This window comes from Sphingosinicella terrae (genome assembly GCF_003347635.1).
Taxonomy (GTDB): Bacteria; Pseudomonadota; Alphaproteobacteria; order Sphingomonadales; family Sphingomonadaceae; genus Allosphingosinicella; species Allosphingosinicella terrae.
This window is the reverse complement of sequence record NZ_QDFY01000017.1, coordinates 1-55,753: the sequence shown is the minus strand read 5'-3', so window position 1 is coordinate 55,753 and position 55,753 is coordinate 1. Positions and strand designations below refer to the sequence as shown.

The window sequence follows — 55,753 nt, the reverse complement described above, 5'->3', positions numbered from 1 at the left end:
ACGAGCAAATCCTCGAAGCCGGCGCGCAGCAGCTCGAGATCGCCGGTGGCGCAGCCGGCGACGAAGGAGGCGAGCCGGCGCGAATGCTCGACCGCGAGCTGCATCGGCACCTCGCTGCGCAGCAGGCGGCGCGCCGAGCGGGTCTCGATGGTGGCGGACGGATGGAAGAGGATCGACACGATCCCGACCGGCGCTGGCAGGCGATAGACATAGGCCGGGGATTCGCTGGCGACGATGGCGAGGCCGCCGAACAGGCTGCCCGCGACATTGTCCCAGGGCGGCGGATCGGAGGAGACGCGCTCGCCCGCCAGCGCGAAGGGCAGCAAGTCCTCGCGGTTGAAAGGCTTGGGCAGGAGCGCGTTGACCGCGGCCGCGCCGGCGACGGCGGAGGCGGCCGAGCCGCCCATGCCGCCGCTCACCGGCACGCCCTTGCGGATCGACAGGCTGGCGCCGAAATCGGCCCCCGCCGCGTCGAGCACCGCGAGGGCGGCCGCCAGCGCCGTGTTCTTCTCGGGGCTGTCGGGAAGGCTGGAGACGAGGCCGCTGACCGCCGCGAGGCGGACGCCCGGCCGGCCCTCGCGCACCGCGACGATCTCGTCGCGGGCGGCGTCGAAGGCCTGGCCGAGGACGTCGAAGCCGACGCCGACATTGCCGATGCTGGCGGGCGCGGAGGCGCAAGCGGTCCCGATCATCATCGCTCAGGCCGACATTCGAAGCATCGCGACCTCGGCCTGCGCCGGGGTTCCGGCGGCCCGGGCGAGCCTGCGCTGCAGGTCCATGACGTCGGCGAAGACCGCGGCGGCGCTCGGCCAGCGGCCGGCGCCCTTGCCGCAGACCTCGTGGCGGCGTCCGTCGAGATCGACGATCACGAAGCGATTCTCCTCGTTGCGCGCGCCGGCGAGCACGTGCCTGCCCGGCAGCGACTCGATCCGCACCTCGGCCTTGATCGATCCGTCGGGCTGAAGGCGGCAGCGCCCAACCTGCTTCAGCACCTCGCCGCGCGCAAGCGCCGCCTGCGCCTCGACCGGCCCGATCTCGCTCAGCGACTGCTTGAAGATCCGGCCCGGCGGGATCGCGAACCCGAAGGCGCGGCGGACGAGCAGCGACAATTTGTCGGCGGCGTCGTGGCCGTCGACGTCGGCGGCGGGATCGGCCTCGGCGAAGCCCAGCTCCTGCGCCTTGGCGACGGCATCGGCGAAGGACCAGCCCTCGCCGAGCCGGCTGAGCAGGAAGTTGGCGGTGCCGTTCATCACTCCCTCGATGCCGGCGATGCCGGCCGGACGAAGGCGGTCGATGGTCTCGAGCACCGGCGTGCCGCCGCCCACCGCGGCGGAATAGGACAGGCTCGCTTGGCCCGCCTCGGCGCAGGCGTGGAGGGCGTCGTAATGGCGCGCGACCGCGGCCTTGTTGGCGGTGACGACATGGCTGCCGCGGCGAAGCGCGGCGCACATGATGTCGGCCGGATATTCGGCGCCGCCGAGCAATTCGATGACGAGATCGACCTCGCCGGCCAGCGCCTCGTCGAGATCGGCGGTGAAGGCGGCGCCGCCTTCGCTCTCATGCTCATGCGGGCGGCGGACGAGGACGGGATTGACCCGGAACAGGTCGGGCCTTTGCTCGAGATAGGAGAGCACGCCGGCGCCGACGCTGCCGCAACCGAGCAAAGCGACCCGCAGCGGCGGCCATTCCAGCGGCACTTCCTTGCGCGGCGCGACATTGGCGATCACCGTCGCCTCGTGATGGCCGATCGCGGCGATCTCGACGACGATGTCCTCGACGGCGGCGGCCTGGATCGCCTTGGGCTGGATCAGCCCCGAGCTCGCCTGGGCGGCCGCTTCATAGTCCATTGCGCCGTAGCGTTCGGCCCGCGGGTTCTTGGCGGGGTCCTCGGCATAGACGCCGTCGACGTCCTTGAGCAGGCGGACCCGGCGGGAACCGAGCCGGGCGGCGAAGAAGACGGCGGAAAGATCGGTACCGCCGCGGCCGAGCGTCACCACGCCATGCTCCTCGTGGCCGGCGGTGAAGCCGGGGACGACGATCACCTCGTGATCGTCGAACTTCGCGAGCACCGAAGCGGCGTCGAGATCGCAAAGATCGGAGTCGAGCGGATCGCCCTTGGCGACGAGCCCCATTTCATGCGGATCGAGCGCGCAGGCGCGGACCCCCATCCGCCGCAAGGCGAGCGCCATCAAGGCGGCCGAGCGGAGCTCGCCGACCCGGGCGACGCGGGCGACCAGCCCGTCCGGCGCCTCGCCGCCGACCAGCCTCGCCTGGTCGAGCAGGAAGTCGGTCTCGCCGGCCAGCGCCGAGACGACGGCGACGATCTTCTCGCCGTCGCGGACGTGCCGGTAGACCTCCTGCGCCGCCGTCCGGTAATCCGCCTCGCGCTCGAGCACCGAGCTTCCGAACTTGAGCACGCAGAGCTCGTGCTTCGCGTCCGCTTCGCCGTCTTTCGCCATGATCTTCGTCTTTCGTTTCTGGCCCTGGGCCGGAGATATAAAAAAACCCGCTCGCCTGGTCGGGGAGCGGGTCGGTGAAGCCTGGTCTGATTTCGATGGTCAGCCGGTACCGTCCCGCATGCGGGTGGTAATAATGGTGAGCATCATGGTGGCGGCGCGCGCGGCAAGCGTCATGCCGTCGCCGGCATGGCCCTCGTGCTGGAAATGCGCAACCTTCGGCATCGCTGCAGTCTCCAGGCCGGCCGTCATCCTCCGACGGGCGGCATGCGCTATCGACCTCATAATAGACGGTCGGAAACCTTATCCGTCAACTGTCTTAATATTTTCCTGCCTTGGCTAATCTCATATTAGTACTTTAAGTCGCTGGGATATAGGCGTTTTTCAGGAGAATATTTTTCAGGCGCGGGTCTGGCCGGTGCCGCGCACGACATATTTGAACGTCGTCAATTGCTCCGGCCCGACCGGGCCGCGGGCGTGGAGCCGGCCGGTGGCGATGCCGATCTCGGCCCCGAAGCCGAACTCGCCGCCGTCGGCGAACTGGGTCGAGGCATTCCACATGACGATCGCGCTGTCGACGCGGTCGAGGAAGAAGGCGGCGGCCTCGGCATCCTCGGCGACGATCGCCTCGGTGTGACCGGATCCGTAGCGGGCGATATGGTCGACCGCTCCGGCGACGCCGTCGACGATCCGCACCGAAAGGATCGGGGCGAGATATTCGGTCGTCCAGTCGTCCTCGCCCGCCGGCTCCATGCCCGGGACCAGGGCACGGCTCTCCTCGTCGCCGCGAAGCACGCAGCGGCGCTCGCCGAGCGCGCGGGCGAGATCCGGAAGCAGCGACGGCGCCGCGTCGCGGTCGATCAGCAGGGTCTCCGTGGCGCCGCAGACGGAGACGCGCCGCATCTTCGCATTGACGACGATGTCGCGGGCCATGCACCAATCGGCCGAGGAGTGGACATAGGTGTGGCAGATGCCCTCCAGATGACCAAGCACCGGCACCCGCGCCTCGCGCTCGACCCGCTCGACCAAGGCGCGGCCGCCGCGCGGGATGATGAGATCGACCGCGCCACCCAGCCCGCCGAGCATCAGTCCGACCGCCCCCCGGTCGGCGGTCGGCACCATCTGGACGCAGGCGGCGGGCAGCCCTTCGTCCTCGAGGCCGGCGGCGACGGCGCGGTGGATCGCGAGACAGCTTTCGAGCGCGTCCGAGCCGCCGCGAAGGATCAGCGCGTTGCCCGATCGGACGCAGATGGACGCGGCGTCGGCTGCGACGTTCGGGCGGCTCTCGAAGATCATGCCGATGACGCCGATCGGGGTGCGCACCCGGGCGATGTCGAGGCCGTTGGGCCGCTGCCAGCGCGCCATCTCCGCGCCGACCGGGTCGGGCAGGCCGGCGACCTGCTCGAGCGCGGCGGCGATCCCCTCGAGCCGCTCCGGATCCAGCCGCAGCCGATCCGTCATTCCGGCGGCGGCGGCGACGTCGGCGGCATTGGCGGCGAGAATCTCGGCCGCCCGCTCGCGCATCCGGCGGGCCATGGCGCGGATGGCGGCGCTGCGCCGGTCGGCCGGCGCGGTGCGCAGGACGGCCGCCGCCAGCCGCGCGTCGCGCCCGAAGCGGTCGAGGGTCTCGGCTAGGTTCATCGATCGAGCATCACCAGATCGTCGCGGTGAATCAACTCGTCGGGACCGCGATAGCCGAGCTGGGCTTCGAAGCGCTCGCTCGGGCAGCCGGCGATCGCCCGCGCCTCCGCCGAATTGTAGGCGCTGATCCCGCGCGCGATCTCGCGGCCGTCGCTGCTGCGGACGGCGAGGCAGGAGCCGCGCTCGAAATCCCCGCTGACCTCGGTGACTCCGGCCGGCAGCAGGCTTCGTCCGGCGGCGAGCGCGCGCTCGGCGCCAGCGTCGACACGGACCGCGCCGGCGGTAGCGAGCGTGCCGGCGATCCACTGCTTGTAGGCGCGTGCGGGCGTCCCGGCGGCGGCGACGAGGGTGGCGCGGCCGCCCTCCTCGAGGCGGCGCAGCGGATGGGGCTCGCGCCCGGAAGCGATCAGGGTGGCGCAGCCGGCGGCGCTGGCGATCCGCGCCGCGGCGAGCTTGGTGCGCATGCCGCCCGAGCCGATGCCGGCGGTGGAGGCATCGGCGGCGAAGCTTTCGACCGCGTCGAGGGAAGCCACTTCGGGGATATGGACGGCCGCCGGATCGCGGCCGGGATCGGCGGTGTAGAGGCCATCGACGTCGGACAGGAGGATGAGGACGTCCGCCTTCACCATCTGGGCGGCGCGGGCCGAAAGGCGGTCATTGTCCCCGTAGCGAAGCTCGTCGGTGGCGACGCTGTCATTCTCGTTGATCACCGGCAGCGCCCGCTGGGCGAGCAGCACCTCGAGGGTGGCGCGGGCGTTGAGCCAGCGGCGCCGGCGCTCCGTGTCGTCATAAGTGAGCAGAAGCTGCGCGACCGGAATGTCGTGCGGCGCCAGCGCCTCCTGCCAGGCGCGCATGAGCAGGGTCTGGCCGGCGGCGGCGGCGGCCTGCTTCTGGTCGAGCCGGGGGGAACGCTTCAGCCCGAGATAGTCGCGACCGAGCGCCACCGCGCCCGACGACACGATCACGATCTCCTTGCCGCCGTTCCTGAGCGCGGCGAGATCGGCGGCGAGACCGGCGAGCCAGTCTCGGCGCGGACCCCGCTCCGCCGGATCGAGCAGGAGCGATGAGCCGACCTTGACGACCAGCCGCCGCGCCGAGGCGATCACCGCCGCCGACCCGGCCTGCCGTTCACTGAGACGCGCCGATTCCACCCCCGCCTCGCTTGCCCTTCGCAGTTGCAGCAATGCCCTTGACAGGCCCGGCCGCTCTTGTCAGCCTTAAAGAGCGCGTCAACAGCGCCCTCGTCAGGAGCCCAGGTGTCATGAACAAAGGACAGGCCATTCGTCCCGCCTCCTCTGTCTCGTTCGGCGCCTTCCATTTTATCGGCTCGTTTATTGGCCGGTACGTCCGCTGAGGCGTGCCGGAGCCGATTTCCCGCTCAAGTTCCTGAACAGCAAAGCCAATAGCCACTCCGTCAGCGCCGGGAATCCGTGCCGCGTCCGGGTGGAGCGAGGGATGAGATGTACCGAACCCATGCCACGAGACGCGCCCGGAGCGGCCGCGTGACGCCGCCGCCGTCGCTCGAGAGCCTGCGCGAGCAGATCGATTCGCTGGACGACGAGCTGCTCGCCCTGGTCGAACGCCGCCTCGCCGCCTCCCGCGCGGTTGCCGAGCTCAAGTCGAGCCGCGGCGACGACCATCTCTGCCTGCGTCCCCGGCGCGAGCAGCAGGTCATCGCCCGTCTCGTCCAGCAAGCGACGGTCGCGCCCGAGACGCTGATCGCCAGCCTGTGGCGCGAGCTGATGGCATTCAGCCTGCAGGCGCAGGTGCGCACCGAGCTGGTCCTGCACGGACCCGATCCCGAGGCCCTCAGATGGGCGGCGCGCGAGCGGTTCGGCTCCGCCGCGCCGTTGCGCCACGCCGACAGCGCCGCCGCGGCTCTGGACGCCGCCTTGCGGCAGGAAGCGGTCGCGATCGTCGCGCTCGCCGACGGAGCGGCCTGGATCGAGTCGCTCCACCCGACCCTCTCCATCTTCGACCTGCTTCGCGACGAAGCCGGCGAGGTGGTCGCCGCCGCGGTCGGCCGGATTCCGCCGGAGGAGCTGCCGGAGCCGCCCGCTTTGCCTTCCGGGCACGAGGAGGGCGGGCGATGAGCTGGACCCCTTCGCGCTGGCGCCAACGCCCGGCGGCGCAGCTCCCCGATTATGCCGACGCGTCCGCGCTCGCCCAGGTCGAATCGCGGCTGGCCTCGGCGCCCGCTCTGGTCGGCATCGCCGAGATCGGCGAGCTTCGCGATCGGCTCGCCGAAGCGGCCGGCGGCCATGCCTTCCTGCTCCAGGGGGGCGATTGTGCGGAGAGCTTCGCCGAATTCGGCGCCAACAAGGTACGCACGGTCTTCAACCTGCTGCTCCAGATGGCGGCGATGCTGTCGGCGAGCGGCCCTGGCCGGGTCGTCACCGTCGCCCGGATCGCCGGCCAGTTCGCCAAGCCCCGTTCGGCCGCGACCGAGACGGCGGACGGGGTCACGCTTCCTTCCTATCGCGGCGACATCATCAACGGCGCCGCCTTCGATCCGGTGAGCCGCGCGCCCGATCCCGAGCGGATGCTGCGCGCGCACCGCCAGTCGCGGGTGACTCTCGACCTTCTCCAGGCCTATGGCGCCGCCGCTTATGCGGACCTCGCCCGCATCCGCCGCTCGGCGCGCGAGCGGCTCGGCATCGCCGCCGAGCGCCTCGCGGCCGAGGAGGAGATCGGCACCCCGGTCCGGTTGTTCACCAGCCACGAAGCGCTGCTGCTCCATTACGAGCAGGCGCTCACCCGCTGGGACGAAGAGAGCGAGCGCTGGTGGGCGACGTCGGGCCACATGCTCTGGATCGGCGACCGCACCCGCCAGATCGACGGCGCCCATGTCGATTATGCGAGCGGCGTCGCCAATCCGATCGGGCTCAAATGCGGGCCGAGCCTGACCGCCGACAACCTTTTGCGCCTGATCGAGCGGCTGGATCCGGGCAATATCCCGGGGCGGCTGGTGCTGATCGGCCGCTTCGGCGCCCGTCAGGCGGCCCGGCATCTGCCGGCGCTGATGCGGGCGACGCGCGAAGCGGGCAGCCGCGCCTTGTGGACGATCGATCCGATGCACGGCAACACGGTGACCGCCGGCGGCTTCAAGACCCGCTTCCTCGGCGATATCATTGCCGAGATGGCGGCCTTCTTCGACATTGCCGACTCCGAGGGCGTGCATGCTGGGGGCGTCCATCTCGAGATGACCGGCGACGACGTCACCGAATGCCTCGGCGGAAGCCTGCCGCTTTCCGAGGCGGACCTTCCCCGGCGCTATCTCACCCATTGCGATCCGAGGCTCAACGAGACGCAGGCGCTCGACCTCGCCGCCGAGGTGGCGCGGATGATGCGGCGCCGGCTCCAGCCCGAATCGCACGCGGCATGAGCGTCGCCACCATCCCCCCAGCCGCGTCCGCAGCGGCGGACACGCTTCGAAGCGAAGCGACCTCCGGCCTCGAAGGCGCCATCACCGTCCCCGGGGACAAGTCGATCTCCCACCGCGCGCTCATCCTCGGCGGGCTGGCCGAGGGGGAGACGCGGATCAGCGGCCTGCTCGAAGGGCAGGACGTGCTCGACACCGCGGCCGCGGTTCGGGCGCTCGGCGCGTCGGTCGAGCGGCGCGGCGGCGTGTGGCACGTCACCGGCGCCGAATGGCGATCGCCCGGCGCGGTGATCGACTGCGGCAATTCGGGCACCGGCGTGCGGCTGCTGATGGGCGCGGTCGCCGGCCTTCCGGTCCGGGCGACCTTCACCGGCGACGAATCGCTTCGCGGACGGCCGATGGGCCGCGTCCTCGATCCGCTTCGGGAGATGGGCGCCCGCTTCGAAGGCGGCGACCGCCTCCCCGTGACCGTCGAGGGCGGCGGGCTCCGCGGCCTGCGCTTCGTCAACGAGAAGGCGTCCGCGCAGGTCAAGTCCGCGATCCTGCTGGCGGGGCTCCATGCGGATGGCGCCGTCGAGGTGATCGAGCCCAAGCCCAGCCGCGACCATAGCGAGATCATGCTCCGCGCCTTCGGCGCCGACGTCGAGATCGAGGAGAAGGAAGAGGGCCGCATCGCACTGCTCGGACCTCAGCGCAGGCTGCGCGCGACCGACATCGCCGTCCCCGCCGATCCCTCTTCGGCGGCCTTCCCGCTCGTGGCGGCGCTGATCGTGCCGGGATCCGAAGTGACCGTGCGCGGAATGCTGCTCAACCCGCTGAGGATCGGCCTCCTCGCCAGCCTCGAAGCGATGGGCGCACGACTGCGCATCGACAACCGACGCCTCCAGGGCGGCGAGGCGGTCGGCGACGTCACCGCCGTCCACTCGCTTATGCGCGGGGCCGAGATCCCGGCGGTGCGGGCCCCGTCGATGATCGACGAATATCCGATCCTCGCCGTTGCCGCCGCCTTCGCGAATGGACCGACGGTCATGCACGGCCTCGCCGAGCTGCGGGTGAAGGAGAGCGACCGCCTCGCCGCGATCCTGGCTGGTCTTGGCGCTTGCGGTGTCGAGGCGCGCAGCGAGGGCGACACATTGATCGTCGAGGGCAAAGGCGAGGCACCCGCGGGCGGCGGCACCGTCTCCACCCATGGCGACCATCGCATCGCGATGAGCTTCCTCGCCCTCGGGCTGGCCGCACGCCGGCCGGTGACGGTCGATCGGGCGGGCATGATCGCGACCAGCTTCCCCGGCTTCTCCGAACTCATGCGATCCCTAGGTGCGCGGATCGGCGCGCCGGCGTGACCGAGACCGTCGCCTATCAGGGCGCGCCCGGCGCCTTCGGCGAGGAGGCCTGCCGCCTGTTCCTTCCCGACGTGCCGACCGTCGCCAAGCCGACCTTCGCCGCGGTCGCCGAGGCGGTCGCCGCGGGCGAGACCGCGCTCGGCATGCTCCCCGGCGAGAACAGCATCGCCGGGCCGGTGCCGGGGGTCGACGCGTTGATCGAGGAGAATGAACTGGTGGTGCGGGCCCGCCACGATCTGCCCGTCCGGCTGCACCTGCTCGGCCGGCCGGGGACGTCGATCGCGCAGATCGAACGGGTGGTGAGCCATCCGATGGCGCTCGCGCAATGCCGCCGGTTCCTCTGCGAAACGGGCCTCGCCACTGAGGAAGCCGCCAACACGGCGCTGGCGGCGCAGGCGCTCGGCCGCTCGCAGGATCCGGCCCAGGGGGTGATCGCCTCCGAAGCGGCGGCGGCCACTTACGGCCTCGTCGTACTGAGGCACGACGTCCACGACCGCGCCGACAATTTCACCACCTTCTGCGTGGTCGCCCGCCGGGAAAGCGAGCCTAGATGAGCCTCAACAGCTTCGGGCGCGTGCTGCGCTTCTCGACCTGGGGGGAGAGCCACGGACCGGCGATCGGCGCCGTCGTCGACGGCTGCCCGCCGGGGATCGCGCTCACCGAGGCCGACATCCAACCCTGGCTGGACAAGAGGCGGCCGGGGAGCTCGCGATTCACTACCCAGCGCCGCGAGCCGGACTCGGTGCGGATCCTGTCAGGCGTGTTCGAGGGCCGGACGACCGGAACCCCGATCAGCCTGATGATCGAGAATGTCGACCAGAGGTCGAAGGACTATTCCAGCATCGCCGGCGCCTATCGGCCCGGCCATGCCGACTATAGCTACGACGCCAAATATGGCCTGCGCGACTGGCGCGGCGGCGGCCGCAGCTCGGCCCGGGAGACCGCGTCCCGCGTCGCCGCGGGCGCGGTGGCGCGCAAGATCGTGCCTGAGGCCTCGATCCGCGCCTATGTCGTCGAACTGGGCGGCGATCCGATCGACCGCGATCGCTTCGACGAGGCGGCGATCGGCGCCAACCCCTTCTTCTGCCCCGACGCCGATGCGGCCGAACGATGGGCGAAGCTCGTCGACGACGCGCGCAAGGACGGCAGCTCTCTCGGCGCGGTCGTCGAATGCGTCGCCACCGGAATCCCCGCCGGCTGGGGCGCGCCCGTCTACGCCAAGCTCGACGGCGAGCTGGCCGCGGCGATGATGTCGATCAACGCGGTCAAGGGCGTCGAGATCGGCGACGGCTTCGCGGCGGCGCGGCTGCGTGGCGAGGACAATGCCGACGAGATGCGCGCCGGCAATGACGGCCGGCCCTTCTTCCTCGCCAACCATGCCGGCGGCATCATCGGCGGCATCTCGACCGGGCAGCCGGTGGTGGTCCGGATCGCCTTCAAGCCGACCTCGTCCATCCTGAAGCCGATGCGCACGATCGACGCGGAGGGCCGGGAGACGGAGATCAGCACCAAGGGACGCCACGACCCCTGCGTCGGGATTCGGGGCGTGCCGGTGGCGGAAGCGATGATGGCGCTGGTCCTCGCCGACCAGAAGATGCTCCATCGCGCCCAATGCGGAGAACTTTGATGGCACCCCCTCCCCTTCGGGTCGGCCTCGGCGAGCGCAGCTATCCGGTCCTGATCGAAGCCGGACTGCTCGACCGCGCCGGCGAGGCGCTCGCGCCTTATGCCCGCGGCGGGCGGCTGGTCGTGGTGAGCGACGAGACGGTCTGGGCGCTGCAGGGGGAGCGGCTGGTCGCCGGTATGGCCGCCGGCGGGGTCGAGGCGCTGCCGATCCTGCTGCCGCCGGGCGAGGGCAGCAAGAGCTGGGCCGCGCTTGAGGCCTTGCTCGACCGGCTGCTGGCGCTCGGGATCGAGCGCAAGGACCATCTCGTAGCCTTCGGCGGCGGAGTCATCGGCGACCTGGCCGGCTTCGCCGCGGCGATCCTCAAGCGCGGCTGCCGGTTCGTGCAGGTGCCGACCACCCTGCTCGCCCAGGTCGACAGCTCGGTCGGGGGCAAGACCGGGATCAACGTCGCCGCCGGCAAGAATCTGGTCGGCGCCTTCCATCAACCCTCGGCGGTGCTGATCGACACCGCCTGCCTCGACACCTTGCCTATCCGCCAGGTCCGCGCCGGCTATGCCGAGGTGGTGAAATACGGCCTCATCGGCGACGCCGACTTCTTCGCCTGGTGCGAGCGCGAGGGCGAGACGCTGATCGCCGGCAATCCCGGCGCGCGCCAGCACGCGATCGGCACCAGCGTCGCGGCCAAGGCGGCGATCGTCGCCGAGGACGAACGCGAGACGACCGGGCGGCGGGCCCTGCTCAATCTCGGCCACACCTTCGGCCACGCTTTGGAGGCGGAGACCGGCTTCTCCGATCGCCTGCTCCACGGCGAGGCGGTCGCGCTCGGCATGGCATTGGCCTTCCGCTTCTCCGCCGGACGGGGCCTGTGCGGCGACGCCGATGCCCGCCGGGTGACGGCGCATCTCGCCGCGGCCGGCCTGCCGACGCGGCTGGGCGATGTCGGCATCGACGCGCCCCCGGAGCGGCTCGTCGCGCATATGAAGCACGACAAGAAAGCGAGCGGCGGCCGGGTCCCCTTCATCCTCGCCCGCGGCATCGGCCGCGCCTTCGTCGACGACGAGGTCGCGCTCGCGGAGGTCGAGGCCTTCCTCGACGGCGAGCTCGCTCGCGAGCCGGCCTGAGCGATGGCGCCTTATGCCGAGGTGATCGGCGACCCGATCGCCCATTCCAAGTCGCCGGCGATCCACGGCTTCTGGCTCGGCGCGCTCGGCCTCGATCATGATTATCGTGCGACCCGCGTCACGACGGACGAACTCCAGGCCTTCTTCGCCGCGCGGGCGGGCGACGACGAATGGCGCGGCTGCAACGTTACCGCCCCGCACAAGCAGGCGGTGATGCCGTTCCTCGACGAGATCTCCGCCGACGCAACACGGATCGGCGCCGTCAACTGCATCCACAGGGCCGGCGGCCGGCTGATCGGGCTCAACACCGATGTCGACGGCATCGCCGAAGCGCTGGACGCGGCAGCGGTCGAAGGTGGCAAGGCGGCGGTGATCGGCGCCGGCGGCGGCGCCCGCGCGGCGATCCGCTATCTCGCCGGGCGCAGCGCCGCAGAGATCGTCGTGCTGGCGCGCCGGCCGGAGCGGGCGACCGATCTTCTGTCCCTCGGCGACGAGGCGGAGCAAGTGCGGATCCTGACACTCGACCGAGTCTCGGAGGCCCTGAGCGACGCCACCGCGATCATCCAGGCGACGCCCGCCGGCATGGCCCATGCCGAGCCTTTGCCAGCGCCTGCGCTGGCAGCGCTCGGGGAGGCTGCGCCCGGCGCCGTGGCGCTCGACATGGTCTATCAGCCGCTGAACACGCCGTTTCTTGAGGCGGCCGAGGCCGCGGGCCTCGTGCCGGTCGATGGCCTCAATATGTTGATCGGCCAGGCGAGAAAGGCGTTCGAGCTGTTCTTCGGCGCCGTCCCGCCGCAGGACCAGGACGAGGAATTGCGAGCCCAGCTGGACGGCTGAGCCCCCCGATCCTCCCCCACAGGGGGAGGGGGACCGCCCGTAGGGCGGTGGAGGGGTGTCAGCGTTCAGGCCGGGCACGGCAAGCTCACCAAATCCGGGCACGCTGACACCCCTCCACCAGGCTGCGCCTGGTCCCCCTCCCCTCCCAGGGGAGGATTGGGGCACCGCGGTCTTCACAGAGATCCGCTGACTTCGGCCGATTTGACTTTCCCCTGCTCATCCCTCACAATTCCGCCCGATGCAGACGCTTCGCGCCTCGCTCCGTCCCAACGGCATTGCGGCTCCCGCCGCCGCCTCGGTCTATTATTATTACGGCAGCACCCGGGCGGGACCGATCTAGCGCGCGCTTAACACGTCACTGGATTTGCCACCCCGCCTGGTCACCCCGGCGGGGTTTTTCGTTTTGGAAGGACCTCGAAAATGTACAAGGACCCGACCGACCCGATCGCTGCTGCCGCGGAGCCGATGGCCGAGCGCCACGGCGCCGCCAAGGACCCGACCGCGCCGCCGCCCGGCGCCGCGGCCGACTGGACGGTGCCGCAGGACTGGCAGGCGCTGACGCAAGAGGAGCATGCGGTCTGGGACCTCTTGTTCGCGCGCCAGCAGCAGGCGCTCGCCGGCCGCGCCGTCGGTGCCTTCGAGCAGGGGCTCGACCTCCTGCGGCTTTCGCGGCCGGGCATCCCCGACTTCGACGAGCTCAACGAGCGGCTGTTCGCCCGAACCGGCTGGACGGTGGTGGCGGTGCCCGGCCTGGTGCCCGACGACGTCTTCTTCGAGCATCTGCGCGCGCGCCGGTTCCCGGCCGGCAACTTCATCCGCAAGCGCTCCCAGCTCGACTATCTCGAGGAGCCGGACGTCTTCCACGACGTGTTCGGCCACGTGCCGCTGCTCGCCCATCCGGAGATGGCGGACTTCATGCAGGCGCTCGGCGAACTCGGCCTCCGGGCGATGGGGGCGGGCGCGCTCCATCGCCTCGCCCGCCTCTACTGGTACACGGTCGAGTTCGGCCTCGCTCGCGAAGCCGGCGATCTCAGGATCTACGGCGCCGGCATCGTCTCCAGCTTCGGCGAGAGCCGGTTCGCGCTCGAAAGCCCGGAACCGAATCGGCCCGCCTTCGATCTCGAGCGGGTGCTGCGCACGACCTACCGGACCGACTCGTTTCAGGAGAGCTACTTCGTCATCGACGGCCTGGACGGGCTGCCGCGGCTGCTGGAGAATGGGGATCTGCTCGCGCTCTGCGCCGAGGCGGCCAAGCGCCCGGACGTGGATCCTTCCCTCCCGCCGGCATAGGAGCAGGACGAAGGTTGAGGGGCGGCGCTCTTCAGGGCACCACTACCTCGACGTCGGAGAGCCGCGCCGCCTTCCTCGCGAGTCTCCGGTCGAAGCTCAGGAAGGCTGTGCACCCCTCGGCTCGGGCAAGATGGAGCGCATCGGCAAAGTCCAGCCCTTGCTCGGCCCACCCAAGTGCTCGATCGACGGTGCGGTCATCGTCAATCCGCACGCCCGGAAGGCCGCAGAAACCGCGCAGGGCCTGCACGATGCGATCGACCGAATAGCCGTAGGCGCTGCGCAGCACCCATTCAGTTTCAAGCAAGACCGATGCGGAGACGAGGATTTCGCCCTCGCGGATCAGCTTTCGAGCCTTGGCCGCCTGGGCCGCGTCGTCGCCGGTCAGGAACCGCACGACCACATTGGTGTCAATCGCGCGCACGGCGCCTTGCCTCGTCGGCGACCGCCGCATCCATCTCCTCGATCGTCTTCGCCTTCCCGCTGTACGCGAGGCAACCGAACACGTCATCGATCTGCGTCGGGGCAAAGAGCGGCGCAGGCTTCAGAAGCACGCCGTCCTCCCGATCCTCGACGACGAGGCGAGTGCCCGCATCCCATCTGCGCAGGCGACGAATCGCCTTGGGAAGGATGACCTGTCCCTTGGTCGACACCGTCGTCGTCAGCCTCTCACCCCGCGCCACGGCCGTTCTCCATCATAAGTAAGACAAACGTAAGATAATCACTCGAATGCCACCGTGCAACCGCCTCTTTTCTCGCCGCGGCCGGGTGCCGGACTGCGCCTGATCAACCCCGCTTGACGGGATCGCCCCGAACCCCATAAGCTTAAGGGGATGAACCACCACGGCACCTCGGCTCTGGCTCGCGCGCCCCGGATTTCCGGTGCGTCGACCTTTGCCGTCGCGGCCGCCGGCTGGTGGCGCTGGCATCGCTCCGACCTGGGCGAGCCCCGCTGGCGATGGCCGAACAGCCTCTAGAAAACAGAGACTCTCGGAAGATCACCCGCAAGGCCCGCCCCCGGCGGGTCTTTTTTTTGCCTTTCATCGAAAGCCAGTGTCATGATCATCGTCCTCAAGCCCGAAGCCACGCCCCAGATCGCCGAAAAGCTGCTCGCCGAGATCGCCGAGCGCGGCCTCAAGCCGCTCCACATGCCGGGGGTCGAGCGCGTCGTGCTCGGCGCGCTCGGCGACGAGCGCGTCCTCGCCGAGCTCAACCTCGAGAGCCACCCGATGGTGGAATCGGTGAAGCCGATCCTTGCCCCGTACAAGCTCGTCTCGCGGGAGATGCACGCCCATGACACGGTCGTTAAAGTCGGCGACCTTGCGATCGGCGGCCGCGGCTTCGCCGTCATCGCCGGCCCTTGCGCCGTCGAGAGCCGCGACCAGACCCGCAACACCGCGCGCGAGGTCAAGGCGGCCGGCGCGGTCGGGCTTCGCGCCGGCGCGTTCAAGCCGCGTACCAGCCCCTACGGCTTCCAGGGCCATGGGCGGGAGGGCCTGAGGATCCTTCGCGAGGTCGGCGACGAGACCGGCCTGCCGGTGGTAACCGAGGTCATGGACACGGCCGACGTCGACGCGGTCGCCGCGCAGGCCGACGCGATTCAGATCGGCGCCCGCAACATGCAGAATTTCGCCCTGCTGCGCGCGGTCGGCCAGGCCGGCAAGCCGGTGCTGCTGAAGCGCGGCCTCTCCGCCAAGATCGAGGAGCTGCTGCTGGCGGCGGAATATCTGCTCGCCGCCGGCAACGAGCAGGTGATCCTGTGCGAGCGCGGCATCCGCACCTTCGAGACGGCGACACGCAACACGCTCGACCTCAACGCCATCCCCTATATCAAGCAGAAGACCCACCTGCCGGTGCTGGTCGATCCCTCGCACGGCACCGGCATACGCGACCTCGTCATCCCGATGTCGCTCGCCGCCGCGGCCTGCGGCGCCGACGGCCTGCTGGTCGAGGTGCACGAGAATCCGGCGGTGGCGCTGTCGGACGGGGCGCAGTCGCTCTATCCCCAGGGTTTCCGCAACCTGATGGCGGCGCTGACGCCGGTGGTGCAGGCGGTCGGCCGGCAGATGGCCGCTGCGCCGGCGCCGCGCGCGGCCGCCGCGCCGGCGGAGGTGCTGGCGTGACCGCAGCCCATCCCGGTCCGGGCGAAGCGGTGGCGCTTTGCCGGCAGCTGCCGCAGGAGGCCGATCCGCTCGACCTCTATGCGGCGCTGACCGGCGGCGGCGTGCGCCGCGACACCCTGCTGCTCGAGCGCTCGACCGGGCCAAGCCTGCTCATCGACGAGGCGGCGCTGCGGGTGGAATGCCGGGGCGAGGCCGCTTCACTGCAGGCGCTCACCGCCGGCGGACGCAACGTCATCGGGGCGGTGGCCGAAGAGTTCGCGCAGCGCATCGTCGCGCACGGCGACGACTCGCTCGAGCTTCGCTTTCCGCGCGTCGCCAGCCACGATCCGTCGGAGCGGCTGCTGGCGCCTTCGCCGTTCGCGGTGTTGCGCTACCTGACCGCCGGGATTCGCAATGCCTCCGCCGAAGAGCCGTTCGCGCTCGCCTGCGTCGGCGTCGTCGCCTTTGACCATGTCGACCTGCTCGAAAGCCTGCCGCCATCGCCCGAGGATCCGCTCGGCTTCCCGGACTTCATGTTCTGGCTGGCGGAATCGCTGATCGTGTTCGAGCCGGGCGCGGCGCCGCGGGCCCTGTGCACCGCCTTCGGCGCGGCCGATGCCGATCAGTCTGCCCGCGCCTATTTCGGCGCGTCGCAGCGGCTTGCCGAGCTCGTCAGGCGCTGCGGTCAGGTCCAGCGCCTGCCCGCCCCGGCCAAGGTCAGGCCCGGCCCGACCACGGCGCGCTCGGACCTCAGCGACACCGATTATGCGGACGTGGTGGCACGGATGAAGGAGCATATCCGGCAGGGCGAAGTCTATCAGATCGTCCCGTCGCGCACCTTCAGCGCACCCTGCGCCGATCCGCTGCCCGCTTATGCGGCACTGCGCGCGCTCGATCCCAGCCCCTATCACTTCTTCGTCGCCGCACCCGAGCATGTCCTGTTCGGTGCCTCCCCCGAGACCTCGGTCCGAGTCTTCGCCGAGGCCGGCGAGCGCAAGGTCGAGGTCAAGCCGATCGCCGGCACCCGGCCCCGCGGCGGCTGCGGCGACGAGGACGACCGGCTCGAGGCCGAGATGCGGCTCGACGCGAAGGAGGCGGCCGAGCACATGATGCTGGTCGATCTCGCCCGCAACGACGTCGCCCGGGTGAGCCGGCCGGGAACCCGCCGGGTCGCCAAGCTGCTCACGGTCGAGCGCTATGCCCGGGTCATGCACCTGGTCTCGTCGGTCACCGGCACGTTGAGGCCGGGCATGGACGCGCTGGACGCGCTCCAGTCCGGCCTCAATGTCGGCACCCTCACCGGCGCGCCGAAGATCCGCGCGACCGAATTGCTCCGCCAGACCGAGATCACCAAGCGCGGGCCCTATGGCGGCGCGATCGGCTGGATCAACGGCGACGGAATGATGGACACCGCCGTCGTCATCCGCTCTGCCGTGGTCAAGGACGGTACCGCCTTCGTCCGCGCCGGCGCCGGGATCGTCCACGACAGCGACCCCATCAAGGAGGCGGACGAGACCCGCCGCAAGGCGTCGGCCCTGCTCTCCGTCCTCGCCTCCGCCGGAGCCGCCGCATGATCCCGCAATTGCTGTTCATCGACAATTTCGATTCCTTCACCTTCAACCTGGTGGAATCGTTCGAGCGGCTCGGCTGCGACGTCCGCGTGCTGCGCAACACCGTGCCGGCGAGCGCCGCCTTCGCGCTCGCGACCGCGGCGCCGACCCTGATCGTGCTCTCGCCGGGCCCCGGCACCCCACGGGACGCCGGCTGCTGCCTCGAGCTGATCGCCCTCGCCCGCGGCCGGGTGCCGCTGCTCGGCATCTGCCTCGGCCACCAGGCGATCGTTGAGGAAGCCGGCGGCCGCGTCGACCGCGCGCCGGAGCCGGTGCACGGCAAGTCGTCCCGCCTCGCCCATGACGGCGCCGGTCCGCTGCGCGGGCTGGAGAGCCCGCTCACCGTCGGCCGCTATCATTCGCTGTGCACGCGCGACCTGCCGCCGCGCTTCCGGATCCATGGCGAGATAAACGGGATGGCGATGGCTATCAGCGATCCAGAAGCCCTGCAGACTGGCCTGCAATTCCACCCGGAATCGATCCTGACGCTCCACGGCGACACGATCCTGCGCAACGTGCTCGAGGCCGCCTCGGCGCCCGGCATCCGGCTGGCCGGCGAAGCGGCGCCGGCCCTTCGCTCCTCGGCCGCCTGAGAGAAGAAAATGCTCATTCGCGCCGGCAGAAAGCAATTGACGGTTCCGGCGAAAGCCGGGACAAACGGGCCCATGTTCGCGCCCTCGATCCGGATGGTCTTCCCGGACGCACGCCCTTCCGGCGTCGCGGCGCACATCACGCAGGCTTGGCTTTGGCGGCGGGACATTCCCTCCGCGGCGGCAAGCATGCGTCTCTGGTGACCCGGGCTCCCTAGGTCCCGTTCCAACGCAAGACGGCCCGCCGCTCCCGGCGGGCTTTTTTTTCGCCTTTTGAAGGAATTCCAGAGATGTACATGAACAATCTTGCCGAACCGCTTCCCGCTCCCGCCCTCGAGGACAATGGCGAGGAGGCGCTTGCCGGCCTGTTCGACGGCGCCGACCTCAGCGAACGATCGGCCACCCGCCTGTTCACCGAGCTGGTCGAGGGCCGGATGGCCGAGCCCGCCATCGCCGCCATGCTGGTCGCGCTCCGGCTCAAGGGCGAGACCGTCGACGAGCTGATCGGCGCCGCGCGCGCGCTGCGCGCCGCCGACAGCGATTTCGAGCGGCCGGACTATCTCTTCGCCGACAGCTGCGGGACCGGCGGCGACGGGTCGGGATCGATCAACATCTCGACCGCCGTCGCCTTCGTCGCGGCGGCGGCCGGGCTGCCGGTCGCCAAGCACGGCAACCGCTCCTTCACCTCGCGCTGCGGCTCGGCCGACGTGCTCGAGCAGCTCGGGATCAAGGTCGACGTCCCGGCTTCGGTCTCGCGCCGCGCGCTCGACGAGACCGGCATCTGCTTCCTGTTCGCGCCGCTCTACCATCCCGGGCTGCGCCATGCCGGGCCGGCCCGCCGCGCGCTCAAGGTGAGGACGATCATGAACGTGCTCGGGCCTTGCGTGAACCCCGCCGAGCCGCCGGTCCAGCTGCTCGGCGTCGCCGACCCGGCCCTGATCGAGCCGGTGGCAAGCACCCTGCTGGCGCTCGGCACGCGCCATGCGCTGGTCGTGCACGGCTCCGGTCTCGACGAGGTCGCGCTGCACGGGCCGACCGACGCCGCCCGCATCCGCGATGGCCGGATCGAGCGGCTGACGCTCACCCCCGAGGAAGCGGGCTTGTCGCGCTCTCCGTTCAATGCGGTCAAGGGAGGCGACCCGCAGGAGAATGCGCAGCGCCTGGCCGTCTTGCTCCGCGGCCGCGGCGCGGCGGCCGAGACCGAGGCGGTGGCGATCAATGCCGGCGCGCTCCTGCTTACCGCCGGCCTGGCGGCCAGCCTCGGCGAAGCGGTGACGATCGCGCTCGATACGATCGCCTCCGGCGAGCCGTTTCGCCGCGTCGAGGCGCTGGCGGAGGCGACGCATGCGTGAGCCCGACGGAATTCTGGGCGAGATCGTCCGCCGGAAACGCGCGGACGTCGCCACGCGCCTGGGCAGCACGAGCCTCGTCGACCTGCGCAACCGGGCCGAGCCGACGCGGCGGCGTCTCCGCGCCGCGCTGGCGCGTCCGGGCGCCCGGTTCATCATGGAGGTGAAGCGCGCCTCGCCCTCCGCCGGAGCGCTTCGCGCCGACGTGGATCCTGCCGCGCAGGCCTGCGCCTATCGCGGCGCGGCCGACGCGATCAGCGTGCTCACCGACACGCCCTATTTCGGCGGCTCGCTCGACGACCTCGCCGCGGTGCGCCGAGCCTATGACGGGCCGATCCTCGCCAAGGACTTCGTCGTCGATGCGCGCCAGGTGGCGGAGGCCCGGCTCGCCGGCGCGGACGCCGTGCTGGTGATGCTGTCGGTCCTCGACGACGAGGAAGCAAAGGCGATCGTTGCCGAAGCGGACCTGCTCGGCATGGACGTGCTGGTCGAGGCGCATGACGAGATCGAGGTGCGGCGAGCGGTCGCGCTCGGCGCTCCGATCGTCGGCATCAACAATCGCGACCTGAGAACGCTCGAGGTCAGCCTGGCGACGACCGAGCGGCTGGCGCGGCTGGTGCCGGCGGACCGGCTGCTCGTCTCCGAATCCGGCATCGCCGACCGCGGCGACGTCGAACGGCTGGCGCCGATCGCCGATGCCTTCCTGGTCGGTTCGTCGCTGATGAAGGCGGACAGGCCGGCGCAGGCGGCGCGGGCGCTCGCCTTCGGACGCGTCAAGGTCTGCGGCCTGCGAAGCGGCGCGGATGCCGCCCTCGCCGTCGGACATGGCGCCAGCTTCGCCGGAATGGTGATGGTGCCGGGGACGCCGCGGGCGGTGACGCTGGCCGAGGCGCGGCCGGTCGCCGAGGCGGCGCGCGACGCCGGCGCGGCGACGGTCGGCGTCTTCCGCAACGAGAAGGTCATGGCGGTCGCCTATGCCGCCGCCGCGCTCGAGCTCGACGCCGTTCAGCTCCATGGCGAGGAGGATGCCGGCTACATAAGAGGGCTTCGGGCCCTGCTGGCGCAGAGCACCGAGATCTGGACCGCCGGCCTCGTCGCCGAAGCGGTGCCGATGCCGCGGCTCGGCGCCGACCGCACCGTCTACGACACGAAGGCGGACGGCCGCTCCGGCGGCACCGGCCGGACCTTCGACTGGTCGCGCCTCGACGGGCGCGGCGAGCTCGGCCGCTCGCTGCTCGCCGGCGGCCTTCGTCCCGAAAACGTCCGCGCCGCGTCGCGGGTCGGCGCCTGGGCGCTCGACGTCGGCTCCGGGGTCGAGGCCGAACCGGGGCGTAAGGACCCGGACAGATTGGAGCGTTTCTTCGAGGCGGTGCGGCCGCAGGCGCGGATGGAGACGATGTCATGCTGATGAGCGGCCGCTTCGGCGCCTATGGCGGCACCTACGTGCCGGAAATATTGATGCCGGCTTTGACCGAGCTGGAAGCGGCCTTCGTCGAGGCGCAGAAGGACGAGAGCTTCCAGGCCGAGCTCGCCGCGCTTCTCGCCAAATATGCCGGCCGACCGACTCCGCTGACCCGGTGCCGCAATCTCGGCCCGGCCGGCGTCCGCCTCTATCTGAAGCGCGAGGACCTGCTCCACGGCGGCGCCCACAAGACCAACCAGGTGCTCGCCCAGGCGCTGCTCGCCAAGCGGATGGGAAAGACCCGGCTGATCGCCGAGACCGGCGCCGGCCAGCACGGCGTCGCCACCGCGCTCGCCGGCGCCCTGTTCGGCCTGCAGACCAAGGTCTATATGGGCGCCCACGACGTCGAGCGGCAAAAGCTCAACGTCTTCCGGATGCGCCTGATGGGGGCCGAGGTCATCCCCGTCGAGAGCGGCGGCAAGACCCTCAAGGATGCGGTGAACGAGGCGCTGCGCGACTGGACGGCGAGCTTCACCGACACCCATTATCTTCTCGGCACCGTCGCCGGCCCCCATCCTTTCCCGATCATGGTCCGCGAGTTCCAGCGGGTGATCGGCAAGGAGGCGCGGGCGCAGGTGATCGAGGAGGAAGGGCGCCTGCCCGACGCGGTCATCGCCTGCGTCGGCGGGGGATCGAACGCGATGGGGATCTTCGCCGACTTCATCGAGGACGAAGGCGTTCGGCTGATCGGCGTCGAGGCCGCCGGCAAGGGGCTGGACGGCAGCGAGCATGGCGCGACCATCCTGCGCGGCCGGCCCGGCGTCCTGCACGGCGCCGAGACCTATGTGCTCCAGGACGAGGACGGACAGATATCGGACAGCTGGTCGGTCTCGGCCGGCCTCGATTATCCCGCCGTCGGGCCGGAACATGCCTTCCTCAAGGATAGCGGCCGCGCCGAATATGTCGGCGCAACGGACCAGGAGGCGCTGGACGCCTTCGCCCTGCTCGCGCGCAGCGAGGGCATCGTCTGCGCCTTCGAATCCGCCCATGCGCTGGCACACGCGCTGAAGCTGGCGAAGGCGGCGGCGGAGGGGACCGTGCTGGTGGTCAACATTTCCGGCCGCGGCGACAAGGATATGGAGCAGGCGCAAAGATTGCTGGAGTTCGGGGCGTGAGGGCTGATCAGCCAACATCCTCCCCTTTGAGGGGAGGGGGACCAGGCGAAGCCTGGTGGAGAGGTGTCAGCGTCTCCACCGTTGCTGAACTGGCCGTGATTCACTCCAACGCTGACACCCCTCCACCGCCCTGCGGGCGGTCCCCCTCCCCTTACAGGGGAGGATCTATCCGGAAGGTCCTCGCATGAACCGATACACCCAGATGTTCGACCGCCTCTCGACCTGTGGCGAAGGCGCGTTCGGGGCTTTCCTGATGCTCGGCGATCCCGATCCGTCGACCAGCCTCGCGCTTCTCGACGCGGCGGTCGCGGGCGGGGCGGACATGATCGAGGTCGGCATTCCCTTCTCCGATCCGATCGCCGACGGGCCGGTCATCCAGGCGGCGGCGGTGCGGGCGCTCGACATGGGGGTCACACCCGAAGTCTGCTTCGAGATCCTCGCCAGCTTCCGGGCCCGCCATCCGCGAATCCCGGTCGGCCTGCTCACCTACGCCAATCTCGTCCTCGCCCGGGGCCGCGAATCCTTCTACCGCCGCTGCGCCGCCGCCGGGATCGACAGCGTGCTCGTCGCCGACGTGCCGGCGCGCGAGGCCGAGCCTTTTGCCGGCTCGGCGATCGACCATGGCGTGGATCCGGTGCTCATCGCTGCGACCAATACGCCTCCGGAGACGCTTCGCCGCGTCGCCGCTTTGTCGCGCGGCTACGTCTATTGCGTCTCGCGCGCGGGCGTCACCGGGACCGACCGCCAGATGGAGCTGGACCATGGCGGACTCTTCTCGACCCTCGCCGAGGCGGGCGCCCCGCCGGCGGTACTCGGCTTCGGCATCTCGCAGCCCGGTCACGTCCGCGCCGGGCTCGAGGCGGGCGCGGCCGGAGTGATCTCGGGCTCGGCGATCGTCCGGCGCGTCGCCGAGGCCCGGGAGCCGATCGAGGCGGTGCGGGATTTCGTCCGCACGATGAAGGCGGCCACCCAAAAAGAAGTTGCGCGCGACCGGGTCGCGGTTTAGGGCGCTTGTTACATCGTGATAACACAATGAAACAAACATGGCCGATTCGGAGATTGACGACAGCCGCCGGCTGCAGCCCAGCCGCGACCCCGCAGACCTTGCGCAGGATCTCTGCCGCGCGCTGCTGACGCCGCACGATCAGGCGGAAATGGCGCGGCTGCTGGCGGACCTGTGCACGCCGGCGGAGGTACGGACGCTCGCCGAGCGCTGGCACGTCGCCCGGCTGCTCGCCGAGACCGACCTCACCTATCGCGACATCCACGAGGCCACCGGGGTGAGCACGACGACGATCGTCCGCGTCGCCCGCTTCCTCCGGCAGGAGCCGCACCAGGCCTACCAGCTCGCCATCCGCCGCCTGTCCGGCGCGGACAAGGAAGAAGAGAATGACGCTCGATAATGCCCGCCTCCACCTCGCCGTTCAGAAATCGGGACGCCTGTCGCAGGACACGCGCGACCTGCTCCGCGGCGCCGGCTTCCGGATCCAGGAAGGCAAGAACTCGCTCGCCGCCCGGATCGAGAATTTCCCGCTCGACCTGATGCTGGTCCGCGACGACGACATCCCGACCTTCGTCGCCGACGGCGTCTGCGAGTTCGGGGTGGTCGGCCGCAACGTGCTCGAGGAAGCCTCTCTCGAGGAGAGCGCGCCGCCGGTCGAGGTGGTGGCGCCGCTCGGCTTCGGCCGCTGCGCGCTGCGCATCGCCGCGCCGGAAAGCACCCTTTATGACGGCCCCCGCTCGCTCGGCGGCGCCCGCATCGCCACCTCCTATCCGCGCCTGCTCCAGCGCTTCCTCGACACGAACGGGATCGAGGCCACGATCGTGAAGATGAGCGGCGCGGTCGAGCTCGCGCCGCGACTGCAGATCGCCGGCTTCATCTGCGACCTCGTCTCGACGGGCGCGACGCTGGAGGCGAACGGCCTTCGCCCGGTCGACACCGTGCTCGAGAGCGAGGCCCTGCTCATCCGGACCGGCAAGACGCTGTCCCCGGAAAAGGCCGAGCTGGCCGGGCGGATGATGAGCCGGATCGAGGGGGTGCTCGCCACCCAGGAATCCAAATATATCATGCTGAACGCGCCGGAGGAGGCGCTCGAGACGATCGCCGCGATGCTCCCGGGCGCCGAGGCGCCGACCATCCTGCCGCTCGCCGGCCGCCCCGGCCATTATGCGGTCCATGCCGTGTGCAAGGAGTCGGTCTTCTGGGAGACGCTCCAGAAGCTCAAGGGAGCCGGCGCGTCGGCGATCCTGGTCGTCCCCATTGAAAAGATGATGATGTGAGACGGATAGTCTGGAACGAGCTCGGCGCCGCCGAGCAAGCGGAGGTGCTCGCGCGGCCGGCGCAGCGCAGCGACGCAGCGCTGCAGGCGCGCGTGCGGGCGATCGTCGACGACGTGCAGGCCCGCGGCTGGGACGCGGCGGCCGAGCATGCCGAACGGATAGACGGCGAGGCGCCGAAGCGGATCGCGGTCGCGGAAATAGCAGAGGAGGCGCGGCGCACGCTCGGCACCGCCGATCTTCGCGCCATCGACCTCGCCCGCCGCAACATAACAGCCTTCCACAAGAACAGCCTTCCCGCCGAGCATGAAGTCGAGACCATGAAGGGGCTCAGGGTCCGCAAGGTCTGGCGGCCGCTCGACCGCGTCGGCCTCTACGTGCCCGGGGGACGCACGCCGCTCTTCTCGACCCTGCTCATGCTCGCGCTGCCCGCCCGCGCCGCGGGCGTCGGCGAGATCGTGGTCGTCACGCCGCCGCGGCCGGAAGGGGGCCTCGATCCGGTCGTCGCCCTGGCCGCCGATATCTGCGGCATCACTTCGGTCTGGACGATCGGCGGGGCGCAGGCGATCGCGGCCCTCGCCTGGGGCGCCGGCGACATCCCGGCCGTCCCGAAGATCTGCGGACCCGGCAATGCCTGGGTGGCGGAGGCCAAGACCTATGCCGCGTCGCTGTCCGGCGGGCCGGCGGTCGACATGCCGGCCGGGCCGAGCGAGCTGCTCGTGATCGCCGACGCGGACGCCGATCCGGGGCTGGTCGCGGCCGACCTTCTGAGCCAGGCCGAGCATGACGCCTCCGCCCAGGTCCTGCTGGTCACGCCCTCGCCCGACCTCGCCGAGGCGGTGCGCGCGCGTCTCATGGAAGCCGTGCCGCTCCTGCCGCGCCGCGACGTGACGGAAGCGTCCCTGGCCCATGCGCGAATCATCCTGGCCGAATCGGTCGACCAGGCGATCGACATCGCCAATCTCTACGCGCCCGAGCATCTCTCGCTCGCGGTCGTCGACCCGGAGCCACTGGTGGAAAAGGTGCGCAATGCCGGCGCGATCTTCGCCGGCGGCGCCGCGGCCGAGACGTTCGGCGACTATGTTGCCGGTTCGAGCCACGTCCTGCCCACCGACGGCGCCGCCCGCGCCTGGAGCGGCGTCTCCGTCCAAACCTTCCTCAAGGCGATCACGGTCCAGTCGCTGACGGCGGAGGCGGCGCGGGCGATCGCGCGCCCGGCCGCCGCGCTGGCGCGGCTGGAGGGGCTGGAGGCGCATGCCCGCGCAGCCGAAGCGAGGCTCATGGAGCGCGACGTCCAAGATCCTCCCCTGCGAGGGGAGGGGAACCGCCCCCACGGCGGTGGAGGGGTGTCAGCGCCGGTGCCGGTTGCGGCGAGCGAAGAGCGGGCGGAGAGGCTGACACCCCTCCACCAGGCTCCGCCTGGTCCCCCTCCCCTTGCAGGGGAGGATCTCGAATGAGATCGCTCGCCGAGCGCCTGGCGCGTCCCGAGATATTGAGCCTGCCGCCGTTCGACATCTCGGCGCAGGCCAACGGACTGTTCGCGCCCGACGCGGTCAAGCTCGACGCCAACGAGAATCCCTATCCGCCGCTGGACGGGGGCGCCCTCGCCGAGGGGATCAATCGCTATCCCGAGCCGCAGCCGGCGCAGCTCAAGGCGGCGATGGCGGCGCTCTACGGCGTCGCCCCCGACTCGCTGATCGTCACCCGCGGAGGCGATGACGGCATCGACCTGCTGGTCCGGACCTTCTGCCGCCCCGGCGTCGATGCGGTGTCGATCTGCCCGCCCACCTTCGCGGCCTATGGCCATTTCGCCCGGCTGCAGGGGGCGCGGCTGATCGAGGCGCCGCTCGACCGGAATTTCGACTTCGACGCCGATGGATTCCTGGCCATGGCGGGCTCCGACCCGGACCTCAAGCTCGCCTTCCTCTGCTCGCCCAACAACCCGACCGGCAATCCGGTGGAGCCGGCGACGATCCTGCGCGTCGCCGAGGCGCTGCCCGACACGATCCTCGTCGTCGACGAGGCCTATATCGAGTTCTCCGAGCTGGAGAGCCTGGCCGCGGAGGCGATGCGCCGGGCGAACCTGGTCGTGCTGCGTACCCTTTCCAAGGCCTATGGCCTCGCCGGCGCTCGCGTCGGCGCCCTCATCGGCCATCCGGACACGATCGCCATGACGGCGCGGGCGCTGCCTCCTTATCCGCTGCCGACCCTGTCGATCGCCGCCGCCGTCGCCGCGCTCTCGCCGGCCCGCCGGCCGCTCCACGCCGAGCGGATCGCCCGGATCAAGGCGGAGCGCGAGCGGCTCGCCGATCTCCTGGAAACGAGCGGCAGCGTCCGCTCCGTCCGCCGGGGCGGCGGCAACTTCCTGTTCCTCGAGGTGGACGAGCCGGAGGCGCTGGCGGCGCGGCTGCGCCAGCTCGGCATCCGGCTTCGCTTCCGGCCGAATGCGGCGCCCGGCGGCGTCAGGGTGAGCGTCGGCAATGACGAGGAGAATGCGGCGTTGCTCGCCGCCTTCGGCATCGGCCGGCCCCAGCCCGGCAGCCGGCGCGCCGAGATCGTCCGCGAGACGAAGGAGACGCGGATCGCCGTCTCGCTCGACCTCGATTCGGCCTCGCCGCGGCGGATCGAGACCGGCCTTCCCTTCTACGACCATATGCTCGACCAGGTCGCCGCCCATGGCGGCTTCTCCCTCGTGCTGCGCTGCGACGGCGATCTCGAGATCGACGCCCATCACAGCGTCGAGGACTGCGCCATCGCCTTCGGGCAGGCGCTCGCCAGGGCGCTGGCCGACCGCCGCGGCATCGGCCGCTTCGGCTTCGCGCTGCCGATGGACGAGGCCGAGGCGCAGGTGCTGATCGATCTCAGCGGCCGCCCCTACAGCCTGTTCGAGGGCGAGTTCGGTGCCAGCCATATCGGCGCCTATCCGACCGAGATGACCGCCCACGTCTTCCGGTCGCTCGCCGACACGCTGGGCGCGGCGATCCACGTCCAGGTGCGTGGGGCCAACGACCATCACAAGACCGAGGCCTGCTTCAAGGCGTTCGGCCGGGCGCTGAGGCAGGCGATCGCGCGCGAGGGGGACGGCAGCGCCGTGCCGAGCACGAAGGGGGTGTTGTGAGGGGCATTGCCTCACGCGCTCCGTTCCCGTCATCCCAGCGAAAGCTGGGATCTCTCTTCCTTTGCCGCATCGCGGGGGCGCGCACGCTGCTTAAGAAAAGGGAGATCCCAGCTTTCGCCGGGATGACGACTGGGGGCTGGGCTACCGCCTCCCCTCCCTGCGTGCTGGGAGGGGAAATCTTGTGACCCTCGCCATCGTCGACCTGGGCTATGGCAATGTCGGCTCGATCGCCGTCGGCTTCCAGCGGCTGGGGGCGGAAACGCGGCTGACCGCCGATCCGGCCGAGATCGCTACCGCCGAACGCGTCGTCCTCCCCGGAGTGGGCGCGGCCGGATATGCGATGGCGCGGATCGAGGCGCTCGGCCTTCGCGCCACCCTGACCGGCCTCGACCGGCCGCTGCTCGGCATCTGCCTCGGCATGCAATTGCTGTTCGAGGCGAGCGAGGAGGACGATGTCGGCTGCCTCGGCCTCATCCCCGGCCAGGTCCGCCGGCTCGAGGCCGTCCCCGGCCGCCCCGTCCCGCATATGGGCTGGAGCCGGCTCGACGTGTCCGACGCGGACCTTGGCCTGCGCACCGGCGACTATGTCTATTTCGCCCACAGCTATGCCTGCGACGACGGCCCTGCCAGCGTCGCCACGACCCGTTATGGCCGCAACATCCCCGCGGCCGTGCGCCGAGGCACCGTCCTCGGCGCACAATTCCACCCCGAGCGCAGCAGCGATGCCGGCGCCCGCTTCCTGAAGGCCTTCCTGTCGTGCTGATCTATCCCGCCATCGACCTGATGGGCGGCCGCTGCGTCCGCCTCGCCCAGGGCCGCTTCGACGATGCCAAGACCTATTCCGACGATCCCGCCGAGGCGCTGGACGCCTTCGCCGAGGCCGGCGCCGAATGGACCCATATCGTCGATCTCGACGGCGCGCGCGAGCGCAGCCCGCGCCAGCACGACCTGATCGAGGCCCTAGCGGGCGGCGCGACGCAGAAGCTGCAGGTCGCCGGCGGCTTTCGCGACCGCGACCAGCTGGCGCGGATGTTCGATGCGGGGGTCGGCCGGGTCGTGATCGGCAGCCTGGCCGCCAACGAGCCCGAGCGCACCGCCGCCTTCATCGAGGAATTCGGCGGCGATCGCATCACCCTCGCCTTCGACGTCAGGATCGTCGACGGCGTTCCCGAGATCGCCACCGCCGGCTGGACGGAATCGTCGGGCCGAAGCCTGTGGGACGTCGCCGCGCTCTATCCCGAGGCCCGGCACATCCTGGTGACCGACATCAGCCGCGACGGGATGATGACCGGGCCCAATGTCGAGCTCATGGCCGAGATCGTGCAGCGTCTGCCCAGCCTCGCCTTGCAGGCGTCCGGCGGCGTGGCGACGCTCGACGATCTGCAGACCCTCAAGACGACCGGCGCCGCCGGCGCGATCGTCGGCAAGGCGATCTGGGAGCAGCGCTTCAGCCTGGAGGAGGCGATCCGTGCCGGCGGCTAGGATCATCCCCTGTCTCGACGTGCGCGACGGCCGCGTCGTCAAGGGCGTGCAGTTTCGCGACCATCGCGACGTCGGCGACATCATCGATCATGCGCTTCGCTATCGCGACGAGGGCGCGGACGAGCTCGTCTTCTACGACATCAGCGCCAGCGCCGAGGATCGCAGCCTCGACACCGAATGGATCCGGCGGATCGGCCGGGAGATCGACATTCCCTTCGCCGTCGCCGGCGGAATCCGAAGCCGCGACCAGGCGGCCGCCTGTCTGGAGGCGGGCGCCGACAAGGTTTCGGTCAATTCGCCGGCGCTCGAGCGGCCGGGGCTGATCGAAGAATTGGCGCGCGACTTCGGCAGCCAGTGCGTCGTCCTCGGCGTCGACAGTTTCGAGAAGGAGGGCGACTATTACGTCCACCAATATACCGGCCGCGTCGACCGGAGCCGCGACACCGGCCTAAAGACACTGGACTGGGTCAAGGAGGCGACCGAGCGTGGCGCCGGCGAAATCGTGCTCAACTGCATGCGCCGCGACGGCGTCCGCAGCGGCTACGACCTCGCCCATGTCGGCGCGGTCGTCGGTGCGGTCGAGGTGCCGGTGATCGCCTCCGGCGGCGCCGGCGCACCGGAGCATTTCCGCGACGCCTTCACGCAAGCCGGCGCCAGCGGCGCGCTCGCCGCCACCGTCTTCCACGACCGGCTGATCGCCATCCCCGAGCTCAAGGAGTATCTGGCCCGATGCGGGATCGAAATTCGCCGCTGACCCCGGGCGACGCCGGGTCGCTCGCCTGGCAGAAAATGGACGGGCTGCTGCCCTGCATCGTCCAGGACGAAGCGACGCGGCAGGCGCTGATGCTCGGCTACATGAACCGCGAGGCGCTGGAAGCGACGCTGGAGTGCGGCTTCGTCACCTTCTTCAGCCGTTCGAAGGGGCGGCTGTGGCAGAAGGGCGAGAGCTCGGGAAACCGGCTCGCCGTGCGGGCCGTCCTGGCCGATTGCGACGATGATGCCCTGCTCGTGCTCGCCGAGCCGGCCGGCCCCACCTGCCATCTCGGAACCGCGAGCTGCTTCGGCACCGACACCGCGCCCGGAATCGGCTGGCTGGAGCAGCTGGCGCGGATCGTCGCCGAGCGCGGCGCGGCGGATCCGCAGGAGAGCTATACGGCGCGGCTGCTGGCGGCCGGCCCGAAGCGGATCGCGCAGAAGGTCGGCGAGGAAGGCGTCGAGCTCGCCTTGGCCGGCGCCGCCGGCGATGCGGCGGAATGCGCGTCCGAGACGGCGGACCTGATCTATCACCTCAGCGTGCTGATGGCGGCGCGGGGATTCGGATGGCAGGACGTCGTGGCGGTGCTGCGGGAGCGGCACGCGGGCGGCCAATAGAGTCCCCCTGGCAGGGGAGGAGGACCGCCCAACGATTGGGCCGCCCTGTCCCCGGACAGCGCTGCGCAGCGCGGGGCGCTACGCACCCGATCAGTTCAGCGTGGGTGGCAAGCTCGGCCGGCGGAGCTCGCACGGAAACGATGACACCCCACCACCAGGCTTCGCCTGGTCCCCCTCCCCTCGAAGGGGAGGATCGACGCCATCAAAGGCCGAGCGTTTCCACCGCCGCGTCGAAGAGATCCTGCGAGGCCGCCGCGAGCAGCTGGCCTTGGCCCAGATCCGCCCCGCCGCGCCAGTTGCCGACCACGCCGCCGGCGCCGAGGACGACGGGGACGAGCGCGTTGAGATCGTGCGGCTTGAGGCCGGATTCGGCGACGAGGTCGATCCGCCCCGCGGCCAGGCGGGCATAAGCATAAGCGTCGAAACCGTAGCGGGTCAGCCGGGCCGCGCGGCGCAGGCGATCGAAGGCCTCGGCTTCGCCGCCGCCGAACAGGAAGGGATCGGTGGTGGCGAGCTTGGCCTCGGCAAGGACATTGCAGCCGCTCGTCGCCAGCACCCTCTCGATCCCGCCGGCGACCAGCCAGGCGCGGCCGCCGGCCCCGAAATAGCGCTCGTCGAGACGCGGCGCGTCGATGATGCCCAGCACCGGCTCGTCCTGCTCAAGCAGGGCGATCAGCGTCGTCCAGCCGGGCAGGCCGCAGATGAAGGCGCGGGTGCCGTCGATCGGATCGAGGCTCCAGCCATATGGCCCGCGTGGCGGGCGCAGGTCCATCTCCTCGCCGGCTATGCCATGATCGGGAAAGCGGGCCTCGACCAGAGCGCGCATCGCCCGCTCCGCCTCGCGATCGGCCTCGGTGACCGGGTCGAAGGCAGCGCCCTCGGCCTTGTTGTCGCAGGCGAGGATGGTCTCCGCGACCGGGAGGGTGACGCGCCGGGCGGCGTCGGCCATGTCGGCGGCGAGGTCGATAAAGGCTTGCATGAGGTTGGGGTCGATCCTTCCACGGCGTCCATGGATCAGGGCAGGAATGCGATCAATCCCGCTGCCGCCGCGCAAAAACCATTTGCCAACCGAATCGGCCTTACATAGGTACGGAACCGGTGCTGCCCTCGGGCGGTGCCGAAGCATTCAGAGTGGGCCTTCGGGCCCACGCCAACCTGCCTCCCCGGGCAAGGTGGCGGTCCTGGTAAAGGGACGATGCGGCCGATCCGGCAACCAAGCGGGTCTCGAGCAGCAACGTCCTTCGAGTGTGGAGAAGGAATTGACGCTGCTCGAACTCAATCGCCCGGTCAGTACCGCGGCCGCCCCAGCCGGGCCGGCGGACATCGCGCTGCCCCTGATGGGGGCGCTGAAACGCTATGGCCTCTCCACCCGATTCACCCTGCACGGCCCGGAAGAGGCGCCGATCGTCGTGCTGCTCGGCGGGATCTCGGCCGATCGCTTCCCCTGCCTGCGTTCCGACGGCGCCGCCGGCTGGTGGTGCGGCCTGGCCGGCGAGGGCCGGGCGGTCGATCCGGCCGCCTTCCGGATCCTCGGCCTCGACTTCGCCGCCGACCCGGCCGGACGGAACGCCCCGGAGACGCGGGAGCAGGCGGAGATCGTCGGCGCCGCGCTCGATCAGATCGGCGCGGCGCGCGCGCATGCCGTGATCGGCGCTTCCTATGGCGGCATGATCGCGCTCGCGCTCGGCCAGCATTTCCCGGAGCGTGCGGAACGGCTGGTCGTCGTCTCCGCCGATGCGGCGCCGCATCCGGCCTCGACCGCGATGCGCGACCTGCAGCGCCGCATCGTCGCGCTCGGGCTGGAAAACGGGAATGCCGACGAGGCGCTGTCGATCGCGCGCGGCCTCGCGATGATGACCTATCGCACCCGGGAGGAATTCGCGGAGCGGTTCGACGGCGGCATCTCCGGCGAGGCGACGCTCGGCCGTTCCCAGCCCGGCGACTATCTGCGCGCCCGGGGCAGCGCGTTCCGGACGAGGATGACTCCGCAGCGTTTCCTCAGCCTGTCCGCGTCGATCGACCGCCACCGCGTCGATCCCGGCGCGATCGCGCTGCCGGCCCTGCTCATCGGCGCCGACAGCGACCAGCTGGTTCCGGCATCGCAGATGGAGATGCTGGCGGCGAGCCTGAGGGGGCCGGCGCGGCTCCATCTCCTGCCGTCGCTCTACGGCCACGACATGTTCCTCAAGGATGCCGACCGGGTCGCCAACCTGGTCGCGCCTTTCCTCGGCGAGGCGCTGTGAGCAAGGCGCGCCGTCCGGCTACCATCGTCGCCAGTGCCGGGACCCGAGGCGATCCCGGCTATGGCAGCGTGTCGCCCCCGGTCTGGACCTCCGACACGTATCGCTGGCCCGATTCCGACACCAAGCCGACCTACGATTATTCGCGCACGGTCAATCCCAATCGCGACCTCTTGTCCGAGGCCCTGGCCGAGCTGGAGGGCGCCGCCGGCGGCGCGGTCACCGGCTCCGGCCAGTCAGCCGCCCTGCTGGCGCTGCTGCTCCTGCCCGCCGGCGCGCTCGTCGTCGCGCCGCACGATTGCTACGGCGGCACCTTCCGGCTGATCAAGGGCCTCGAGGCGCAGGGCAAGCTGCGCGCCCTGTTCGTCGACCAGAATGACGAGCGCGCGCTCGCCGAGGCGCTCGACCGGGGACCGGCGCTCGTCTGGATCGAGACGCCCAGCAACCCGCTGCTGCGCATCGTCGACATCGCCGCCTGCGCCGCCGCGGCCAAGGCGGCGGGCGCTCTCGTCGTCGCCGACAATACCCTGCTGACGCCGTGCCGGCAGCGGCCGCTCGACCTGGGCTGCGACCTCGTCATGCATTCGACCACCAAGGCGCTGAACGGCCATTCCGACCTGTTCGGCGGGGCGCTGCTCGCCGCCGACCCCGAGCTGGTCGAGAGGATCCACTGGTGGGCCAATGCCGCCGGCCTCAGCGCGTCGGCGCAGGATGCGGCGCAGACCCTGCGCGGCCTGAGGACGCTGCCGCTGAGGATCGACCGCCAGGAGGCGACGGCGAAGCGGCTGGCGGGGTGGCTCGAGGAGCAGGAAGGCGTGCTCGAGCTCCATTATCCCGGGCTCGACACCTTCCCGGGCAAAAAGCTCGCCGAGCGCCAGCAACAGGGGCCCGGCTTCATGATCAGCTTCCGGGTCAAAGGCGGCGAGGCGGCGACCCACGGCTTCCTCGCCGCGCTCGAGACGATCACCCTCGCCTCTTCGCTCGGCGGCTACGCGACCCTGATCTGCAAGCCCTCGACCATGACCCATCGCGGCATGCCGCCCGAGGCCCAGGCCGAGGCCGGGATCCATGGCGACCTGCTGCGGCTTTCGGTCGGGCTCGAGGAAGCGGAGGATCTCGCCGCCGATCTCGAGCGGGGTTTCGCCGCGGCCGGGCAGGGAGGCTGAGGCGGCCATGTTCACGGAGACGGCGACCCAGGCGAACGGAGCGGGGCCGGTCCCGGACGCGGGCCAGGGCGGCGACGACCGGCCGTGGTTCGACCTGGCGCACGCGCTCGCGCGCACCGGCGACTATCGCGGCGTCGATGAGATCGAGGCGGCGTTGCGCGCGCGCGGAGTCGCGGCGGCGCCCTGCCGCAACCCGATCGCGCGGGATGCGATCGACATCGCCTGCCGGCGCGTGCGCGGCGAGCCCCTTCCCCCGTTGACGCCGCCGCCGGCCGATGCCGGAGCGTAAGCGGAATTCAATCGCCGCCTGAAAGTGCGCGAGCGCGGCGCGCGCCGACGAACATCCGAGAAGCAGCACCGCGCCCAAGCAGAGCCGGCGCGCGGTCCATCCGCGGGACTTTCGCAGCCCGGCCGCACTTGTCTTGACATCGAGATATATCCGTTTATCTTGATATCGAGATAAGTGAAGGAGGCCGATCGTGGATAGCAGAATGAGCCTATGGACGGGGCGGACGCTGGTGACTTTGTTCGCCGCCTTCATCCTCGTCGCGTCGGTGGCGCCGAAGCTGGCGCAGGCACAGGTCGCCAAGGCGGCGATGGTCCCGCTCGGCTGGAGCGAAGAGCATCTGCTGACCCTGGGCCTGATCGAGCTCGGCTGCCTCATACTCTATCTGGTACCGCGGACGCGGATCCTCGGCGCCCTGCTGACCACCGCCCTCCTCGGCGGTGCGATCGCCTCGCATCTGCGGGTGGGATCGCCGCTGTTCAGCCATACGCTGTTCGGGATCTATCTCGGCGCAATCCTATGGGGCGGCGCCTGGCTGCTCGATCCCGCGCTTCGCGCCCTGGTCCCGCTGCGCCGCCCGTCCAGCCCCGCCCAACCCGGAAAGGCCTGATCATGACCCTGCGGATCGAGCATGTGAACGTCACCGTCCGCGATCCCGAAGCGACGGCGGCGCTGATGACGCGGCTGTTCGGCTGGAGCGTGCGCTGGTGCGGCCCCGCGCGCGACAGCGGGCGTAGCGTCCATGTCGGCGCCGGCGATCATTATCTGGCGCTCTATACGGGCGACAAGGCAAGCTACGGCCCTGAGGATTTCGCCAAGGGGCGGCCGCTCAACCATATCGGCATCGAGGTCGAGGATCTCGACGCGGCGGAGGCGCGGGTGGTGGCGGAGGGCCTCGTGCCGATCAACCACGCCGATTACGAGCCGGGCCGGCGCTTCTACTTCCTCGACCCGGACGGGATCGAATATGAGGTGGTGAGCTATCGTCAGGCGTGACGCGGCCGACGCGACCTGGCTTGCGCGCGCATGCGCATATCCTCCTTCCGTCGTCCTGGCGAAAGCCAGGACCTCCGTTCTTCGCCGGCGCACTCCAAGGACCGCCGTCAAGACAGCGAGATCCCAGCTTCCGCTGGGATGACGAAATTGTCAGATCACCCAGTCGCCTTCATAATCGGCGCTGCGGACGTCGAGCTCGGTGCCGGGCTTCTCCTCGCCCTCGGGCATTTCGAGGGCGACGAGCACGGTGACGCCGGCGCGGCTCATCAGCCGGGCGACCTCGCGGACGCGGCGGCGATTCTCGGCCTCGTCCTCGGGAGCGGTGCCGAGATCGCTGCTGAGGCCGTCGCGAAGCGCCGCGGCGTCGAGGACGAAGCTCGGGCGGCCGCGCGCCTGCAGGCGCTGCTGCGCCTTGCGCGCGAAGTCGGAGCGGCCGCTCGCCGAGGCGCCGGTCAGCCACAGGATCCGGCCATGCTCGCCTTCCTGCGGCCGGTCGGCGCGGTCGAGCAGGCGCTCGACCATGCCGGCGGCGACCGTGGCGTTGCTCGCCCGGTCGATGAGGATGAAGCGGCCGAGCCCGCGATTGTCGGCATAGAGGGTCGCCGCCACCGCCCGGTCGAGCAAGATCTCGCAGCGGCCGATATCGTTGAGCTCGAGCGGGCGGCCCTCGCCCGGCTCCAGCGTCACCGGATCGCGGGTCTCGTCGATCCGGGCGACGCTCGCCGGCACGGTCTGGGTGCCGATCTTGAGCCAGTAGGAGCGGCCGGGGACGAGCGGCTCGCCGGCCATCCACACCAGGGACGCCTCGATCCGATCGGCGGCCGGCGGCGGGGAATCGACCGCGGCGACGACGTCGCCGCGCGAGCAGTCGACCTCGTCGGCGAAGGTGAAGGTCACCGACTGGCCGGGCAGGGCGAGATCGAGATCGCCGTCGAAGGTGACGATGCGCTCGATCCGCGTGCGCCGGCCCGACGGAAGGATGACGACCTCGTCTCCCGGCCGCGCACGGCCGCGGGCGAGCGTTCCGGCATAGCCGCGGAAGCTCTGGTCGGGCCGGTTGACCCACTGGACGGGCATGAGGAGCCCGGCGGAGCGCGCTTCCTTCTGCCCCGCCGGCACCTGCTCGAGATGCTCGAGCAAGGTCGGCCCGCCGTACCAGGGCATCGACTCGCCGCGGCGGGTGACGTTGTCGCCCTCGAGGCCGGAGAGCGGGATGAAGGTGAAGCGATCGATCCCCGCCTCGGCGGCGAAGGCGCGATATTCGGAAGCGATCTCTTCGAACCGCGTCTGCGAATAGTCGACCAGGTCCATCTTGTTGACCGCGACGACGAGCTCGCTGATGCCGAGCAGGTCGGCGAGCACGCTGTGCCGCCGGGTCTGCGGCAGCACGCCCTTGCGCGCGTCGATGAGGATGATGGCGAGGTCGGCGGTCGAGGCGCCGGTGACCATGTTGCGCGTATATTGCTCGTGGCCCGGCGCGTCGGCGACGATGAACTTGCGCTTGTCGGTCGCGAAGAAACGATAGGCGACGTCGATGGTGATCCCCTGCTCGCGCTCGGCGGCGAGGCCGTCGACGAGCAGGGCGAAATCGAGGCCGCTCGGCTGGGTGCCGATCCGCTTGCTCTCCGCCTCGAGCGCGGCGAGCTGATCCTCGAACAGCATCTTCGAATCGTAGAGCAGCCGGCCGATCAGCGTCGACTTGCCGTCGTCGACCGAGCCGCAGGTGAGGAAGCGCAGCAGCGACTTGGCCTGGTTGGCGAGCAGATAGGCCTCGACCTCGGCGCGGGCGGTCTCCCGCTCCGGCCGGGCCTCGCGGAGGGCGGTGGCCATCAGCGGGACTCCCGAAAATCGGGGACGCAATACCTATTTCCGGTCCGTCGGCGGGAGACGGCCGGGAGCAGGCGGGAAATAAGTATTGCGTCCCCGATTTTGGGGACGTCGGTTGAGCCCCGGATCATGTCCGGGGCTGACGCGGGCGTCACGCTCCGCATGACGCTCCGCATCAGAAATAACCCTCCTGCTTCTTCTTCTCCATGCTCGCCGACTGATCGTGGTCGATGGCGCGGCCCTGGCGCTCCGAGGTGACGGCGACGAGCATCTCGGCGATCACCTCGGGAAGCGTCTCGGCCTCGCTCTCCACCGCTCCGGTGAGCGGGTAGCAGCCCAACGTGCGGAATCGGATCCAGCGCTCGACCGGCGCCTCCCCCGGCTCCAGCCGGAAGCGATCGTCGTCGACCATGAGGACGAGCCCATTTCGCACCACCGTCGGCCGCGGCGCGGCGAGATAGAGCGGCACGATCGGGATATTCTCCGTGTAGATATATTGCCAGATGTCGAGCTCGGTCCAGTTGGACAAAGGGAAGACCCGGATCGTCTCGCTGCGCGACTTGCGGGCATTGTAGAGATCCCACAGCTCCGGACGCTGGTTCTTCGGATCCCAGCGGTGCGAGGCGGAGCGGAAGCTGAACACCCTTTCCTTGGCGCGGCTTTTCTCCTCGTCGCGGCGCGCCCCGCCGAAGGCCGCGTCGAAGCCGTGACGGTCGAGCGCCTGCTTCAACCCTTCCGTCTTCCACATGTCGGTATGGAGGCTGCCATGGTCGAAGGGATTGATGCCCTGGCGCAGCGCCTCCGGATTGCGGTGGACGATGAGCTCCATCCCGCTCTCGCGCGCCACCTGGTCGCGCAGCGCATACATGTCCCGGAACTTCCAGGTCGTGTCGACATGGAGCAAAGGGAAAGGCGGCGGCGCCGGATAGAAGGCCTTGCGGGCGAGGTGGAGCATCACCGCGCTGTCCTTGCCGACCGAATAGAGCATGACCGGATTGTCGGTCTCGGCGACGACCTCGCGGAAGATGTGGATGCTCTCCGCCTCCAGTTGCTGGAGATGGGTGAGGTCGGTCCCGGACCGCGTGATGGGAAGCTGGGCCGTCATCACGCCGCGCTCGCCACGATGTCGGCGACCAAAGCCTCGGCGGAGACGCGGCGGGTCACCTCGCCGAGGATGACGATCACCGGCACGCCTTCGGGCAGCGCGCCGAGCAGGCGCGGAAGATCGGCGATGGACCCGGCGACGTGGCGCTGGACCGGCAAGGTCGCCGACGCGACCGCGACGGCCGGAGTGGCCGGCGACAGGCCGGCGGCGAGCGCCTCGGCGACGAACTGCGCCAGAGTCTTGCGCGGCATGTAGATGGCGGTGGTCGCGGCGGGATCGGCGATCGCGGTCCAGTCGATGTCCGTCGGCAGGCGGCCGTCGGCGCCGTGGCCGGTGACGAACTGGATCCGCCGCGCGGCCAGCCGCTCGGTCAGCGAGAAGCCCAAAGCGGCGGCGGCGCCCTGCGCGGCGGAGATCCCCGGCACGATCACCGTCTCGATCCCGGCAGCGCGGCAGGCGTCGAGCTCCTCGGTGGCGCGACCGAAGAGGAGCGGGTCGCCGCCCTTGAGTCGCACGACATTCTCGCCGGCGCGGGCGAGCGCCACGATCCGCTCGCAAATCTCCGACTGCTTGCAGGAGGGGCCGTGCCCCGCCTTGCCGACGGCGATGCGGGTCGCCTCGCGCCGGGCCAGCTCGAGGATATCGGGACCGACGAGATCGTCGAACAGGATCACGGTCGCCGACTGGAGCGCGCGCACCGCCTTCAGGGTCAGCAGCTCGGGATCGCCCGGGCCGGCGCCGACCAGGGTCACCCGGCCCTGCGGGCGGTCCTGGTCGAGGCCGAGGAACAGCGCCTCGCGGTCGCCTTCCTGCGGCGTGCGGTCGACCTGATCCCAGGCCAGGCGGGTGAAACGCTCCCAGAAGCGCCGCCGGTCGCGGAAGCTGCCGAAGCGCGCCTTGACCAGGGGCCGCCAGCGCGCCGCGGCGCGGGCCCAGCCGGAAAGGCCGAGCGGGAGCACGCTCTCGATGCGGGCGCGGATCGACTGGCCGAGCATCGGGGCAGCGCCGTCGGTCGAGATGGCCAGCACCACCGGCGCGCGATTGACGATCGTGCCGACCTGGAAATCGCACAGGTCGGTCTGGTCGATCATGTTGACCGGCACTCCGCGCGCGCGCGCGGCGGCGACGAAAAGCCGCGCCGCCTCGCCGTCGCCGAGATCGCCGAAAGCGAAGATGGCGCCGTCGAGATCGGCCCCGTTCCACGCGCGCGGCTCGACGGTGATGCGGCCGGCGGGCGGTGCAGAGGCCAGCTCGGCGAAGAGGGCGGCCTTGGCCTCGTCGCCGGCGACGACCCGGAGGTCGGCTCCGGCGGCGAGCAGCAATTCGGCCTTCCAGAGCGAGGCCGGGCCGCTGCCGGCGAGCACCACCTTGCGGCCCTCGACCTTGTGGAAGAGCGGCAAATTGGGCAGCGGCGCGATCCGCGCCGGCCGCACCGGCGCAGGCGTTCGCGGCGCCGCCGTCGGGATCCCGGTCACCTTGGTCATGCCGCCCTCACCAGCCGGCCGCTCGAATCGACGTGGAGGCCGCATTCGCGCTGATTGTCATTCTCCCACCACCAGCGGCCGGCGCGCTCGGCCTCGCCCGGGCGGGTGGCGCGGGTGCAGGGCTCGCAGCCGATCGACGGATAGCCGCGGGCATGGAGCGGGTTGACCGGCACGCCCTCGGCCTCGACGAACTCGGCGACCCGGTCCCGGCTCCAGTCGAACAAGGGCGCGACCTTGAGCAATTCGTGATCCAGGTCCCAGCTCGCCACGGGCACGGCTTCCCGCGCCGTCGACTGGTCGGCGCGCAGGCCGGTCACCCAGGCGGCGGCGGCGGCCAGGGCGCGGCCGAGCGGCTCGACCTTGCGGATGTTGCAGCAGGCGATCCGCGCATCCTTGGATTCGTAGAAGCCGTCGCGGCCGTTGCGCTGGACATAGGCCTCGACCGCCGCCGGATCGGGCGCGAAGCCGCGGATCGAGAGGCCGTAGCGCGCCTCCGTCTCCTTCCACAGATCGTAGGTCGAGGGGAACAGCCGGCCGGTGTCGAGGGTGACGATGTCGATGTCCAGGCCCAAGCCCGCGGCGACATGGGTGATCGCCTGATCCTCGATGCCGAAGCTGGTGGTGAACACGATCCGGCCCGCCACCGCCTCGCGAAGGGCGATCAGCCGCTCCGCCGGCGTGGCGCCGGCGATCCGGGGGAGCGCGGCCGTACTCATGCCGCCTCCCGCGCGGCGCGGCGCCGCTTGAAGACCGAGACGCGGCCGTCGCGGGTGTCGACGTAATTGTCGCTGAACTGGTGCGGCGCCAGCTGCCATTGGCCGACAGGCAGGCGCGCCGCCTGCTCGTCGCTGATCTCGACCTCGTCGAAGCCGCTGTGAAGGGCGAAGGCGAACTGGTCCGGAAGGATCCGCCCGGTGGCGCGCAGCCGGCCGCGATAACCCTGCTCGCGCAGCATCCGGGCGAGGCTGAAGCCGCGCCCGTCGCTGAACTTGGGGAAGTCGATCGCGACCAGCGCCAGCCGGTCGAGATGCGACGCCAGCCGCGAGGGATGGACATGGTTGGGCAGGTCGACGCCGACCGGCCGGTTCGATCCGGATTCGAGCGCCTCCTCGAGGCCGTCGAACGGAACGATCACCCCCTCGGCGGAGGGATCGGCGCGGTCGAACGGATCGGCCTGCAGGCCTTCGCGGTCAAGCAGCGGCACGGACTGGCTCCTGGGGCTGGAGGGCGGGCTTGAACGGATCGAGGCCGACCCGGCGCACGGTGTCGATGAAGGTCTCGGCCTCGTCGGTGCGCAAGGCGAGATAGACGTCGACGATCCGCTCGATCGCCGCCGGCACCTCGTCCGCATCGATCCCCGGCCCGAGCCGCTCGCCCAGCGAGGCGAGGTCGCCCGGCTCGCCGCCGAGGGTGATCTGGTAATTCTCCACCCCGGCCTTATCGAGCCCGAGAATGCCGATGGCGCCGACATGGTGGTGGCCGCAGGCGTTGATGCAACCGGAGATCTTGATGCCGAGCGGACCGATCGCCCGCTCCCGCTCTGGATCGGCGAAGCGGCGCGAAATCTCCTGCGCGATCGGGATCGACCGGGCGGTGGCGAGCTTGCAATAGTCCATGCCCGGGCAGGAGATGATGTCGGTGACGAGGCCGCTATTGGCCGTCGCCAGCCCGGCCTCGACCAAAGCCGCCCAGACCTCCGGCACGTCGTCCAGCCGCACGTGCGGCAGGACGATGTTCTGGACATGGGTCACGCGAAGCTCGTCGGCCGAGAAGCGCTCGGCAAGGTCGGCGAGAACCCGCATCTGATCCGAGGTGGCGTCGCCCGGCGGCGCGCCGATCGGCTTCAGCGAGACGGTCAATGCGGTGTAGCCCGGCGCCTTGTGCGGGAAGAGGTTGGTCCGGGCGAAGCGGGCGAAATCGGGGTCGCGAGCCGCCTTCTCGAAAGCCTCCGAGCGCGCCGGAAGCGCCTCGAAGGCGGGCGGAGCGAAATAAGCGGCGATCCGCGCCACCTCAGCTGCGTCGACCTCGACCGCCCCCCGGTCGATCCGGGCATATTCCTCCTCGACGCGGGCGACGAACGCCTCGGTGCCGAGCTCGTGGACCAGGATCTTGACGCGCGCCTTGTACTTGTTGTCGCGCCGCCCTTCGAGATTGTAGACCCTGAGGATCGCCTCGAGATAGGGGAGCAGCTCCTCCCGGGGGAGGAACTCGCGGACCGGCTTGCCGATCATCGGCGTGCGGCCGAGCCCGCCGCCGACGGTGACGCGATAGCCGATCCTGCCTTTCGCATCGGCGACGATGCGCAGGCCGATGTCGTGCACCGCCACCGCCGCCCGATCGACCGCAGATCCGGTCACCGCGATCTTGAACTTGCGCGGCAGGAAGCTGAATTCCGGATGCAGGGTCGACCATTGCCGGATCAGCTCCGCGGTCGGGCGCGGATCCTCGATCTCGTCGGCGGCGACGCCGGCGAAATGATCGGCGGTGACGTTGCGGATGCAATTGCCGGACGTCTGGATGCACTGCATCTCGACGTCGGCGAGCAGCTCGAGCATGTCGGGCACGTCGCGCAGCCGCGGCCAGTTATACTGGATGTTCTGGCGCGTGGTGAAATGGCCATAGCCGCGGTCGTAGCGGTCGGCGATCAAGGCGAGCTGGCGCATCTGCCGGCCGCTCAGCGTTCCGTAGGGAATGGCGACCCGCAGCATGTAGGCGTGAAGCTGGAGATAGAGGCCGTTCATCTGCCGCAGCAGGGTGAACTCCTCCTCGGTCAGCGACCCGTCGATGCGGCGGCGCACCATCTCGCGGAACTGCGCGATGCGCTCGCGCACCAGGCGCTCGTCGAACTCGTCATAGCGATACATGAGACAGCTCCTCGCGCGCCTGCGGGCCGAAATCGTGGCGGACGGTCGGTCCGCATACCCGGATGCGCTCGCGATAATGATTCGGAACGGCGGCGCCGGAGGGATCGAGCGTCACCGTGAACAGGAAGGGCTCGGCGACGGGACCGCCGCTCTCGACCTCGGCCAGCGCCGCCTCGAGCCGCTGCGCGCCCGCCTCGTCGGTGGCGACCAAAGCGGCCGACAGCGAGCGGTCCCAGCCGGCGCCGGTGTGAAAGACGACATCCCCGTCGAGCAGGTCGCTCGCCGAGAGCACCAGCGGGAGGGCGGGTCGCTTTCCTGCCATGGTCTCGATCCTTCCTCGTCACGGATTGGAAGATTATTCCAATCCGATGGTTCTCGGCGCAGGAACGATCCTGCCGGCGGCGGACGCGCAACTGCGCCGGAAACACGCTAGATACTCTGCCATCGGGCGATCACAAGCGACCCGGCGAGAAAGCTTCAATGTTGCCGCCGCTCTCCCTTGATCGGCAATATTCTTCTAATTCCGCCTCGAATTGGGGATGGATGCGCCATCGCGACGAGAATCTTACTGCACTGCAATAAAAAGCAGCGGCAGACCCTTTCGGCGACGTGAACTTTTCACATTGTGCAGTGCAACAATTGCAACAAGACTGTCATCGGTTCCGGCAAGCCGGTCTTGGCGGGAGCAGCAGACGGGCAGGTGCCGGCGCAGTTCGCCGGCGTCCGGACAAGGCTGCCAGCCACGGCCCGGGCGGGGCCAGCGGAGGAGAGGATCATAACAGCCAATTCCGGGGGAGCCCCTCACATGCGCAAGAAGATGACGGTTCTAATCCTGGGACTTTACGGCGCGTTCCACGCCGCGCCCGCGGCCGCCGAAGATCTCGGCGGCGGGTTCAGCGTCAGCGGCAGCGCGACGGTCGTATCCGACTATCGCTTTCGCGGTATCTCACAGTCAGACAAGCGCTTCGCCGTCCAGGCGGGAATCTCGCTCAGTCACGAATCCGGCTTCTACATCGGCACCTGGGGCTCATCGATCGACGATTATGTCGCCGCCGGCGCCGATGCCGAGATCGACCTGATCGCCGGCTATCGCCACACCTTCGGCGGCACGACGATCGACGCCGGCGTGCTCTATTATTACTATCCCGGCGCCGGCCCGGGCAATACCGACTTCGTCGAGCCCTATATCTCGGTCGCCCATACCTTCGGCCCGGCGACGGCGAAGATCACCGCCAACTACGCACCGAGCCAGTCGGCGCTCACCGTCGGCGCCGGCGACGAGGACAATCTCTATCTGGCCGGCGACCTGTCGGTCGGCATCCCCGAGACGCCGGTGACGATCAATGCCCATCTCGGCCACAGCTTCGGGCCGAGCTACCTCACCATCGGCGACGAATATACCGACTGGAGCCTCGGCGCGACCTTCGCGTGGCGCAACCTCAGCTTCGGCATCGCCTATGTCGACACCGACGGCACCTTCATCACGCCGAGCGGACGCAACGCCAGCAAGGCCGGCGTGGTGGCGTCGGTCGGCGTCTCATTCTGAACGGGAGCGCGGCATGAAACTGATCCTGGCGATCATCAAGCCCTTCAAGCTGGAGGAGGTGCGCGACGCCCTTTCCGGCATCGGGGTCCAAGGCATGACGGTGACCGAAGTCAAAGGCTTCGGCCGGCAGAAGGGCCAGACCGAGATCTACCGCGGCGCGGAATATACGACCAACCTGATCCCGAAGGTGAAGGTGGAAATCGTCGTTTCGGACGATCTGGCGCCGCGGGTCACCGAGACCATCCAGCAGGCCGCGTCCACCGGCACGATCGGCGACGGCAAGCTGTTCGTGATCGACGTCGAGCAGGCGGTCCGCATCCGGACCGGCGAGCTCGACGAGGCGGCAATCTAGGGGGACGAAGAGATGAGAAAGAACAAGATCGGAGCGGCGCTGGCGCGGACGGGAGGCCTGCTGGCCCTCCTTGCCCTTCCCGCCACCGCTCAGGCCACCGCCGCCGCGCCGGCGCTGGCGGTGGACAAGGGCGACACCGCCTGGATGCTGACGTCGACGGTGCTCGTCATGGCGATGATCCTGCCGGGCCTCGCCCTCTTCTACGGCGGCCTCGTCAGGGCGAAGAACATGCTCTCGGTGCTGTCGCAGGTGCTCGGAATCACCGCCGTCGCCATCCTGGTCTGGGTCTGCTGGGGCTACAGCCTCGCCTTCGACGCCGGCGGCAGCTTCATCGGCGGCACGTCGAAGCTGTTCTTGTCGGGGATCACCGGCGACACCGCCGCGGCGACGTTCAGCGACGGCGTCGGCATACCGGAGCTGGTCTTCGTCGCCTTCCAGATGACGTTCGCGGCGATCACCGCCTCGCTCATCGTCGGCTCGCTCGCCGAGCGCGTGAAATTCTCGGCGATCATGATCTTCACGATCATCTGGCTGACCATCGTCTATGCGCCGATCGCGCACATGGTATGGGCGAGCGACGGCCTGATCTTCGGCTGGGGCGCGCTCGATTTCGCCGGCGGCACCGTCGTCCACATCAATTCGGGCATTGCCGGGCTGGTCGGCGTGTTCTTCGCCGGGCGCCGGATCGGCTTCCTCAAGGAGGCGATGCCGCCGCACTCGATGGTGATGACGCTGATCGGCGCCAGCCTGCTCTGGGTCGGCTGGTTCGGCTTCAACGCCGGCTCCAACCTGGAGGCGACCGGCGGCGCAGCCGTGGCGATGATCAACACCTTCGTCGCTCCGGCGGCCGGCGTGCTGGCCTGGATGATCGCCGAGCGGCTGGTCTCGGGCAAGCCGTCACTGCTCGGCGGCGCGTCGGGCGCGGTGGCGGGCCTCGTCGCCATCACCCCGGCGGCGGGGAGCTCGGGCGTGATCGGCGCCCTCTTCCTGGGGGCCCTCGCCGGCCTCGCCTGCTACGGCTTCGTCGGCTTCCTGAAGCACCGCTTCAAGCTCGACGACAGCCTCGACGTGTTCGGCATCCATGGCATCGGCGGGATCGTCGGCTCGATCGGCACCGGCATCGTCACCGCGCCCGCGCTGGGCGGGTTCGGCGCCGAGGATTACGCGATGGGGGCACAGACGCTGATCCAGGTACAGGCGGTCGTTGTCGCCATCCTGTGGTCGGCGATCGGCTCGGCGATCGCCTATGCGATCGTCAAGTTCACCATCGGGCTGCGCGTCGCCGAGGATGCGGAGCGCGAGGGCCTCGACCTCAACGAGCATGGGGAGCGCGCCTACAACATGTAGGCCGCTTTCCGTGGCGCGGGCCGGCCTCACTTCCCCGGCCGGCCCGCGCGACGTCCGCATCAGCCAAGGCGGCCCGAGCGGCCGCCTTGTCGCCTGGGAAGCCCTGTCACATAAGACGATGATGGGATCGTCGCCACTCCGCCCCGTCCGTTCGATCGCCCTGGTCGGGCTGATGGGCGCCGGCAAGTCGACGGTTGGACGGCGGCTCGCCAAGCGGCTGCGTCTGCCGTTCGTCGACTCCGACGAGGAGATCGAGCGGGCCGCCGGCCTCGCCATCTCCGAAATCTTCGAGCGCTATGGCGAGCCGCACTTCCGCGAGGGCGAGCGACGGGTGATCGCGCGGCTCGCCGGCTGCCCGCCGCGGGTGATCGCCACCGGCGGAGGCGCTTTCATCGATCCCGACACGCGGGCGCTGCTGCTCGATCGCTGCACCGTCGTCTGGCTCGACTGCGACCTCGCCACCCTGGCCGAGCGGGTCGGCCGATCGGACCACCGCCCGCTGGTCCGCGGCAAGGACCCGCGCCTGCTGCTCGGCGAGCTGGCCGAGCGCCGAAATCCCTTCTACGCGATGGCCCACCTCAGGGTCGAAAGCGACCGCTGCGCCCACGACCGGATCGTCGAGCGGATCGTCGAGGGGCTGGAGCAGGCTGCGTCCCGATAGCATCGGAACGGCCGCTCCAGGTTATGGATGGCCGCAATTTTCGAGTCGTCAAACGTAATCAGACAGCGTCGCGCAGCGGCGGTCGCTCCAGCCAAGGCGGAATGCGGTCGGCGCGGATCAGCGATTCGACGTCGAGCCGCTCGCGCACCACCGCCCAGTCGCGGCCCGACACCAGCACCTCGGGCGTGAGCGGGCGGCTGTTATAGGTGCTAGCCATCGTCGCGGCATAGGCCCCGGCGGTGCGGAAGACGACGAGGTCATCGGCCGAGACGGCGTCCATGTCGCGCTCGCTGGCGAAGGTGTCTCCGGACTCGCACACCGGACCGACCACGTTCGCGCGCATGCGACCGCCGCGCGGCGCGACCGCCTCGATCTCGTGCCAGGCGTCGTACAAGGCCGGGCGCATCAGGTCGTTCATCGCGGCGTCGACGATGACGAAGGGATCGGCGACACCGGGCTTCACCCGGACGACCCGCGAGAGCAGCACGCCGGCATTTCCGACGATCAGCCGGCCCGGCTCGAAGATCAGCCGCACGTCCCAGCCGCGCGTCGCCTGGCGGACCATGTCGCCGTAAAGCTCCGGGCTGGGCGGCGGCGGCAGCGACGGATCGTAGGGAACGCCGAGGCCGCCGCCGAGATCGGCATGGCCGATGGCATGGCCCGCCTCCCGAAGCCGCGCGATCAGGGTGCCGACCTTGGCGAAGGCATCGGCGAGCGGCGTCAGATCGGTGAGCTGGCTGCCGATATGGACGGCGACGCCCTGGATGCGCAGATTGGGCAGAGCGGCCGCGCGGGCATAGGCCGCCATCGCATCGCCATAGGGCACGCCGAACTTGTTGCGGGCCGATCCGGTGGTGATCTTCGCGTGGGTGCCGGCGGCGACATCGGGATTGACCCGGAAGGCGACGGGCGCGTCGAGACCGAGGCCGGCGGCGACCGCCGAGACCATCTCCGCCTCCTCGACCGATTCGAGGTTGAACTGGCACAAGCCGTGGCGGAGCGCATAGGCCATCTCGTCGGCGGTCTTGCCGACGCCGGAAAAGACGATCCCGTCGGCGGGCATGCCGGCGGCGCGGGCGCGGCGATATTCGCCGATCGAGACGATGTCGGCGCCGAGCCCGGCACGGGCGAGAGTCGCCAGCACGGCGGCATTCGGATTGGCCTTCACCGCATAAGCGATGAGCGGATCTTCGAGACCGGCCAGCGCGTCGCGGAAGACGCGGGCATGGCGCTCCATCGTCGCCGCCGAATAGACGTAGACCGGCGTGCCGACCGCTTCCGCGATCTCGTCCAGCGGCACGTCCTCGCAATGGAGGCGCCCGTCCCTGAGCTCGAAATGATCCATGACGGCGGCGGGCATAGAGGATGAACGGGCGCAGGGCTACAGCGGCCGTCGCGAAGCGCACCCAGGCGTCGTCGCCGTCGAATGCGTTCGTGAAGGAAAGCCCCTGCTCGTCCTCACATGCTCGAACGCCTTGATCGTGCGCCGGGATGACCTCAGGCGGTGGTCTTACGATCCCGTCAGGCGACCGCGATCTCGACCTTCTCGACCCACTCCGGGAAGAAGACGGGCTCGCGCCCCGACCAGCCCGGCGCGGTCGCCGCGGCCTCGCTGATCGACTGGAGCAGCAGACGGCGGCGCTGAGGGTGCAAGTGCGGCAGGGCCGCGGCGGCGCAGAAGGCTCCAGGCAGCCAGGGCCGCGCCGCGGCGCCGAGCAGACGCTCGTAGAGGAAACGGTAGGAGCCGAAAGCGGCCAGCCGGCCGGCGGCCAGATCGAAGGCGGTGAGCGTGACGAGGGTCGCCATCAGAGGCTCCATCTCCTCGATCACGACATCCTCGGGAATGCAGCCGCGCAGGCCCTCGAGCCGCGCATAGAGACGCGCCTGGTCGCGTATCTCGGCGGCTTCGCCCGGATTGCGCGCCCAGCGCCGCACCGCGTCGCGGCGATCGAGCCCGACGTCGAGCGATCGCCGGATGTAGCGCTGCTCGCCTTTGGAGAAGCTTCCGAATTCCGTCATCTCGGTCAGAAAGGCCTGACCGGACGCACCCCGCACCGCCTCGCTCATCGCTTCAGCTCCCTCAACCCCGCAACAGGTAACGGCAGAAGTCGAAGGGGCTTCAGCCGCCACGCGGGCCGCTCATGCGCACCGATATAGTGCGCCAGCATACCGTTTCCACCTTTGCCTTCTGATTCCCTTATAGAAAGTGGCGGGCCGCGGCGGCGGATGGAGGCGGATTTTCAGTCGGCGACGGCCGCCATGAGCAGCTCGTAGGAGCGCAGCCGCGCCTCCGGATCGTAGATCTGCGAGGTGATCATCAGCTCGTCGGCGCCGGTACGGCCGACGAAATCCCGGACGGCGGCGCGCGCGGTGGCCGGAGAGCCGATCGCCGAGCAGGAAAGGACCTGGTCGAGGATCGCCCGCGCGGACGGCGCCAGCGTGTCGGCATAGCCCGGCGAGGGCGGCGGCAGCCGGATCGGCTGGCCGGTGCGCAGCGCGACGAACGCCTGCTGGACCGAGGTCGCCAGAAGCTGCGCCTCCTCATCGGTGTCGGCGACGAAGGCGTTGAAGCCGAGCATGACATGAGGCCGGTCGAGCTGCGCCGACGGCTGGAATCGCTCGCGATAGACCCGGATCGCGTCCATCATCGCCGCCGGCGCGAAGTGGGAGGCGAAGGCATAGGGCAGGCCGAGCATCGCCGCGAGTTGGGCGCCGAACAGGCTCGAGCCGAGGATCCAGATCGGGATGGAGAGACCTTCGCCCGGTATCGCGCGGACGCGCTTGCCCTCGCCGCCCTTGAGATAGTCCATCAGCTCGACGACGTCGCGCGGGAACTGGTTCTCGTCGGAGGCGAGATTGCGGCGCAGCGCATGAGCGGCGGCCTGATCGGTGCCGGGCGCCCGGCCGAGGCCGAGATCGATCCGGCCGGGGAAGAGCGATTCAAGCGTGCCGAACTGCTCGGCGATGACGAGCGGCGCATGATTGGGCAGCATGATCCCGCCGGCACCGATCCTGATCCTCTCGGTGCCGGCACCGACATAAGCGAGCGCGACCGCGGTCGCCGCGCTGGCGATGCCCGGCATCGAATGATGTTCCGCCATCCAGAAGCGCTTGTAGCCGAGCCGCTCGCCCAGACGGGCGAGATCGAGGGCGTGGCGGAAGGCGGTGCCGGCATCGCCGCCTTCGACGATGGGCGCGAGATCGAGAATGGATAGATTTGTCATGCCGGCGAGATGGGGATGCGGGCACGGGACGTCCAGCGATCGCATGCGGCCGCCCTCGATTCCGGCGCTGACCGGATCGCGCGCGGGTCATCCCCGATGTCCATCGCGGCCTGGGGTCCGCCGAAGACGCCCTGCCCCGGAGCCGGCGATGCGGCGGCGCCGGCGAGCACGCGCTGCTGCGGGTGACAGGCGACGGCATCGCCTTCGCCGCCTCGCCGCGCGAGTGGCGTCCGGCGGCGAGGAGGGAGCTTTCCGCTTCGTCGCCGAGACCGATGAGGAAGGCGAGTCCGGCCGCTCCGAGATCCGGCTCGGCCTCCGGGGGGCGACCGCCTCCTGCTCTCGCTTGACGGCGAGAGCCGAATTGTCGTCCGGTGCGCCGGCTTCGATCCCGGCTGAGGCCGGCCATGCATCCTATCGTCCAGCCGCACGTTGGGCGGGCGTTCACCAGGAGGAGCGACCATGACCGATCTCAGCCAGATCCGCGAGCATATGGAGGTGATCGGTGCCGACGGCGTCCGTGTCGGCACCGTCGACAAAGTGGAAGGCCATCGCATCAAGCTGATCAAGGCGGACAGCGGATCGCACAGCGATCATCACCATTATCTTTCGGCGGGCCTGATCGCCGCCATCGAGGGCGACACGGTGCGTCTGTCGGCCAATGGCGATGCCGCGGTGCTGCTCGAGGAAGAGGAAGGCGGCGGCGGCCTCGATTGAGGGACGATCCCCTCCCTGCGGGCAGGGAGGGGAGACTCGATCATTCGTGCCGCAGGGCGTCGATCGGGTTGAGCGAGGCCGCCCGGCGCGCCGGGAAATAGCCGAAGACGATGCCGATCAGCGCCGAGACGCTGAACGCCACCAGGTTGATCTGCGGGTCGAACAGGAACGGCACCTGGATGAGGGGTGCCATGATCAACGTCGCCACCAAGGCGAGGACGAGGCCGATCAGGCCTCCCAAGCAGGCCAGCACCACCGCCTCGACCAGGAACTGCATGAGCACCTCGCCTGCGACGGCGCCGATGGCGAGGCGGATGCCGATCTCCCGCGTCCGCTCGGTCACCGACACCAGCATGATGTTCATGATGCCGATGCCGCCGACGATCAGGCTGACCGCCGCGACCGCGCCCATGACGGCGGTGAGGATCCGGGTGGTCCCTTGCAGCGTCTCGGAGATCTGCCGGGTGTCGAAGATGTTGAAATTGTCCTGCTCGCCCGGGCCGATATTGCGGCGCTGACGGAGCAGCTGCTCGATCGAGGCCTGGACGGAGCTGGTCTCGTAAGCCTCGTCGACGGCCACCATGATGAAGCGGATGTCGCGATTGCCGGTGAAGCGGCGCTGCACCGCCTTGATCGGCATGATGACGGTATCGTCCTGGTCCTGGAAGCCGCCCTGGCCGCGGGAGGCGAGCGTGCCGATCACCTCGCAGGCGACGTCGCGGACGCGGAAGCGCTGGCCGACCGGGTCGGTGCGAGGGAACAGGTTCTGGCGAACCGTGTTGCCGATGATGCAGACCGCCTTGCCGGCCTGCTCCTCGGCCGGTGTCCAGATCCGCCCGTCGGTGAGCTCCCATTGCTGGGCGACGAAGAACTGGCTGGTCGTGCCGGCGACGGTCGTCTGCCAGTTGGCGGCGTTGCGCACCGCCAGGGCCGAGCTCTGCGCCTGCGGCGCGACGGCGCGAACGCCGGCAATCTGCTGCTGGATCGCGTCGACATCCCCCATGTCGAAATCCGGCGCCTGCGCGCCGCCGCCGCCGCGGCCGAAGCCCTGGCCAGGCCGGATCTGGAGGATGTTGGCGCCCAGGCTGGAGATCTGCTCGGTCACCGCCGCGGTCGCGCCCTGCCCCAGAGTCACCATCGTCACGACGGCGGCAACGCCGATGACGATGCCGAGCACGGTGAGGAAGGAGCGCAGCAAATGGCGCCTGATCTCCCGGATGGCGAGGATGACGGTGGTGAAGAACATGTCACCCTACTCCGGATTTCTCCCCTCTCCCATTTCGGGAGAGGGAGGGGCCCGCCGCGAAGCGGTGGGAGGGTGAGGGCCGGGCGCTGTCACCCTCATCCAACTGCGCCTAGGCTCCTTCGTCGCCAAGGCTTCGTATCCTTCTCCCGTCAAGGGAGAAGGGGTGCGAGCGGGGGAACTCCTCACGCCGGCACTCCGGCGCCGACCTGCTCGACCTTCTCCACCAGTCCGTCGCGGAAATGGACGATCGTCCGGGCATATTCGGCCATTTCGGGCTCGTGGGTCACCATCAGCACGGTGATGCCGGCATCCCGGTTGAGCCCGGTCAGCAGCTCCATGATCTCGACCGAGGTCCGGGTATCGAGATTGCCGGTCGGCTCGTCGGCGAGCAAGACGTCGGGGCTGGTGACGATGGCGCGGGCGATGGCGACCCGCTGCTGCTGACCGCCGGAAAGCTCGGCCGGCGTGTGGTCCCACCATTGGGTGAGTCCGACCTTGTCGAGCGCCGCCATCGCCAGCTCGCGGCGCTTGGCCTTGTCCTCGCCGCGATAGAGCAGAGGCAGCTCGACATTTTCGAGCGCGCTGGTGCGGGCGAGCAGGTTGAAGCCCTGGAAGACGAAGCCGAGATAGCGCCGCCGCAGCAGCGCCCTCTGGTCGCGGTCGAGCCGCTCGACCGACACGCCCTTGAAGCGGAAGCTGCCGCCGGTGGGCACGTCGAGGCAGCCGAGGATGTTCATCGCCGTCGACTTGCCGGAGCCCGACGGGCCCATCACGGCGACGAAATCCCCGGCCTCGACGTGGAGGTCGATGCCCTTCAGCGCCTGGAAGGCGGTCGCGCCGGCACCGTAGGTCTTGGTGACGCCGCGCAGCTGGATGATCGGATCAGCGGCCACCGCTCGCGCCGCCCTCCTGGGCTGCGCCCTGCCCGCCTTGCCGCGCCGGCGCCTGTCCTGCCGGTGCCGCCGCCGGCGCGTCGCCGCCGCGACCGCCGCCATTGCGCTCGCCATTGCCGCCGCCACTGCCCTCGCCGCCGCGCCGGCTGCCGCGATCCTGGGTCTGGCCGGCGGCGAGCCGGGCGGTGATCACCTCCATGCCGGGGCGAAGATCGCCGCCGACGATCTCGGTCTGCGAACCGTCGCTCTCGCCGACCACGACCTGGACCGGCTGCGGATTGCCGTCGGCGCTTACGACATAGATGGTCTGACGGCTGCCGCGCCCGATCGACACCTGCCGCTCCGGCCGGCCGCGCATCCCGCGCGGCCCCCGCGGCACGAGCACGCTGGTGACTCCGCTCTTCTGCTGGCCCGTCCCCTGCTCCGGCGAGAAGCGGAGTGCCGCATTGGGCACGAGCAGGACATTGCGCCGCTCGGTGGTGACGATTTCCGCGGTCGCGGTCATTCCGGGCCGCAGCAGCAATTCGGGATTCTGGACGGAAAGCGCAGCGGTATAGGCGACGACGCTGCCGGTGGTGGCGCTGGCAGTGCTGCCGCTCGCCGTGCCCGAGGCATTGGCGCCGACATCGACGCGGTTCACCTGCGCCTCGAAAGTGCGGCCGGGATAGGCGTCGACGGTGAAGGTCGCGCGCTGGCCCTCGCTGACCTGGCCGACATCGGCTTCGTCGACGCGGACCTCCAGCTCCATCGCCGCAAGATCCTCGGCGATGGTGAACAGCACCGGCGCCTGGAAGGACGCGGCGACGGTCTGGCCCGGATCGATCTGGCGCGAGAGCACGACGCCGGTCACCGGCGAATAGATGGTCGCCTTGGACAGGTTGGTCTGGGCCGAGCTCAATTGCGCCCGGGCCTGGGCGACCTGCGCCTGGGCCGCGCGCACGCCGGCGATCGCGCGCCGGTTCTCGGCGCGGGCGGAGTCGAGCTCGGTCTCGGACGGGACGCGGCCGCCGGACAGCCGGAACACCTCCTCCTGGCGGGCGAGATTGGCGCGTGCCTGCGCGGCCGAGGCTTCGGCGGTGGCGACCTGCGCCTGGGCGGCGGCGAGCCCGGCCTGGGCCTGGACGATCGTGTCCTGGAGGCGCGAGGTGTCCAGCCGCGCCAGCGGCTGGCCCACCGTCACCCGGTCGTTATTGTCGACGAACACCTGGGTCACCAGCCCGGACTGCTCCGAGCCGACCTCGACCTGGTTGGTCGGCTGGAGATTGCCGGTCGCCGACACGGTCACCGTCAGATTGCCCCGCCGCGCGGTCTCGGTCGCATAGCCGCCGCCGGCCTCGCCGGCGAAGCAGCGCGACAGCAGGAACAGCAAAGCGACGAGGCCGAGCGCGGCGAGGATCCATTTCGGCCGGCGCCACCAGGGCCGCGCCGGCGGCGCACCGAGGAAGTCGTCGAGGTTCCCGGCGCCGGCCGCCGGCGCGGCCGCGTTGGTGACGGTCGTGCTGCTATCGTTCATATATTGGTCCCGGTGTCCGGCGCGGCGAGCGGGTCCCACCCGCCGCCGAGCGCGCGATAGAGCTGGACGAGCGCGAGCGTCTCGTCGCCGCGCGCGCCGGCAAGGCCGTCGCGGGCGGAGAGCAGCGAACGCTCGGCCTCCAGCAGGGTCTGGAAATCGGTCAGGCCGGAGCGATACTGGGTGCGGGCGAGCAAGGCGGTATTGCCCGCCGCCTCGAGCGCGACGGCGAACTGAGTCTGGCGCTCGCGTGCGGCGCGGACCGAGATCAGGGCATTCTCGACGTCCTCCAGCGCGGTCAGGACCGACTGGCGATAGCCGGCGAGCGCGCCCTCCGTCGCCGCCTGCTGCGAGCGAAGCTGCGAGCGCAGCCGGCCGCCGTCGAACAGGGTCTGGTCGATGCCGGCGAAGATCGCGCCGGTGATGGCGTTGAACAGCCCGCCGAGGGAGAAGGCCGAGGTGCCGATATTGCCGCTGAGCCGGAGCCCCGGATAGAGCTGGGCTTCGGCGACGCCGATCCGCGCCGTCGCCGCGGCGAGGCTGCGCTCGGCGGCGCGAACGTCGGGGCGCTGCCGCAGCGTGTCGGCGGGAATGCCGACCGCGACATCGTCCGGCCCCTCCGGGATCGGCTGCGCCGCCGAGAGCAGGTCGGTGAGCGTGCCGGGCGCGCGGCCGGTGAGGACGGCGAGCCGGTAGGTCGCGCTGGTGAAGGCATTTTCGAGATTGGGGATCGAGGCGGCGGTCTGCGCCCGGGCGGCGCGCGCCTGCTCGGAATCGATCGAGGAGACCAGTCCCGCCTGCACCCGCCAGCCGGCGATCTGAAGATTGTCGTCGGCGATGGCGAGCGTGTCGCGGGCCAGGGCAAGCCGCTCCTGGGCAAGGCGCGCCTGGACATAGTTGCTGGCGACCTCGCCGGCGATCGCCACCCGCAGCGCCTCGCGGTCGAACAAAGCCGCCTCGGCATCCGCTCCGGCCGCCTCGATGCCCCGCGCGATCCGGCCGAACAGGTCGATCTCCCAGGCGGCGTCGGCGCCGACGTCGAAGCTCGACCGGTCGTTGCCGCTGCCGACACTGCGCCCCGCGCCGCCGGAGGCGCCGACGGTCGGCACCAGCCCGGCCCGCGCCTGGACCAGCGCCTCGCGGGCCTGGGTCAGCCGCGCCGCGGCGACGGCGAGGTCGAGATTGCCGGCGCTCGCCTCGTCGATCAGGCGGGTCAGCAGGGGATCGTCGAACCGCTCCCACCAACGGGCAAGCTCGGCCGGATCCTGCGCCGCGGCAGTGCCCGCTCCGACGTCGCCGCGATAGGTCCAGGGCACCGAGAGGGCCGAGGCTTCCGGCGCGCGATAGTCCGGCCCCAGCGTCGTGCAGGCACTGGTCGCCAGCGCGGCGAGGGCAAGGGGAAAGGCAGACCTCATGGATGATCCAGTTGGGGGTGCGGTGTCGCCATATTATGTCCGACGAGAAAGGAATGTGTCGCAAAATGTGTCGGCGGCGGGGCGGCGATAGTCACTCCGGTATTGTTACCAGAACATTCCTGACTGCGATGCGTGGCGGCGGCGTTTCCGCCGATCCGGGGTCACGAGCAATGGCCATGGAGAGGAGCCGGTTGCCAGTGGATGGCGCGTCAGAGCCTTTCGACTAATGCCGCAGCGGGGAGCCGGAATGACCGGCCTGTGCTTCAACCGCGTGGCGGCTGATCTGCAAATGCAAGCTGCACCGTGACCGGCACGAATTCGCCGGCGCGCTGATCGATCGCGGCCGCGGTGGCTAGGGCATCCGTGCACGACGTCGGCATCAGCGTCTTCCAAATCGACCATCGGCCAGGGTGTGGGAGCAAGTTCTCGCGAATCGGGAGCACCGAGCGCCATGATCGGGCCGAGGCAGGAAAACGGCCTCAATTCACCAGGTAGGCTGGAGTTTGCCGCTAACAGCTTGACGAATATAGCCAATCCGCGGGCGGGAGGATCCAATTGAGTATTGTGTCCCCGAAACTAATGTGCACCGCCCTTGAACCAGCCAGTGCGCGACAGCTGCGCCAGGCCTTCCGCATCGTGCGGATCGCTCTTGTTCACGCGCGCCGACAGCACGCCCTTGGCATGGCGGGCGCAGATGCACACGGCCG

The 55,753-nt window shown here is 70.2% G+C and carries 55 protein-coding genes and 1 riboswitch (1 of these 56 cut by a window edge); of the genes, 33 read left to right on the top strand and 22 right to left on the bottom strand.

Translation table 11 applies throughout. The features are described 5' to 3' along the window. The 5 genes from DDE10_RS21305 to proB all read right to left on the bottom strand — a co-directional run. On the bottom strand, window positions 1-692 hold the 5' portion of the coding sequence (locus tag DDE10_RS21305; protein ID WP_114954836.1) for a homoserine kinase. It extends 271 nt beyond the left edge of the window; only the first 692 of its 963 coding nucleotides appear in the window; its start codon is at window positions 690-692; its stop codon lies beyond the left edge, outside the window. A 6-nt stretch (window positions 693-698) separates the two neighbouring features. Next, window positions 699-2,459, bottom strand: coding sequence for a homoserine dehydrogenase (locus tag DDE10_RS21300; RefSeq protein ID WP_114954820.1), 1,761 nt, complete (start codon window positions 2,457-2,459; stop codon window positions 699-701). Window positions 2,460-2,558: 99 nt separating this feature from the next. Further along, complete coding sequence (locus DDE10_RS23960) at window positions 2,559-2,681, bottom strand: hypothetical protein (protein WP_284734808.1); 123 nt, start codon at window positions 2,679-2,681, stop codon at window positions 2,559-2,561. A 174-nt stretch (window positions 2,682-2,855) separates the two neighbouring features. Then, the gene (locus tag DDE10_RS21290) at window positions 2,856-4,097 is read right to left on the bottom strand and encodes a glutamate-5-semialdehyde dehydrogenase (protein ID WP_114954818.1); all 1,242 of its coding nucleotides are present in this window, start codon (window positions 4,095-4,097) and stop codon (window positions 2,856-2,858) included. Beyond that, on the bottom strand, window positions 4,094-5,248 hold the full coding sequence (proB, locus tag DDE10_RS21285; RefSeq protein ID WP_114954817.1) for a glutamate 5-kinase: 1,155 nt from the start codon (window positions 5,246-5,248) through the stop codon (window positions 4,094-4,096). Before proB ends, DDE10_RS21290 begins: the two co-directional genes overlap by 4 nt. A gap of 351 nt (window positions 5,249-5,599) precedes the next feature. Between proB and DDE10_RS21280 the strand changes: the two genes are divergently transcribed. From DDE10_RS21280 to phhA, 8 genes are all read left to right on the top strand, one after another. Beyond that, window positions 5,600-6,190 (top strand): chorismate mutase, encoded by a 591-nt coding sequence (locus DDE10_RS21280; RefSeq protein ID WP_162806776.1) that lies wholly within the window; start codon window positions 5,600-5,602, stop codon window positions 6,188-6,190. Further along, a complete protein-coding gene (locus DDE10_RS21275) occupies window positions 6,187-7,482 on the top strand; it encodes a 3-deoxy-7-phosphoheptulonate synthase (RefSeq protein WP_114954815.1) in 1,296 nt (431 codons plus the stop codon). Before DDE10_RS21280 ends, DDE10_RS21275 begins: the two co-directional genes overlap by 4 nt. Continuing rightward, entirely contained in the window at window positions 7,479-8,822 is a 1,344-nt protein-coding gene (aroA, locus tag DDE10_RS21270; RefSeq protein ID WP_114954814.1) for a 3-phosphoshikimate 1-carboxyvinyltransferase, read from the top strand. The genes DDE10_RS21275 and aroA overlap by 4 nt, the downstream gene beginning before the upstream one ends. After that, window positions 8,819-9,376 (top strand): prephenate dehydratase domain-containing protein, encoded by a 558-nt coding sequence (locus DDE10_RS21265; protein ID WP_162806775.1) that lies wholly within the window; start codon window positions 8,819-8,821, stop codon window positions 9,374-9,376. Before aroA ends, DDE10_RS21265 begins: the two co-directional genes overlap by 4 nt. Continuing rightward, complete coding sequence (aroC, locus tag DDE10_RS21260; protein ID WP_114954812.1) at window positions 9,373-10,449, top strand: chorismate synthase; 1,077 nt, start codon at window positions 9,373-9,375, stop codon at window positions 10,447-10,449. The genes DDE10_RS21265 and aroC overlap by 4 nt, the downstream gene beginning before the upstream one ends. Further along, window positions 10,449-11,570 (top strand): 3-dehydroquinate synthase, encoded by a 1,122-nt coding sequence (gene aroB, locus DDE10_RS21255; protein ID WP_114954811.1) that lies wholly within the window; start codon window positions 10,449-10,451, stop codon window positions 11,568-11,570. The genes aroC and aroB overlap by 1 nt, the downstream gene beginning before the upstream one ends. A 3-nt stretch (window positions 11,571-11,573) precedes the next feature. After that, complete coding sequence (locus DDE10_RS21250; RefSeq protein WP_114954810.1) at window positions 11,574-12,407, top strand: shikimate dehydrogenase family protein; 834 nt, start codon at window positions 11,574-11,576, stop codon at window positions 12,405-12,407. Window positions 12,408-12,872: 465 nt separating this feature from the next. Further along, window positions 12,873-13,697, top strand: coding sequence for a phenylalanine 4-monooxygenase (phhA, locus tag DDE10_RS21245; protein WP_114954835.1), 825 nt, complete (start codon window positions 12,873-12,875; stop codon window positions 13,695-13,697). Between the two features lie 31 nt (window positions 13,698-13,728). Here phhA and DDE10_RS21240 read toward each other — a convergent pair whose 3' ends face one another. Together DDE10_RS21240 and DDE10_RS21235 are read right to left on the bottom strand one after the other, a co-directional pair. Beyond that, entirely contained in the window at window positions 13,729-14,118 is a 390-nt protein-coding gene (locus tag DDE10_RS21240) for a type II toxin-antitoxin system VapC family toxin (RefSeq protein ID WP_114954809.1), read from the bottom strand. Then, window positions 14,105-14,377: an AbrB/MazE/SpoVT family DNA-binding domain-containing protein gene (locus DDE10_RS21235; RefSeq protein ID WP_114954808.1), complete on the bottom strand. Its 273-nt coding sequence runs from the start codon at window positions 14,375-14,377 to the stop codon at window positions 14,105-14,107. Before DDE10_RS21235 ends, DDE10_RS21240 begins: the two co-directional genes overlap by 14 nt. Before the next feature lie 375 nt (window positions 14,378-14,752). Here DDE10_RS21235 and aroF point away from each other — a divergent pair, with 375 nt between their 5' ends. From aroF to hisIE, 15 genes are all read left to right on the top strand, one after another. Beyond that, complete coding sequence (aroF, locus tag DDE10_RS21230) at window positions 14,753-15,817, top strand: 3-deoxy-7-phosphoheptulonate synthase (RefSeq protein ID WP_114954807.1); 1,065 nt, start codon at window positions 14,753-14,755, stop codon at window positions 15,815-15,817. Next, a complete protein-coding gene (locus DDE10_RS21225; RefSeq protein ID WP_114954806.1) occupies window positions 15,814-17,370 on the top strand; it encodes an anthranilate synthase component 1 in 1,557 nt (518 codons plus the stop codon). Before aroF ends, DDE10_RS21225 begins: the two co-directional genes overlap by 4 nt. Then, window positions 17,367-17,999, top strand: coding sequence for an anthranilate synthase component II (locus DDE10_RS21220; protein ID WP_114954805.1), 633 nt, complete (start codon window positions 17,367-17,369; stop codon window positions 17,997-17,999). The genes DDE10_RS21225 and DDE10_RS21220 overlap by 4 nt, the downstream gene beginning before the upstream one ends. Before the next feature lie 287 nt (window positions 18,000-18,286). Then, entirely contained in the window at window positions 18,287-19,348 is a 1,062-nt protein-coding gene (trpD, locus tag DDE10_RS21215) for an anthranilate phosphoribosyltransferase (RefSeq protein ID WP_284734807.1), read from the top strand. Further along, window positions 19,341-20,753 carry a bifunctional indole-3-glycerol-phosphate synthase TrpC/phosphoribosylanthranilate isomerase TrpF gene (gene trpCF / locus DDE10_RS21210; RefSeq protein ID WP_114954804.1) on the top strand — a complete coding sequence of 471 codons (1,413 nt, stop codon included), beginning with the start codon at window positions 19,341-19,343 and terminating at the stop codon, window positions 20,751-20,753. Before trpD ends, trpCF begins: the two co-directional genes overlap by 8 nt. Further along, window positions 20,747-21,922 carry a tryptophan synthase subunit beta gene (gene trpB / locus DDE10_RS21205; RefSeq protein ID WP_114954803.1) on the top strand — a complete coding sequence of 392 codons (1,176 nt, stop codon included), beginning with the start codon at window positions 20,747-20,749 and terminating at the stop codon, window positions 21,920-21,922. The genes trpCF and trpB overlap by 7 nt, the downstream gene beginning before the upstream one ends. 184 nt (window positions 21,923-22,106) lie before the next feature. Next, window positions 22,107-22,928, top strand: coding sequence for a tryptophan synthase subunit alpha (gene trpA / locus DDE10_RS21200; protein ID WP_114954802.1), 822 nt, complete (start codon window positions 22,107-22,109; stop codon window positions 22,926-22,928). 37 nt (window positions 22,929-22,965) lie between these two features. After that, a complete protein-coding gene (locus DDE10_RS21195; RefSeq protein ID WP_114954801.1) occupies window positions 22,966-23,325 on the top strand; it encodes a YerC/YecD family TrpR-related protein in 360 nt (119 codons plus the stop codon). Continuing rightward, a complete protein-coding gene (gene hisG / locus DDE10_RS21190; protein ID WP_114954800.1) occupies window positions 23,312-24,202 on the top strand; it encodes an ATP phosphoribosyltransferase in 891 nt (296 codons plus the stop codon). Before DDE10_RS21195 ends, hisG begins: the two co-directional genes overlap by 14 nt. Beyond that, window positions 24,199-25,656, top strand: a complete 1,458-nt coding sequence (gene hisD / locus DDE10_RS21185; protein ID WP_114954799.1) for a histidinol dehydrogenase — start codon at window positions 24,199-24,201, stop codon at window positions 25,654-25,656. Before hisG ends, hisD begins: the two co-directional genes overlap by 4 nt. Continuing rightward, a complete protein-coding gene (gene hisC, locus DDE10_RS21180) occupies window positions 25,653-27,317 on the top strand; it encodes a histidinol-phosphate transaminase (protein WP_114954798.1) in 1,665 nt (554 codons plus the stop codon). The genes hisD and hisC overlap by 4 nt, the downstream gene beginning before the upstream one ends. Window positions 27,318-27,498: 181 nt before the next feature. Next, window positions 27,499-28,080 carry an imidazole glycerol phosphate synthase subunit HisH gene (gene hisH, locus DDE10_RS21175; RefSeq protein ID WP_114954797.1) on the top strand — a complete coding sequence of 194 codons (582 nt, stop codon included), beginning with the start codon at window positions 27,499-27,501 and terminating at the stop codon, window positions 28,078-28,080. Continuing rightward, a complete protein-coding gene (locus DDE10_RS21170; protein WP_114954796.1) occupies window positions 28,074-28,799 on the top strand; it encodes a 1-(5-phosphoribosyl)-5-[(5-phosphoribosylamino)methylideneamino]imidazole-4-carboxamide isomerase in 726 nt (241 codons plus the stop codon). Before hisH ends, DDE10_RS21170 begins: the two co-directional genes overlap by 7 nt. Further along, complete coding sequence (hisF, locus tag DDE10_RS21165; RefSeq protein ID WP_114954795.1) at window positions 28,786-29,553, top strand: imidazole glycerol phosphate synthase subunit HisF; 768 nt, start codon at window positions 28,786-28,788, stop codon at window positions 29,551-29,553. The genes DDE10_RS21170 and hisF overlap by 14 nt, the downstream gene beginning before the upstream one ends. After that, window positions 29,529-30,170 carry a bifunctional phosphoribosyl-AMP cyclohydrolase/phosphoribosyl-ATP diphosphatase HisIE gene (gene hisIE, locus DDE10_RS21160; protein ID WP_114954794.1) on the top strand — a complete coding sequence of 214 codons (642 nt, stop codon included), beginning with the start codon at window positions 29,529-29,531 and terminating at the stop codon, window positions 30,168-30,170. The genes hisF and hisIE overlap by 25 nt, the downstream gene beginning before the upstream one ends. 202 nt (window positions 30,171-30,372) lie before the next feature. Here the strand turns inward: hisIE and DDE10_RS21155 are convergent, their stop codons facing one another. Beyond that, window positions 30,373-31,149 (bottom strand): inositol monophosphatase family protein, encoded by a 777-nt coding sequence (locus DDE10_RS21155; protein WP_114954793.1) that lies wholly within the window; start codon window positions 31,147-31,149, stop codon window positions 30,373-30,375. A gap of 138 nt (window positions 31,150-31,287) precedes the next feature. Then, a riboswitch (SAM-I-IV-variant riboswitch) is annotated at window positions 31,288-31,397 on the top strand. Window positions 31,398-31,429: 32 nt separating this feature from the next. Here DDE10_RS21155 and metX point away from each other — a divergent pair. The 5 genes from metX (at window position 31,430) to DDE10_RS21130 (ending at window position 34,858) form a co-directional block, all read left to right on the top strand. Further along, window positions 31,430-32,413, top strand: coding sequence for a homoserine O-succinyltransferase MetX (gene metX, locus DDE10_RS21150; protein ID WP_162806774.1), 984 nt, complete (start codon window positions 31,430-31,432; stop codon window positions 32,411-32,413). Beyond that, the gene (locus tag DDE10_RS21145; protein WP_114954792.1) at window positions 32,410-33,576 is read left to right on the top strand and encodes a PLP-dependent transferase; all 1,167 of its coding nucleotides are present in this window, start codon (window positions 32,410-32,412) and stop codon (window positions 33,574-33,576) included. Before metX ends, DDE10_RS21145 begins: the two co-directional genes overlap by 4 nt. Before the next feature lie 7 nt (window positions 33,577-33,583). After that, window positions 33,584-33,865 carry a hypothetical protein gene (locus DDE10_RS21140; protein ID WP_114954791.1) on the top strand — a complete coding sequence of 94 codons (282 nt, stop codon included), beginning with the start codon at window positions 33,584-33,586 and terminating at the stop codon, window positions 33,863-33,865. Between the two features lie 190 nt (window positions 33,866-34,055). Continuing rightward, window positions 34,056-34,472: a DoxX family protein gene (locus tag DDE10_RS21135; RefSeq protein ID WP_284734806.1), complete on the top strand. Its 417-nt coding sequence runs from the start codon at window positions 34,056-34,058 to the stop codon at window positions 34,470-34,472. A gap of 2 nt (window positions 34,473-34,474) precedes the next feature. Continuing rightward, on the top strand, window positions 34,475-34,858 hold the full coding sequence (locus tag DDE10_RS21130) for a VOC family protein (RefSeq protein ID WP_114954789.1): 384 nt from the start codon (window positions 34,475-34,477) through the stop codon (window positions 34,856-34,858). Window positions 34,859-35,008: 150 nt separating this feature from the next. Here the strand turns inward: DDE10_RS21130 and cysN are convergent, their stop codons facing one another. The 7 genes from cysN to DDE10_RS21095 form a co-directional block, all read right to left on the bottom strand. Further along, a complete protein-coding gene (gene cysN, locus DDE10_RS21125) occupies window positions 35,009-36,688 on the bottom strand; it encodes a sulfate adenylyltransferase subunit CysN (RefSeq protein WP_114954788.1) in 1,680 nt (559 codons plus the stop codon). A 172-nt stretch (window positions 36,689-36,860) separates the two neighbouring features. Next, window positions 36,861-37,790: a sulfate adenylyltransferase subunit CysD gene (gene cysD / locus DDE10_RS21120; protein ID WP_114954787.1), complete on the bottom strand. Its 930-nt coding sequence runs from the start codon at window positions 37,788-37,790 to the stop codon at window positions 36,861-36,863. Then, window positions 37,790-39,274 carry a siroheme synthase CysG gene (gene cysG / locus DDE10_RS21115; protein ID WP_114954786.1) on the bottom strand — a complete coding sequence of 495 codons (1,485 nt, stop codon included), beginning with the start codon at window positions 39,272-39,274 and terminating at the stop codon, window positions 37,790-37,792. Before cysG ends, cysD begins: the two co-directional genes overlap by 1 nt. Continuing rightward, complete coding sequence (locus DDE10_RS21110; protein WP_114954785.1) at window positions 39,271-39,990, bottom strand: phosphoadenylyl-sulfate reductase; 720 nt, start codon at window positions 39,988-39,990, stop codon at window positions 39,271-39,273. Before DDE10_RS21110 ends, cysG begins: the two co-directional genes overlap by 4 nt. Next, a complete protein-coding gene (locus tag DDE10_RS21105; RefSeq protein WP_114954784.1) occupies window positions 39,987-40,478 on the bottom strand; it encodes a DUF934 domain-containing protein in 492 nt (163 codons plus the stop codon). The genes DDE10_RS21110 and DDE10_RS21105 overlap by 4 nt, the downstream gene beginning before the upstream one ends. Further along, entirely contained in the window at window positions 40,465-42,138 is a 1,674-nt protein-coding gene (locus tag DDE10_RS21100; RefSeq protein WP_114954783.1) for a nitrite/sulfite reductase, read from the bottom strand. The genes DDE10_RS21105 and DDE10_RS21100 overlap by 14 nt, the downstream gene beginning before the upstream one ends. Continuing rightward, window positions 42,125-42,460 (bottom strand): DUF2849 domain-containing protein, encoded by a 336-nt coding sequence (locus DDE10_RS21095; RefSeq protein WP_114954782.1) that lies wholly within the window; start codon window positions 42,458-42,460, stop codon window positions 42,125-42,127. Before DDE10_RS21095 ends, DDE10_RS21100 begins: the two co-directional genes overlap by 14 nt. A 483-nt stretch (window positions 42,461-42,943) precedes the next feature. Here DDE10_RS21095 and DDE10_RS21090 point away from each other — a divergent pair, with 483 nt between their 5' ends. The 4 genes from DDE10_RS21090 (at window position 42,944) to DDE10_RS21075 (ending at window position 46,044) form a co-directional block, all read left to right on the top strand. Continuing rightward, window positions 42,944-43,684 carry a TorF family putative porin gene (locus tag DDE10_RS21090; protein ID WP_114954781.1) on the top strand — a complete coding sequence of 247 codons (741 nt, stop codon included), beginning with the start codon at window positions 42,944-42,946 and terminating at the stop codon, window positions 43,682-43,684. A gap of 13 nt (window positions 43,685-43,697) precedes the next feature. Next, the gene (locus tag DDE10_RS21085; RefSeq protein ID WP_114954780.1) at window positions 43,698-44,036 is read left to right on the top strand and encodes a P-II family nitrogen regulator; all 339 of its coding nucleotides are present in this window, start codon (window positions 43,698-43,700) and stop codon (window positions 44,034-44,036) included. A gap of 12 nt (window positions 44,037-44,048) precedes the next feature. After that, window positions 44,049-45,383, top strand: a complete 1,335-nt coding sequence (locus DDE10_RS21080; RefSeq protein ID WP_114954779.1) for an ammonium transporter — start codon at window positions 44,049-44,051, stop codon at window positions 45,381-45,383. Window positions 45,384-45,501: 118 nt separating this feature from the next. Next, entirely contained in the window at window positions 45,502-46,044 is a 543-nt protein-coding gene (locus DDE10_RS21075; protein ID WP_114954832.1) for a shikimate kinase, read from the top strand. Window positions 46,045-46,102: 58 nt separating this feature from the next. Here the strand turns inward: DDE10_RS21075 and lysA are convergent, their stop codons facing one another. The 3 genes from lysA to DDE10_RS21060 all read right to left on the bottom strand — a co-directional run bounded on the left by lysA (window position 46,103) and on the right by DDE10_RS21060 (window position 49,268). Beyond that, complete coding sequence (gene lysA / locus DDE10_RS21070; RefSeq protein ID WP_114954831.1) at window positions 46,103-47,389, bottom strand: diaminopimelate decarboxylase; 1,287 nt, start codon at window positions 47,387-47,389, stop codon at window positions 46,103-46,105. A gap of 176 nt (window positions 47,390-47,565) precedes the next feature. After that, the gene (locus tag DDE10_RS21065) at window positions 47,566-48,111 is read right to left on the bottom strand and encodes a hypothetical protein (RefSeq protein WP_114954778.1); all 546 of its coding nucleotides are present in this window, start codon (window positions 48,109-48,111) and stop codon (window positions 47,566-47,568) included. A gap of 173 nt (window positions 48,112-48,284) precedes the next feature. Next, window positions 48,285-49,268 (bottom strand): LLM class flavin-dependent oxidoreductase, encoded by a 984-nt coding sequence (locus DDE10_RS21060; RefSeq protein WP_114954830.1) that lies wholly within the window; start codon window positions 49,266-49,268, stop codon window positions 48,285-48,287. Between the two features lie 459 nt (window positions 49,269-49,727). Between DDE10_RS21060 and DDE10_RS21055 the strand changes: the two genes are divergently transcribed. Then, a complete protein-coding gene (locus tag DDE10_RS21055; RefSeq protein WP_114954777.1) occupies window positions 49,728-49,982 on the top strand; it encodes a DUF2171 domain-containing protein in 255 nt (84 codons plus the stop codon). Between the two features lie 40 nt (window positions 49,983-50,022). On the opposite strand, the gene DDE10_RS21050 is transcribed toward DDE10_RS21055, so the two are convergent. From DDE10_RS21050 to DDE10_RS21035, 4 genes are all read right to left on the bottom strand, one after another. Beyond that, entirely contained in the window at window positions 50,023-51,228 is a 1,206-nt protein-coding gene (locus tag DDE10_RS21050) for an ABC transporter permease (RefSeq protein ID WP_114954776.1), read from the bottom strand. Window positions 51,229-51,410: 182 nt separating this feature from the next. Then, on the bottom strand, window positions 51,411-52,121 hold the full coding sequence (locus DDE10_RS21045; protein WP_114954829.1) for an ABC transporter ATP-binding protein: 711 nt from the start codon (window positions 52,119-52,121) through the stop codon (window positions 51,411-51,413). Continuing rightward, on the bottom strand, window positions 52,111-53,634 hold the full coding sequence (locus DDE10_RS21040; protein ID WP_114954775.1) for an efflux RND transporter periplasmic adaptor subunit: 1,524 nt from the start codon (window positions 53,632-53,634) through the stop codon (window positions 52,111-52,113). The genes DDE10_RS21045 and DDE10_RS21040 overlap by 11 nt, the downstream gene beginning before the upstream one ends. Further along, window positions 53,631-55,046 (bottom strand): efflux transporter outer membrane subunit, encoded by a 1,416-nt coding sequence (locus DDE10_RS21035; RefSeq protein ID WP_114954774.1) that lies wholly within the window; start codon window positions 55,044-55,046, stop codon window positions 53,631-53,633. Before DDE10_RS21035 ends, DDE10_RS21040 begins: the two co-directional genes overlap by 4 nt. Window positions 55,047-55,753: the final 707 nt, after the last annotated feature.

What these genes read in the sequence shown, in the direction of transcription:
- trpD (WP_284734807.1), top strand. Translation starts at nt 18,287, where the DNA reads ATGTACATGAACAATCTTGCCGAACCGCTTCCCGCTCCCGCCCTCGAG.
- phhA (WP_114954835.1), top strand. Translation starts at nt 12,873, where the DNA reads ATGGCCGAGCGCCACGGCGCCGCCAAGGACCCGACCGCGCCGCCGCCC.
- aroF (WP_114954807.1), top strand. Translation starts at nt 14,753, where the DNA reads ATGATCATCGTCCTCAAGCCCGAAGCCACGCCCCAGATCGCCGAAAAG.
- DDE10_RS21155 (WP_114954793.1), bottom strand. Translation starts at nt 31,149, where the DNA reads ATGCAAGCCTTTATCGACCTCGCCGCCGACATGGCCGACGCCGCCCGG.
- DDE10_RS21290 (WP_114954818.1), bottom strand. Translation starts at nt 4,097, where the DNA reads ATGAACCTAGCCGAGACCCTCGACCGCTTCGGGCGCGACGCGCGGCTG.
- DDE10_RS21095 (WP_114954782.1), bottom strand. Translation starts at nt 42,460, where the DNA reads ATGGCAGGAAAGCGACCCGCCCTCCCGCTGGTGCTCTCGGCGAGCGAC.
- aroB (WP_114954811.1), top strand. Translation starts at nt 10,449, where the DNA reads ATGGCACCCCCTCCCCTTCGGGTCGGCCTCGGCGAGCGCAGCTATCCG.
- DDE10_RS23960 (WP_284734808.1), bottom strand. Translation starts at nt 2,681, where the DNA reads ATGCCGAAGGTTGCGCATTTCCAGCACGAGGGCCATGCCGGCGACGGC.
- DDE10_RS21250 (WP_114954810.1), top strand. Translation starts at nt 11,574, where the DNA reads ATGGCGCCTTATGCCGAGGTGATCGGCGACCCGATCGCCCATTCCAAG.
- DDE10_RS21040 (WP_114954775.1), bottom strand. Translation starts at nt 53,634, where the DNA reads ATGAACGATAGCAGCACGACCGTCACCAACGCGGCCGCGCCGGCGGCC.
- lysA (WP_114954831.1), bottom strand. Translation starts at nt 47,389, where the DNA reads ATGGATCATTTCGAGCTCAGGGACGGGCGCCTCCATTGCGAGGACGTG.
- DDE10_RS21220 (WP_114954805.1), top strand. Translation starts at nt 17,367, where the DNA reads ATGATCCCGCAATTGCTGTTCATCGACAATTTCGATTCCTTCACCTTC.
- cysN (WP_114954788.1), bottom strand. Translation starts at nt 36,688, where the DNA reads ATGGCCACCGCCCTCCGCGAGGCCCGGCCGGAGCGGGAGACCGCCCGC.
- DDE10_RS21080 (WP_114954779.1), top strand. Translation starts at nt 44,049, where the DNA reads ATGAGAAAGAACAAGATCGGAGCGGCGCTGGCGCGGACGGGAGGCCTG.
- cysD (WP_114954787.1), bottom strand. Translation starts at nt 37,790, where the DNA reads ATGACGGCCCAGCTTCCCATCACGCGGTCCGGGACCGACCTCACCCAT.
- cysG (WP_114954786.1), bottom strand. Translation starts at nt 39,274, where the DNA reads ATGACCAAGGTGACCGGGATCCCGACGGCGGCGCCGCGAACGCCTGCG.
- DDE10_RS21065 (WP_114954778.1), bottom strand. Translation starts at nt 48,111, where the DNA reads ATGAGCGAGGCGGTGCGGGGTGCGTCCGGTCAGGCCTTTCTGACCGAG.
- hisG (WP_114954800.1), top strand. Translation starts at nt 23,312, where the DNA reads ATGACGCTCGATAATGCCCGCCTCCACCTCGCCGTTCAGAAATCGGGA.
- DDE10_RS21140 (WP_114954791.1), top strand. Translation starts at nt 33,584, where the DNA reads ATGTTCACGGAGACGGCGACCCAGGCGAACGGAGCGGGGCCGGTCCCG.
- DDE10_RS21275 (WP_114954815.1), top strand. Translation starts at nt 6,187, where the DNA reads ATGAGCTGGACCCCTTCGCGCTGGCGCCAACGCCCGGCGGCGCAGCTC.
- DDE10_RS21100 (WP_114954783.1), bottom strand. Translation starts at nt 42,138, where the DNA reads ATGTATCGCTATGACGAGTTCGACGAGCGCCTGGTGCGCGAGCGCATC.
- DDE10_RS21075 (WP_114954832.1), top strand. Translation starts at nt 45,502, where the DNA reads ATGATGGGATCGTCGCCACTCCGCCCCGTCCGTTCGATCGCCCTGGTC.
- DDE10_RS21110 (WP_114954785.1), bottom strand. Translation starts at nt 39,990, where the DNA reads ATGAGTACGGCCGCGCTCCCCCGGATCGCCGGCGCCACGCCGGCGGAG.
- DDE10_RS21060 (WP_114954830.1), bottom strand. Translation starts at nt 49,268, where the DNA reads ATGACAAATCTATCCATTCTCGATCTCGCGCCCATCGTCGAAGGCGGC.
- aroC (WP_114954812.1), top strand. Translation starts at nt 9,373, where the DNA reads ATGAGCCTCAACAGCTTCGGGCGCGTGCTGCGCTTCTCGACCTGGGGG.
- DDE10_RS21085 (WP_114954780.1), top strand. Translation starts at nt 43,698, where the DNA reads ATGAAACTGATCCTGGCGATCATCAAGCCCTTCAAGCTGGAGGAGGTG.
- trpCF (WP_114954804.1), top strand. Translation starts at nt 19,341, where the DNA reads ATGCGTGAGCCCGACGGAATTCTGGGCGAGATCGTCCGCCGGAAACGC.
- hisC (WP_114954798.1), top strand. Translation starts at nt 25,653, where the DNA reads ATGAGATCGCTCGCCGAGCGCCTGGCGCGTCCCGAGATATTGAGCCTG.
- trpB (WP_114954803.1), top strand. Translation starts at nt 20,747, where the DNA reads ATGCTGATGAGCGGCCGCTTCGGCGCCTATGGCGGCACCTACGTGCCG.
- trpA (WP_114954802.1), top strand. Translation starts at nt 22,107, where the DNA reads ATGAACCGATACACCCAGATGTTCGACCGCCTCTCGACCTGTGGCGAA.
- DDE10_RS21300 (WP_114954820.1), bottom strand. Translation starts at nt 2,459, where the DNA reads ATGGCGAAAGACGGCGAAGCGGACGCGAAGCACGAGCTCTGCGTGCTC.
- DDE10_RS21035 (WP_114954774.1), bottom strand. Translation starts at nt 55,046, where the DNA reads ATGAGGTCTGCCTTTCCCCTTGCCCTCGCCGCGCTGGCGACCAGTGCC.
- DDE10_RS21055 (WP_114954777.1), top strand. Translation starts at nt 49,728, where the DNA reads ATGACCGATCTCAGCCAGATCCGCGAGCATATGGAGGTGATCGGTGCC.
- hisIE (WP_114954794.1), top strand. Translation starts at nt 29,529, where the DNA reads ATGCGGGATCGAAATTCGCCGCTGACCCCGGGCGACGCCGGGTCGCTC.
- DDE10_RS21090 (WP_114954781.1), top strand. Translation starts at nt 42,944, where the DNA reads ATGCGCAAGAAGATGACGGTTCTAATCCTGGGACTTTACGGCGCGTTC.
- aroA (WP_114954814.1), top strand. Translation starts at nt 7,479, where the DNA reads ATGAGCGTCGCCACCATCCCCCCAGCCGCGTCCGCAGCGGCGGACACG.
- DDE10_RS21195 (WP_114954801.1), top strand. Translation starts at nt 22,966, where the DNA reads ATGGCCGATTCGGAGATTGACGACAGCCGCCGGCTGCAGCCCAGCCGC.
- DDE10_RS21130 (WP_114954789.1), top strand. Translation starts at nt 34,475, where the DNA reads ATGACCCTGCGGATCGAGCATGTGAACGTCACCGTCCGCGATCCCGAA.
- DDE10_RS21050 (WP_114954776.1), bottom strand. Translation starts at nt 51,228, where the DNA reads ATGTTCTTCACCACCGTCATCCTCGCCATCCGGGAGATCAGGCGCCAT.